Origin of the sequence: Streptomyces sp. NPDC050211, assembly GCF_040656035.1 — a bacterium.
GTDB lineage: Bacteria > Actinomycetota > Actinomycetes > Streptomycetales > Streptomycetaceae > Streptomyces.
The window spans coordinates 17,636-75,306 of the sequence record NZ_JBFALC010000017.1 but is presented as its reverse complement, the minus strand read 5'-3'; the positions used below and the strand labels follow the sequence as shown (position 1 = coordinate 75,306).

Genomic DNA, 57,671 nt, shown 5'->3' with positions numbered 1-57,671 from the left:
AAGGCCGGCGAGGACCACAAGTACTTCGCCTCGCCCGCCGACGCCGAGATCTTCGAGCACGAGCTGGCGTACGCCCTCCTGCACCAGATCTTCAGCTTCAACAGCCCCGTGTGGTTCAACGTGGGCACGGCCCAGCCGCAGCAGGTCTCGGCCTGCTTCATCCTGGCCGTCGACGACTCCATGGAGTCGATCCTCGACTGGTACAAGGAAGAGGGCATGATCTTCAAGGGCGGCTCCGGAGCCGGCCTGAACCTGTCCCGGATCCGCTCCTCCAAGGAACTCCTGTCTTCCGGTGGCAACGCCTCCGGCCCGGTCTCCTTCATGCGCGGCGCCGACGCCTCCGCAGGAACGATCAAGTCGGGCGGCGCCACCCGCCGCGCCGCCAAGATGGTCATCCTCGATGTCGACCACCCCGACATCGAGGACTTCATCGAGACCAAGGTGAAGGAGGAGGTGAAGATCCGCGCCCTGCGTGACGCGGGCTTCGACATGGACCTGGGCGGCGAGGACATTACTTCCGTCCAGTACCAGAACGCCAACAACTCGGTCCGGGTGAACGACGAGTTCATGAAGGCCGTGGAGAACGGCGACAAGTTCGGCCTGCGTGCCCGAATGACCGGCGAGGTCATCGAGGAGGTCGACGCCAAGGTCCTCTTCCGCAAGATGGCCGAGGCCGCCTGGGCCTGCGCCGACCCCGGCATCCAGTACGACGACACCATCAACCACTGGCACACCTGCCCGGAGTCCGGCCGTATCAACGGTTCGAACCCCTGCAGCGAGTACATGCACCTGGACAACACGTCCTGCAACCTCGCCTCGCTGAACCTGATGAAGTTCCTGAAGGACGACGGCAAGGGCAACCAGTCCTTCGAAGCCGAGCGCTTCGCCAAGGTCGTCGAGCTCGTCATCACCGCGATGGACATCTCCATCTGCTTCGCGGACTTCCCGACCCAGAAGATCGGCGAGAACACGCGCGCGTTCCGCCAGCTCGGCATCGGCTACGCCAACCTCGGCGCCCTGCTGATGGCAACCGGCCACGCGTACGACTCGGACGGCGGCCGCTCCCTTGCCGGCGCCATCACCTCCCTGATGACCGGTACGTCGTACAGGCGCTCCGCCGAACTCGCCGCGGTGGTGGGGCCGTACGACGGCTACGCCCGCAACGCGCAGCCGCACCTGCGGGTCATGAAGCAGCACTCCGACGCCAACGAGAAGGCCGTCCGCATGGACGACCTGGACACGCCGGTCTGGGCCGCCGCCACGGAGGCCTGGCAGGACGTGCTGCGTCTTGGCGAGAAGAACGGTTTCCGTAACTCCCAGGCGTCCGTCATCGCGCCGACCGGCACCATCGGTCTGGCGATGTCCTGCGACACCACCGGCCTCGAGCCCGACCTCGCCCTGGTCAAGTTCAAGAAGCTGGTCGGCGGCGGCTCGATGCAGATCGTCAACGGCACCGTCCCGCAGGCTCTGCGCCGCCTGGGCTACCAGGAGGAGCAGATCGAGGCGATCGTCGCCCACATCGCCGACCACGGCAATGTCATCGACGCCCCGGGCCTCAAGCACGAGCACTACGAGGTGTTCGACTGCGCCATGGGCGAGCGCTCCATCTCCGCGATGGGCCACGTCCGCATGATGGCCGCGATCCAGCCGTGGATCTCCGGCGCGCTCTCCAAGACGGTCAACCTGCCGGAGTCGGCGACTGTCGAGGACGTCGAAGAGGTCTACTTCGAGGCGTGGAAGATGGGCGTCAAGGCGCTCGCGATCTACCGCGACAACTGCAAGGTCGGCCAGCCGCTCTCCGCCAAGAACAAGGGCAACCAGAGCCCCGAAGCCACCGCGGCTGCCGAGAAGGCCGAGGCGATCATCCGCGAGACGGTCGAGAAGAAGATCGTCGAGTACCGCCCGGTCCGCAAGCGTCTCCCGAAGGGCCGTCCCGGCATCACGACCTCCTTCACCGTCGGCGGCGCCGAGGGCTATATGACCGCCAACTCCTACCCGGACGACGGTCTCGGCGAGGTCTTCCTGAAGATGTCCAAGCAGGGCTCGACCCTCGCGGGCATGATGGACGCCTTCTCGATCGCCGTCTCGGTGGGTCTGCAGTACGGCGTGCCGCTGGAGACGTACGTCTCGAAGTTCACGAACATGCGCTTCGAGCCGGCGGGCATGACGGACGACCCGGACGTGCGGATGGCGCAGTCGATCGTCGACTACATCTTCCGCCGCCTGGCGCTGGACTTCCTGCCCTTCGAGACCCGCTCCGCGCTCGGCATCCACTCCGCCGAGGAGCGTCAGCGTCACCTGGAGACCGGTTCGTACGAGCCGTCCGACGACGAGGTCGACGTCGAGGGCCTGGCTCAGTCGGCGCCGCGCGCTCAGGAGCTGAAGGCCGTAGCGACGCCCAAGGCCGTGATCGAGGCGGCCAAGCCCGCCCCGCAGCAGGCCCACACCAGCGCCGAGCTGGTGGAGATGCAGCTGGGCATCCAGGCCGACGCCCCGCTGTGCTTCTCCTGCGGTACGAAGATGCAGCGAGCCGGCTCCTGCTACATCTGCGAGGGCTGCGGCTCGACCAGCGGCTGCAGCTGACCCCAGTTGACGGCCAGGCCCTGAAACAGAGGGGCGCTGACCACGTGTCGGCGCCCCTTCGGGCTGTTCAGGACCAGCGTGTCTTGCCCATGACCTGGGTGAACGTGGCCGGGTCGTCCTCGAAGCCATGGATTCCCGCGTGGAAGTCCCATGTGCCGGATCCTTCGCGCACGAACTCCCCGACCCCTGCTGCTGTCGCCCCGAGCACCCCGCCGAAGTCGTCCTGGGCCAGGACGTCGTAGCCCTCGCTGATGCGCAGGTTCGGCTTGAGCACGCTGACGAAGGTCCGGCGGGCGGGGCGCTGTTGGATGATCACGCCGACGACCACGCGCGCGTACCGGCTGTCGAGCCGGTCGAGCTCCAGGGTCATGACCTCGTCCCAGCCGAAGCCCTTGCCGTCCTTGCTGTCCCGGTTGAGCGTGATGGTGCCGTCGGGAGAGCGGCTGCCGAAGTACACCGCATAAGCGGGATCGCCGTACGGATCGCTCGCCAAGTAGGTCGCGGCCACGATGTCCAGATCCGTGGGCGGCTGCCCCGCAGGACTCGGGTCCCACTTCAGTGCGACCTCGGCCTTTCGAATCCCCTTGCTGAGCCCGTTCACCAGACGTCCCCTTCCCCGTGTGCACCTGCCCCAACTGGCGGACAGTCAGGGTTGGTTGTCCATCGTGCCACGCGCGCGTGGGTAGGTGCGCGGATGCGGTCCGCACGAGCGTGACCGAGGCCACGCTCCGTGGCCTTACGATGGCGCGGTGCTGGTCAAGTGGATTCGCTGCACCGTGGTGGACCGCCGCGGCTTCGAGCGGGGGCAGCGAAAGTGGGCGGGGCTTCTGGGGGAGCCGGGGTTTCGAGGGCAGGGCGGAGGCTGGAGTCGGGGGAGGCCCTCCGTCGCGCACATCTTCGCCTTCTGGGAGAGCCGTGCCTTCTACGACTCCTTCATGGCCCGTTCCCACGACCGGCTCGCGGCAGCCCAGTCAGGTACGTTCAAGGATGCCCAGGTCAAGCTGTTCGACTATCGCTTCGACGTGAAGACGGGCTTCGAGCCGCGTTTCACCGACGCCGATCTGGTCCGGGTCGCCCACTGCCGCGTCCATGAGGACCGCGCCGAGCACTTCATGCTGATGCAGGAGAAGGTGTGGAACCCCGCGATGGCCGGCTCGCCCGGAATGATCCGCGGACTGTTCGGTGAGGCGCCCGGGAACGAGTTCCTGGTGCTGTCGATGTGGCAGTCGGCCGCCGAACACGGCAAGTACCGCACCGAGCGCGTGGAGCGGCTCGCCCTGCGTGCTCAGACCGAGGCGGACATCGCGGCCCTCAGAGGTGACATCGTGGGGTTGGAATCGACCTGGATAGTTTGAGATCTGGACGCACTCTTCGTGTGCCCAATGTGGCTCATGGTGCAAGAAATGTGTGACCTACGCTGTATGGAGCCCGTACGAGTGCTCGATGGACCGTCACTCGATCTAGGGTTTTGGCATGGCACGACCACGGCGCATCGTCCTTGTCCGGCATGGTGAGTCAACCGGCAATGTTGATGACACCGTGTACGAACGCGAGCCCGACCATGCCCTGGCGCTGACCGAGCGGGGCTGGCGGCAGGCTGAGGAGACGGGAAAACGGCTGCGCGAGGTGTTCGGCCGCGAGCGCATCAGCGTGTACGTCTCTCCGTACCGCCGTACGCACGAGACGTTCCGCGCCTTCCACCTCGATCCCGAGCTCGTCCGCGTGCGCGAGGAACCCCGGCTGCGCGAACAGGACTGGGGCAACTGGCAGGACCGGGACGACGTCCAACTCCAGAAGGCCTACCGGGACGCGTACGGTCACTTCTTCTACCGCTTCGCCCAGGGCGAGTCCGGGGCGGATGTGTACGACCGGGTCGGCGGCTTCCTGGAGAGCCTGTACCGCAGCTTCGAGGCCCCCGATCATCCGCCGAACGTGCTGCTGGTCACTCACGGACTGGCGATGCGGCTGTTCTGTATGCGCTGGTTCCACTGGACGGTCGCGGAATTCGAGTCGCTGTCGAATCCGGGGAACGCGGAGATGCGGATGCTCGTTCTCGGGGACGACGGCAAGTACTCGCTCGACCGGCCGTTCGAGCGCTGGCGAGATCCGGAACCGTACGGGATCACCGGATAGAGTGGCAGAGCGATGACCGCTGACTCCTCCCCCGACGGACGCCTGGACCGCGCCCTGGCCAGCCTGCGCGGACTCGCGGTCGGGGATGCCCTGGGCTCGCAGTTCTTCGTGCCGGTGAACTACCCGCTGCTGAAGCGCCGCGAGCTGCCACAGGCTCCCTGGCAGTGGACGGACGACACGGAGATGGCGTGCTCCGTCGTGGCCGTCCTCGCCGCTCACCACCGCATCGACCAGGACGCCCTGGCCCGCTCCTTCGCCGAGCACCACGACTTCGACCGCGGATATGGTCCGGCGGTCAACCGTCTGCTGCGGCTGGTCCGTGAGGGCGGCGACTGGCGTGAGCTCGCGGCTGCGCTCTTCAACGGACAAGGGTCCTGGGGGAACGGCGCAGCGATGCGGATCGCCCCTCTGGGCGCCTGGTACGCGGACGACCCGGAACAGGCGACCCACCAGGCCGAGATCTCGGCGTACCCCACGCACCAGCACCGAGAGGCCGTGGTCGGCGCCATGGCCGTCGCCGCTGCTGCCTCCATGGCGGCGGCCCCCGGCGGCCCGCCCAGTGCCGAGGTACTCCTGGACGGCGTCATCGCGCTCGTTCCCAAGAGCGCTGTCGGAGCCGGCCTGCGGCGCGCCCGCGACATGCTCGACTACGCCGATGCGGCCACGGTGGCGGCGGTGCTGGGTTGTGGGCGGCGTACGACGGCGCACGACACGGTGCCGTTCGCGCTCTGGTCCGCCGCGCGTGCCCTCGGTGACTTCGAGGAGGCGTTCTGGACCACCGCCCAGGTCGGCGGGGACGTGGACACGACCTGCGCCATCGTGGGCGGTGTGATCGCCGCCGGGAAGGCGGGGACGCTGCCCGGCGCCTGGGTGGAGCGGACGGAAGCGCTGCCGGAGTGGATGCCTACGTCGGCGTAGCGCCTCGAAGACACCGGTGCAAACTCTCTGTGCATGACGGGAACTCTGTGTAACCGTGTGCTCGTTGTCGTGGCAGTGGCTGTGCGACGCATGAGTCGGCGCATACAGATGACACGCGAGGGGTGGTGGGGTGGTCATGGAGTTCTTGGCGAAGCTGTTCACGCTGCTTGTCGCGGCGGCTGTGATGCCCTGGCGCCCACGGGCCGTCAGGGGGTGCGAGATCGCGCCCCCTGACATCGAGCCTGGTGTGGACCGGGGCGGGTCAGCCGGCCATCGGGCCCGATGTGCCCGCGAGGGCTTCCAGGTCGCTCTTGCGGACCCGGATCACCAACCACGCGGTGATCAGCGCCAGTACGGCCATCGACGCTGCCGCGACGAAGCCCATCGAAATGCCGTGGGTGAGTACGTCGTGCCCCCAGGGCGCGGGCAGCTGCTGCGTCTTGGCGAACTCGGCCTTCTGCTCGGCCGAACCGTCGGCCATGAACTTCGGCACCTGTTTCTCCGCCTCGTCCTTGCTGGCCGAGCCGAACACCGTCGTCAGGATGGACAGGCCCAGCGAACCGCCCACCTGCTGCGTGGCGTTGAGCAGTCCGGAGGCCGCACCCGCCTCATGCTGGGCGACGCCGGACACCGCGGTGACCGTCAGGGTGACGAAGTTCAGGCCCATGCCGAAGCCGAACACCAGCATCGGCCCGAGCACCCCGCCGACGTACGAGCTGTCGGAGCTGATCAAGGTCTGCCAGACCAGGCCGATCACCGCGAGCGCCGAGCCGACGAGCATGAACGGCTTGGGGCCGAGCACCGGCAGGAACCGTTGCGACAGTCCCGCGCCGATCGCGATCACCACTGTCACCGGCAGGAAGGCCACACCGGCCGCGATCGGGCTGTACCCCAGCACGTTCTGCACGAACAGCACGATGTAGAAGAACATGCCGAACATCGCCGCTGCGAGGCTCAGCATGATCACGTACGTCCCCGAGCGATTGCGGTCGGTGAACATGCGCAGCGGGGTGATCGGGTCAGCGGCCCGGGTCTCGACGAAGGCGAAGGCGAGAAGCAGGACCACCGCGGCGCCGAAGGAGCCGAGCGTCATGCTGTCCCGCCAGCCCTCATCGGCCGCGCTGATGAACCCGTAGACGAGCGCTGCCATGCCGAGCGTCGACGTGAGCGCGCCGGCGATGTCGAAGCGCCCGGGGTGCCGTTCGGACTCGCTGATGTACAACGGCGTGAGGACAGCGATCAAGATGCCGATCGGTACGTTGACGAAGAGCACCCACCGCCAGTCGAGCCACTCGGTGAGCATGCCGCCGGCGAGCAGACCGACGGCGCCGCCGCCCGCGGAGACGGCGGCGAAGACTCCGAACGCCCGGTTCCGTTCCGGGCCTTCGGGGAACGTGGTGGTGATGAGCGCCAGCGAGGTCGGCGACGCAATCGCGCCCCCCACGCCCTGCAGGGCGCGCGCGGCCAGCAACTGCCAGGGTTCCTGGGCGAGTCCGCCGAGCAGCGAGGCGAAGGTGAACAGCAGGATGCCGGTCATGAACACTCGGCGGCGGCCGAGGATGTCTCCGGCCCGGCCGCCGAGCAGCAGCAGGCCGCCGAAGGTGAGCGTGTAGGAGCTGACCACCCACGTGAGGTCGGTGGTGCTGAACTTGAGTGCGTCTTGAATGTGCGGGAGAGCGATGTTCACAATCGTCGCGTCGAGTACCACCATGAGTTGGCAGGCCGCGATGACGGTGAGCGCGATACCGGGATGTCCTTCCCGGCGTGCCGCACCTGGCTTCTGATCCTTGATCAACTGAGAGGTTGTCACTATGGGTCCCCCACAAGTGCCTTAGTGAACGCTCGCGTTCACTGTCGCGACAACCGTAGTGAGTCCCCGACAGTGAACGCAAGCGTTCACTTAGCTTTGTGTCGCGAGGCGTTTCCCCCTTTTGCGCCGCGCGGCATGTCCCCTCATCTCCGGAATCACCGCTTCCGCTGTTCGTTGGAGACGATCAGATGGTTACTTCGCGCTGGACGGCCGCCCCCGCTCAGACGGCTTCCCTTCGCCGGCGCGGCGCCGTGCTCGAACGGGCAATCCTCGACGCCGCGTTGGATCAGCTCAGCACGGTCGGCTGGAACGGCCTCACGATGGAGGGCGTCGCCGCGGGCGCCCAGACTGGAAAGGCCGCGGTCTACCGTCGCTGGCCGTCCAAGGAGGACCTCGTCGCGGATGCGCTGCGGGCCGGGTTGCCGAGCTTCGAGGCGGCGCCCAACCTCGGGAGCGTGCGCGACGATCTGCTGAAGCTGTGTCGCCAGGCGCGCGACGCCATGTACTCGCGGCCCGGTTTCGCCTTGCGTTCGGTGATTCACGAATGCGACAACATCCAGGCCGAGCGCTTCCATGGGGTGATCATCAAAGGCGTCGTGGAGCCGACCATCCAGTTGCTCCGAGAGGTCATCGACCGTGGAATCGAGCGAGGCGAGGTGCGAGCCGACGCGGCCAACGGATACGTCGTCGATGCCATCCCGGCGATGATGATGTACCGATCGAAGATGTGCGCAAGCGAATGGAATGATCATGAAATCGAGGAGATGGTCGACCAGTTGATGGTCCCGCTGCTGCGGCCGTACGGGGTCTGACTGCGAGGTTCGCGGATGGTGAAGTCCCCCAGGTGAACCAGGGTGTCGCCGGGGGATCCGGGCGGCGTAGGCTAAGGGCGCCATGCCGTACGAACCACCCACTCACACCGTCGAGCGCTCCCTTCGCGCCACGACCGGAGTGAAGGTCATTGCCGGTGTCGACGAGGTGGGGCGCGGCGCGTGGGCCGGCCCCGTCACCGTCTGTGCCGCGATCACCGGACTGCGCCGGCCCCCCGAAGGCCTCACCGACTCCAAGCTGCTCACCGTCAAGCGCCGTACCGAACTCGCCGAGGTGCTCCTCAAGTGGGTGACCTCGTACGCCCTGGGGCACGCCTCTCCCGAGGAGATCGACGAACTCGGCATGACGGCCGCGCTGCGCCTGGCGGCGATGCGCGCGCTGGAGAGCCTGCCGGTCCGTCCCGAGGCGGTGATTCTCGACGGGAAGCACGACTATCTTGGCGCGCCCTGGAAGGTCCGCACGGTGATCAAGGGGGACCAGTCCTGTGTGGCGGTTGCGGCGGCCTCGGTGATCGCCAAGGTTCAGCGCGACAAAATGATGGCCGAACTGGGTATCGACCATGCAGACTTCGGTTTTGCGGACAATGCCGGGTACCCGTCGCCCGTGCACAAGGCCGCGCTGGAGGAGCGGGGACCCACCCCGTACCACCGGTTGTCATGGGCGTATCTTGATGCGCTGCCCCAGTGGCGGCACCTCAAGAAGGTCCGCACCTGGGTGGACGGAAGCGTTCCGGAGATCGAGGGGCAACTCGGCTTCGACTTCTGACGATTCCGCTCGCACTGATGTGCCACCCGCTGACGCAAGCCGTACCAACGTTTGATAAAAATCAGCTCATGCCTCTCATTCCCGAGGAGCCTCAGATTCACGAGAGTGCCCAGGGTCCCCGCGCCACTCCGGCCAGTGGCCGTACCGCGCCGACCCCTCGTCCTGTACCCGGCCCCCGCCCCGCGGCTCCGTCGCGTCCCGGTCGTCACGGGCCCGTCAGGCCCACGCCGCCGGTGCAACGTACGCCGCGAGACGTGGTCAAGCCCGGACCGTCGGGCCCGGCCGCCCATGCCGCCTCCGATACGGCCCCGGCGACTCCGCAGATCCAGCTGATCCCGGCCTCGGCGGAAGGCGCCCTCGACGCCGCCGAAGAGGCCGTGGATCTGCTTCTGGACTCGGGTCGCGCCCCCAGTGACGTGCTGGTGATCACTACCGGCGAACAGCATCCATGGGCCGCTCACGAGCTGTCCTTCGGTGAAGCTGCCTATTGGGCGCAGCATGACTCCGGTGACGACGTCTTCTATGCCGACGCCGCCGTCGCGAGCCGTGCAGCCTCCCGTCCGGTGGTCGTCGTCGCCGTCAACGGCGGTCCCGACGCCGCTGCCGCCACCGCTCTCCCCCTGGCCCTCACCCGGGCCGGCGCCCTGTTGATCGTCTGCGGCGACCCGCAGCAGATCAACTCTGTGCTGGGCGCGGGCGTCTGAGCCCGTTCCGCAGCGTCCGGGGGACGGCGGGGTGATGGTGATGTCGCCGCGGCGGTGTTTGCACGGTGGACGGTTTGGCGTGCACGGGTGAGTGGGGTTCGTGGGGCACGCGTGCCGCTTGTTCCTAGACGGCCGATCCGCTTTCACCGAATGCCCTGGGCCCGACCGCACGCCGTGCCACGTAGGCCCCCCACTCAGGGCGCGTGCAGGACGATGCCGCAGAGCTTTCGTGTCGCAGGGTTGAGGCTGGGGCGTACCGATGGTTGGCTCCGCTGAAACGTTCTGTCAGGTTCCGTCAGCGTTTCCTCAGGGAGCCGCCCACTCAGCGAGCTGCCGCGCGGCGCAGGACGTCCGAGGCTGCTCCGCCGGTCTGCGGCTTCGGCGGTGGCGCCTCGGACGTGGCGAAGGGTTCCGGGGTGGAATCTGCACTGGGTCGGCGTCCGCCGCGGTCCTCGCCGAGGACCTGCCAGCCGTTACGGGTCAGCGTGATGTACGCCCCGCAGCGCAGCCCGTGCAGAGTGCAGGCGTCACGCAGCCCCCACATCCATGCGCCGTCCTCCTGCGTCCAACGCGCGTCGCCCTCACGGCAGTACAGCAGCACTGCGGTGCGCACCGGCGTGCGGCGCCGCAGGTCGTGGGGGATGACCCGACGCAGTTGGGCGAGCAGGACGTTGCGGAACATCCAGCCGTCGGCCGGGGCCGGGCGGCGGGCGAAGGAGGCGCTGGCGCAGATCCGTTCGTCCGGGTCGAGGACGGCCACGATGGCGGTTGCCGGCCGGGGGTGGTGCCGGGAATGCAGTCCGCTGACAACTTCCCGTGGGTTGCGCAGGAGGGGGATGCCGGCCGCGGCCCACTCCGCGGGTTCGAGCATGCGGGCCGCGGACGCGGCGGACAGGTCGGACGACGTGGATGCCGCGGGGGACGGAGCGAATCCGAAGGTCACGGTCCTCCCTTCGGCTACGCGCCCACACTGCGGGCGGGGTCGGATTCGGGGGAGCGCGCACCGCAGTGGAGCCCTGCCGGATCACGGCGAGCCGTGCGGGGAGCGGACCTCAATTCTTCCTGTCGAACGTGGATGCGGCAACGAGCAATTGGGGCCACCGACCGATATCTGGTGGTGCGTGGTTTATATCCCCACCAGGTGTGTCATCTGCGACGCATGGTGCGACCGTGCCTCAAGGTAGATGCCGTTCGGGGAGAGGGGCCGGGTAATCGGCCTGCCTGGCGGAGCGGCTCGCGGGGGCGCCGTTCCCGCCAGTGCAGGCGTGCATGAAGCCGCCCTTCGCGATGGATGTGATCAACCCTGGACTGCCAGGACCAGCGGTAGCACTCCCTGGGCGCCGGCACGCCGGAGCATGCGGGCTGCGACCGCGAGTGTCCAACCGGTCTCGGTGAAGTCGTCCACCAGGAGGACGGGACCCCCGATGCCGGACAGAGCAGAGGCAAGGGCCGGCGGCACGGTCAGCACGCCGTCGAGTGTCTTGAGCCGCTGGGCGCTGTTGCTCCGTGAGACCTGATACCCGTCGCCCGTGTGCTCGACGGAGCCCAGCAGTGGCAGTCGGCCCACCTCCGAGATGTGCGCGCCGAGGGAGTTGATCAGTTGCGGCCGGGAGCGCGAGGCGATGGTGACGACACCGACGGGACGCGCCTGGGCGTCCGGTGCCCCCGGTGCCCAGCCGCCGGGCCCCTTGGCCCAGTCGGCCAGGACGCCGACGACAGCCTTTGCCACGTCGTCCGGTACCGGGCCGTCCGAGGCGTGCGGGGCCAGCATCGGCCGGAGCCGGTTGCCCCAGCCGATGTCCGACAGCCGTCCGAGAGCCCTGCCGGGCGCGGCCTGCTCACCGAGGGGAATGCGGCCCTTGAGATCGACGCCGATCGCCGGCAGCCCGGTCGGCCACATCCTGCGCGGTTCCACCTCGACGCCCGCCCGGCCGAGATCGTCGCGCGCGGCGTCCAGAGCGGCCGGGGACATGTCGGCGGTGAAGCGCGTGCCCGCGCAGTTGTCGCAGCGTCCGCAGGGCTTTGCCCCTTCGTCGTCCAGCTGGCGTTGCAGGAACTCCATACGGCAGCCCGTCGCCGACGCGTACTCGCGCATCGCCTGCTGTTCGGCCTTGCGCTGCCGGGCCACCCAGTCGTACCGCTCCGTCTCGTACGTCCACGGCTGCCCGGTCGCGATCCAGCCGCCCTTGACCCGCTTGACCGCCCCGTCCACATCGAGGACCTTGAGCATGGTCTCCAGGCGGGACCGGCGCAGCTCCACCAACGGCTCCAGAGCGGGCAGCGAAAGAGGGCGCTCCGCGCGCGCGAGGACGTCGAGCGTGCGCCGCACCAGGTCCTCCGACGGGAAGGCGAGCGAGGCGAAGTACTCCCAGATCGCCTCGTCCTCCTTGCCCGGGAGCAGGAGTACTTCGGCGTGCTCGACGCCGCGTCCAGCTCGGCCCACCTGCTGGTAGTAGGCGATGGGCGACGAGGGCGAGCCCAGGTGCACCACGAATCCGAGGTCGGGCTTGTCGAAGCCCATGCCGAGCGCGGAGGTGGCTACCAGCGCCTTGACCCGGTTGGCGATCAGGTCCTCCTCGGCCTGCTGCCGGTCGGCGTTCTCCGTCCTGCCCGTGTACGGGGCGACGGTGTGTCCGCGCTGCCGCAGGAAGGCGGTGACCTCCTCGGCGGCGGCCACGGTGAGCGTGTAGATGATTCCGGAGCCCGGCAACTCGTCGAGGTGGTCGGCGAGCCAGGCCATCCGGTGCGCGGCGTCAGGCAGCCGGAGCACGCTCAGGCTCAGGCTCTCCCGATCCAGCGGCCCGCGCAGCACGAGGGCGTCCGACGTGCCCCCGGTGCCGAGCTGTTCGGCGACATCGGCGGTCACACGCGCGTTGGCGGTGGCCGTGGTCGCCAGTACCGGCACGCCGGGCGGGAGGTCCATCAGCATCGTGCGAAGCCGTCGGTAGTCCGGGCGGAAGTCGTGACCCCAGTCGGAGATGCAGTGCGCCTCGTCGACCACGAGGAGTCCGGTCGCGGCGGCGAGTTTGGGCAGCACCTGGTCGCGGAAGTCAGGGTTGTTGAGCCGCTCCGGGCTGACCAGCAGGACGTCGACCTCGCCCGCGGCGATCTCGCTCTGGACCATGTCCCACTCCTCGGTGTTGGAGGAGTTGATGGTCCGCGCGTGGATACCGGCACGGGCGGCGGCCTCGACCTGGTTGCGCATCAGCGCGAGCAGCGGGGAGACGATCACGGTGGGGCCGCTGCCCCGGGCGCGGAGCAACGAGGTGGCGACGAAGTACACCGCCGACTTGCCCCACCCCGTGCGCTGGACGACGAGGGCTCGGCGTCTGTCCGCCACCAACGCCTCGATCGCCCGCCACTGGTCCTCGCGCAGCCTGGCCGCGCTTGTGGCGTCCCCGACGAGGCGGGCGAGGACCGCGTCGGCGGCCGCCCGGAGATCCGCGTTGCTCGTGTGCTCCATGCGTCCATACAACAGGACGGCGCTGACAATCCGGGTCGGCTGTGGACGATGAGGGGTTTCTCCGACCGGATTGTCGTGTCCCTGATCGGACTTATCCACAGGTCGAAGCGGAGGCCCGCAATCCGGGAGATCGTCGGCGCATGACGAATCACAGCGAAGCGACTGGATCTCCTGAGAACGAGGGCATGGCCGGGCACGAGGGGCTCGATGCTCACGGCGCCGGGGACGAGCCCGGCGGAGGCCACGAGCCCTTCGACGCCAGCGAGACCCACGGTCCTGGGGCGTATGACGCACCTGAGGCGTACAACGCCCCTGACGCGCACAACCCACCCGACCTGTACGACGGCCCTCCCGGCGAGCACCAGGTCACCCTCCGCACCCCGGCCGAACTGGCCGACGCCCTGCCGTATCTGCTCGGCTACCGCCCAGAGGACAGCGTCGTCCTGGTCGCCCTCCACGACAGGGGTGGCCGCGGACGCTTCGGCGGCCGGGCTCGACTCGGCATTCCCGCGAACCCGGACGACTGGCCGTCCGCGGCCCGGCAGTTGGCCCACGGGCTGGTGACGGGCAGCGAGCGCCGGGGTGCGCGCCCGGAACAGTTGGTCGCGTACGTCTGCCAGGAACCGGGGAGCGGGGAATCCGGCCGCCAGGTCATGGAGCGACTGCAGGCGCTGGCCCAGCGGCTGCGCGTCGAGTGCGGTCTGCTGGACGTGCCGGTGATCGAGGCATTGTGCATCTCGGACGGCCGCTTCTGGTCGTACTGCTGCGTGAACAGGCGATGCTGCCCGCCTGAAGGCACGCCCATGGGCCTGCCCGGCACCTCCGTGCTGGCCGCTGCTGCCACGTATGCGGGCCTCCAGGTGCGTGGCTCCCTGCGCGAACTGCGGGCCAGGCTCCTGCCCTGGGAAACGGCGGCCGCTCTGGACCAGGAGGCTGCTCTGGACACCGCCGGAAGGAGCCTCGTCCCCCGGATCCTCGACGACGAGAGCCGGGCGGCTGTGGCCCAGGAGACGCTCGATCTTGCCCGGCAGGTCATGAGCCGTCTGGCCGCAGCGCCGTCCGTGTCCGGCACGGTCATGGCCGACCTGCGCGACGACGGACTGCTCGGACATGACGAAGCCGCGACGCTGATTCTCGGCCTGCAGGACCGTTCGACGCGTGATCGAGCGGCCGAGTGGATGGAGGGCGACGAGTCCGGCCCGGCGCTGCGCCTGTGGCGAGCCCTGGCCCGACGCTGCGTCGGCCCGTACAGCGAACATGCCGCGGCGCCGCTCACGCTGGCCGGGTGGGTCGCCTGGTCGACGGGCGACGACCTGGAGGCCAGGGAAGCCCTCGCCATGGCGCTCGGCGCGGACCCCGGCTACCTCTTCGCCCGTCTGCTGCATCAGGCCTGCAACGAGGGGCTGGACCCGGAGTCGATCCGCCGCTGCCTGCGTGCGGAACGCGATGGTCGTGAGCCGATGCGAGCCGGCAGCGCGGAGGCCACGCAGGAGGCGGCGCTGAGCGAAGCCGCCGAGCCGGACCCCTGCGCCGCTCCCACATCGGCGTCAGCCGTACGCCGCCGACGTCGTGTACGGCCCGCGAGTGCAAGCGACGACTCACCTCGCTCCGCGAAGCCCAAGGCGCGTGAGCCGAGGCCCAAGCCCTCCCGGCCGCGCACGACGGCTGCGGGGGTTGCGCGCCCGGGGGCTGCTCGTGCGGGCGGCACGCGCACGCGTGCCTCAGTGAAGGGAGCGGTCCACGGCACCGGCAATCCGGGAGACCTGCACGCCAAGGGCGACAGCCAGGAGGAAGACACGTGAGCGGAAGCACGGGTGGCCGCACTCGGACGGAGGGCAGCAGCGAAGTGACGACGGTTCGACAACTGGGGCAGTCAGCGGTGGGCGGCCCAGTCCGTCATCACTCGATCGAGTCGTCCTGCCGGGGGCGTTACCTCGAACAGCCCCATGCCGTTCACCTGAGTGGCGGAACGCCTGGACGGGCATGGCCGCCGCACCACCCATGTCACTCCGGACGCATCCAGTACGGCGCCAACACGCCCGAGGCGCCCAGAGCGCAGAAGGAGCCGCCCATGCATCAGCCGACTCCGCCCGCCACCGTTGTCGACGACGAGCACCGCACACACGGCGGGTCCGCTCCGGGCGCTGGTCCACCGTCGTTCACGGACAGTGTCGGCGCCCGCAGGGCCCGGTTCCCGAGCGGTTCTCATGGCTGGGCACCGGCCCGGCCCCCGGCTCAGCCACGCGGTCCAGCTCCGATTCCGTCTCGCGCCGCCCCACTGCCGACCCTGGGTCGGCCCCTGGACCTGCCGCCCGCCCACACCGCTCTGGTCTGCGTCGCGCTCCCCGGTTTCGCCATCTCCACGGAACAGGGTCAGCTGACCGGTCGGGGGCTGGAGGGGTTCTACCGCGCGGGCCGACGTGTGCTCTCCCGCTGCCAGGTTCGGGTGGCCGGCCGCGAGCCACTCGCGGTGCAGGCCAGGATGACCTCGGCCGACACCGCCCGGTTCATGGGCACCCTGCGCACGTCCGCGCACACCGGTCCGGACCCGGACGTCGTCGTCGAGCGCATCCGCGGCGCGGACGGTACGGAGCGGATCACCTTGCACAGTGCGGCACTTCGTCCACTGCGCCTGTCCATCGAGGTCGCCCTCGGCACGGATCTGGCCGACCTGGCCACGATCGCGAGCGGCAACTCGGGGCACGAACTGCCGGCCAGTGTCCACGACTCCGGCCTGCGCTGGTCCTGCGCCACCGGGAAGTCCTCGGTCACGGCCGACCCAGCACCGCACGATGCACTGGCCTCCGCGGGGCTGCTGCGCTGGGAGCTCGAACTGCCCCCGGGCGGCAGCACGAGCGTGGAGCTGCGGGTACGACCCGACAGAGCGGTGCCCCTCCGGGCGGCGGGCCGTGCGGCGACGAGCCCCCTGTCTCCCGCCAGGGCGGCGGGAGACAACCCCGGAGTCCAGAGACTCCTGCGCACGAGCATCGAGGACCTCCAGTCCCTGCTGCTGCGCGACCCCGCCCATCCGGTGGACACACACCTGGCCGCCGGCGTGCCGTGGCGCTGTGGCCTCGCTCCGGCGGACGCACTGGCCGCCGCCCGGATGACACTGCCCCTCGGCACCCGGCTGGCCGCGGGCACCTTGCGCACCCTCGCCCGCACTCAACTCGACGGCCCGGGCACCCGGTTCGGCATGATCCCGGGCCCGCGACGGGACGCGGGCCCCCACCTGCCGCCGGCCTGTACGGGCACGGAGGCCACGCTCCTCTTCCCCGTGCTCCTGGCCGAGGCCCGTCGCTGGGGCCTGTCCGAACAGGAGACACAGGAATTGCTCCCGGCTGCCGACCGCTGTCTGACCTGGCTGCGCACCACGGTGGGCGACGGCACGTACCTACGCGACCCGTACCCTGGCGGGCCCTTCCGCTGCGAGACGCAGGCGTACGCCCACCGCGCCGCTCTGCTTGGCGCCGATCTGCTCGACGACTGCGGCAGACCGGGTGGGGCAGGGCTGCGGCAGTGGGCCGAGGCCTTGCGGACGGCGTTCCGGTCGGATTTCTGGGTCGACGACCTGGGCGGCGGCCGGCTGGCGGCCGCCCGTACCCCGGACGGCCGACTCGTGCCGCACCTGGGCGCGTCCGCAGTCCACCTCCTCGACACCGGCCTGAGCGGCGGAGGCCGGCAGGCGGCCGGTCTGCTCGACAAGGTGCAGACCGAACAGCTCGCCCGGCTGCTCGGGGGCCCGGCCATGGACTCGGGCTGGGGTCTGCGCGGGCTGGGCGCGAGGGAGCCGGGGTACAACTCGTTCGGTCACCGCACTGGGGCCGTGCGCGTCCAGGAGACGGCCGTCGCGGTGGCGGGGCTGACCGCGGCCGGGTACGAGAAGGAAGCGGGAGCCCTGTTGCGGGGCGTACTGTCCGCAGCCGAGACCTTCGGCCACCGCCTGCCCGAGATGTACGCGGGGGAGCAGCGCACCGACGGGAGCGCCCCCCTCCCGCACCCCGCAGCCTGCCGCCCGGCTGCCACGGCCGCGGCTGCCGGTGTGCTGCTGCTGACCACTCTTGCCGGCATCCGTCCCGACGCACCCGCCGGGACGGTCACACTGCGCCCCATGGGCAGCGCACCCCTGGGAGAGATCGTCCTGACCGGACTGCGTGTGGCGGACGCCCCCTTCTCCGTACGGGTCAGCAGACTCGGCCTCGCCATGGTCGAGGAGGCGGCCGACCAGCTGCAACTGGGAGGGTGAACCCGTATGCCGCGGCACCGCACGACTGCCGGGAGAGCAGGGTGAAACCCATACCGAGCCAAAGTGGATCAGCCATCGATGCGGCCGACGAAGGGAGTGTTTATCGTCAGGCAGACGACTATGATCGCCGCATGCCCTACGACCCGTCAGCCTTTCCGCCCTTCGCCGTCACCGTGGACCTGGTCGTGCTGACCGTGCGCCGCCATGCCCTGTGCGCGCTGGCGGTACGCAGGGGGGAACCGCCGTTCCAGGGACGCTGGGCGCTCCCTGGAGGCTTCGTACGGGCCGACGAGGACCTGGCACAGGCGGCAGCCCGCGAGCTGGCCGAGGAGACCGGGCTGCGCGCCCATGATCCGGCTGTCCCCGTCCAGGACAACGGCGCTCACCTCGAGCAGCTCGCGACCTACGGCGACCCCAAGCGGGATCCCCGGATGCGGGTGGTCAGCGTCGCGCACCTGGCGCTCGCCCCCGACCTGCCGGCCCCCCGAGCGGGCGGCGACGCCAGCAATGCGCGCTGGGCGCCGGTCGAGGAACTGCTGCAGCAGAGCGGCTACGGCCGCGACGGCGAACCCGTGGCGCCGCTCGCCTTCGACCACGCACAGATCCTCTCGGACGGGGTGGAGCGCGCCCGATCCAAGATCGAGTACTCGTCCCTGGCCACGGCGTTCTGTCCCACCGAGTTCACCGTCGGTGAGCTGCGTCGTGTCTACGAGGCGGTGTGGGGCGTCGCGCTCGACCCGCGCAACTTCCACCGCAAGGTGACGGGCACACCGGGGTTCCTCGTCCCCACCGGCGGCACCACCACCCGCCAGGGCGGTCGCCCGGCCCAGCTCTTCCGGGCCGGCGGCGCCACGCTGCTCAACCCTCCGATGCTGCGCCCCGAGGTGTGACTCCGGGCACCGGAAGTGAAGGGTGAACGAAGTCCGATCCGGCCGACCGCCGCCGTTGAGCAGGCTGCGGCATGCCCGAAAAACCGGACATAACGCGCTATCTTGCTGCGGGTGATCGAGGTCTTCGGATTGACCAGCAACCCCCGCAAGGAGCTTCCACCCGCCGTCGACGACGTCACCTTCGAGGCGCGCGCGGGCCACGTCACCGCGCTGCTCGGTGCGCCGGGAGCAGGCAAGACGACGGCGCTCAGACTCATGCTCGAACTTCAACAGGGCCGCGGAATCACCTATTTCAGGGGTCGCCCGCTGCACCGCATCGCCCATCCCTCGCGTGAGGTCGGCGTCCTCCTCGGCGACGTACCCGGACACCCCGCCCGGACCGTGCGAGGGCACCTTCGCATGCTGTGTGCCGCCGCGGGCCTTCCCGTGCGCCGCGCCGACGAGGTCCTTGAGGTGGTCGGCCTGGTCAGCCTGCGGGACGAGCGTCTCGGCACGCTCTCACGCGGCATGGACCGCCGCCTCGGCCTCGCCTGTGCTCTGCTCTGCGACCCGCACACGCTCGTGCTCGACGACCCCGCCGACGGCCTCACCGCCCGCGAGGTCCGTTGGCTGCACGCCATGCTGCGCGCGCACGCCTCCCAGGGGGGCACGGTCCTGCACACCACTGCCGACCCCAAGGAGGCCGCGCGGACCGCCGACCGCGTCATCACGCTGGAGCAGGGCAGGCTCGTCGCAGACCAGGAGGCCGCCGAGTTCGCCCGCACCCGGCTCCGCCCCCGGGTCGCCGTCCGCAGCCCGCACGCCGCCCGCCTCGCAGCCCTGCTCACCAAGGAAGCCCGCACCGGGCAGCGCTCCGTCGAGGTCGTGCGCGAGGGAGGCAACCGGCTCTCCGTGTACGGCAGTACCTGCGCCGACGTCGGCGAGACCGCGTTCCGCCACGGCATCCTCGTACATCAACTCGCCGATGAGATCGGGGACATGGGGGCCGGCGCGGCGGCCGTATCCGCGCAGAACCCGCAAACTCCCCGCCAACCGCATGCGGTCACGACCGATCGTGCACCGGACGTCCCGCGGCAGACCGAGAACTCTCCGGCGCCGCCTGAGCCGTCGCTGGGCGCCGGGGATGCATCGCAGGCGCCGCTCGACACCGGGGACGCACCGGGGGCGCCGCTCGACGCCGCGCAGAACTCCACGGACGCACACCGGCCTCCCCTCGATGCGTCGAAGAGCGCAGTGGGCGCACCTCGGCTGCCTCTCGACGCGTCGCGGAGCGTAGACGACGCACCCCGGGCGGCTGTCGACGCACCGCAGGCCGCCTCCGAGCCTGACGACGCGTCACCCCCTTCGGTCGACGAGCCGCAGGTCTCCACCAAAACGACCGCGACAGCGCAGGTCTCCGACGACGCGCGCGTCGCGGACGGCCGCGCGCGAACGCGCTCCCACAGTTCCGGCGAAGTCCGCACCCTCGACGCCCCGCCCGCGCTGCCACCCCCCATCTCCGTCCGCCCCTCGCCCAGTCCCCTCCGCCCGCTCCGCTACGAGCTGCGCCGCGCCGCCGGAATCAGCACGGGGTTCATCACCGGGGCCGTCGTACTCGCTGTGTCCGTCCTCACCGCCGTCATCCTGGCCCGCATCGGGCACACTCCGCAGCCGCGTCTGCTGGCCGCGTGGCCGCAGGAGCTGCCGCTGCCGCCCGCGGCGCTCGGTGCGGGACTGCTCGGCGCGCTCTCCTTCGGCGACGAGTTCCGCCACCCCGCCCTGGCGGCGGACCGCGGCACCGTGCCCCGCCGACTGGGGCTGCTCGCCGCCAAACTCCTCGTCACCGCGGCCACCGCGCTGCTGCTGGCCTTCCTCACGGTCGGCTGCAACGCCGAAGCCCTCTATCTCGTATACGGACGGGAGCTCGCACAAGTTCCCGCCGACTGGCTGTCGCTGAGCGCGAGTTGGCTCGGTCTCGTGGTCGGCTGCGCCTGGGCCGGAGTGCTGGCCGCCGGTACCTTCCGGTCCACCACGGCCGGGCTCGCCGCCGTGGTCTCCGTACCGATTCTCGTCGTACCTCTCGTACACAAGGTCCTGGAGGGACCGGCTGTGCGAACGGCGGCCGGGTTTCCCATGCGGCTGCGCGAGGTGCTTCTCATGCAGTGGCCCTTCGGCGGAGAGCGATATCTGGCCGCGGCGGCCCGGGTGATCGGTCAACCCGTGGGCGGCGCATTGGCGTTGTCACTGTCCGTCCTGCTCTGCGCATATCTGCTCACGACCCTGCGCAGCAGGGTCCGATGACGACCGTCCGAGCCCTTCCGATCCCGCCCTGCGCACAACTCCCCCGGGGAAAGCCCATTTCTTTCCGATAAGGCGTCAATTGCGACGGGGTGAGCGATCACCCTTTCGTGTGCTTTTCACCAAAGACCTCAAGGGAGTTGGAGACGGCGCCGACAAAGGTTTCGTGAGTACCCTTGCGCACACCATGATGACCGCCGCCCGCTCCGCAGACTCCGGTCTCGCCGGCCCGGGCGAACTCGACCGCTATCCCTACGCCGAGGCGCCCCCCGCCGACCGTGTCGGGGCCCCCGCCTGGGACGGCGCCGATCCGGAGCTGGGCCGGGTGGGCCGGCGCACCGCCGGCAGCCGCGGACGCGGGCTGCACGGCCAACTCGTCCAGCAGCTCGGCCAGATGATCGTCTCCGGCGATCTGGGCGCGGACCGTCCACTGGTGCCCGAGGAGATCGGCCAGCGCTTCGAGGTCTCCCGCACCGTCGTCCGTGAGTCGCTCCGTGTCCTGGAGGCCAAGGGCCTGGTCAGCGCTCGCCCGAACGTCGGCACGCGCGTGCGTCCCGTCAGTGACTGGAACCTCCTCGACCCGGACATCATCGAATGGCGCGCCTTCGGGCCGCAGCGTGACGACCAGCGACGCGAGCTGAGCGAACTGCGCTGGACGATCGAGCCGCTGGCCGCGCGCCTCGCCGCCGGGCACGGACGCGAGGACATCCAGCAGCGGCTCGCGGACATGGTCGAGATCATGGGCCACGCCATGGGGCAAGGGGACGCGCTCACCTTCTCCCGCGCGGACGCCGAGTTCCACTCCCTGCTCATCCAGGTCGCGGGCAACCGCATGCTGGAGCACCTCTCCGGGATCGTGTCGGCCGCCCTCCAGGTTTCCGGCGGCCCCGTCACGGGGTGTGACAGGCCGAACGAGACGTCGCTGGCGCATCACGGCAGGATCGTCGACGCCCTCGCCACCGGCGACGGCCCGGCCGCCGAGGCCGCGATGCGCCAATTGCTCACCGTCCATCCTGAGGTGGAGCGCGTGGTGCCCGCGCCGCGCGAGCACTGACGCGCACCACGGGCGGCGCGGACCGGGATTGCCACCCCCTCCTGTGGCAATGCCGGTCGGCGGACCGCCCCCTGTCGGACCCTGCAGGACCCCTCGGGTTCCTGCGGGGTCCGACGGCGCGATCGAGCGGAAAGGCACACGGCACGGGTCTGTCACAGGCACGAGTGACCCCCTTTGCTCGTGTCTGACCGTTTTTGGGCGCTTACGGGGTGTGACTCGGGCCACGCAGATTGGGCGTAACGCTCGTGGGAACAGTGCGATGACCTAAGAGGTGACAGCCGCGGAGGGAATACGGACGCCGTTCAAGGCGCTGTGCATCTTCCCGGCCCCCGCCCGCACCGTCGGCTCATCCCCCAGTCGGCGGTCGGCTCCTGTCCGCCGTGGACGGGGCCGGAAGCCGTTTTCCAACGTTCCGAGAGGTTGTTCGTGTCGGCCAGCACATCCCGTACGCTCCCGCCGGAGATCGCCGAGTCCGTCTCTGTCATGGCGCTCATTGAGCGGGGAAAGGCTGAGGGGCAGATCGCCGGCGATGACGTGCGTCGGGCCTTCGAAGCTGACCAGATTCCGGCCACTCAGTGGAAGAACGTACTGCGCAGCCTCAACCAGATCCTCGAGGAAGAGGGTGTGACGCTGATGGTCAGTGCCGCGGAGCCCAAGCGCACCCGTAAGAGCGTCGCAGCGAAGAGTCCGGCCAAGCGCACCGCCACCAAGACGGTCGCGGCGAAGACGGTGACCGCCAAGAAGGCCACCGCCACCGCCACGCCGACGGCACCCGTCGTCGACCCGCCCGTCGAGGACGAGGCGTCCGCGACGAAGGCCGCTGCCAAGAAGACGACCGCCAAGAAGGCGGCCGCGAAGAAGACCGTCGCCAAGAAGACGGCGGCCAAGAAGACCACGGCCGCCACCAAGAAGGACGACGCCGAGCTGGGCGAAGAGGAAGTCCTCGAGGAAGCCGCCGCCAAGCCGGGCGAGGAGCCCGAGGGCGGCGAGAGCGCCGGGTTCGTGCTGTCCGACGAGGACGAGGACGACGCGCCCGCGCAGCAGGTCGCCGCGGCCGGTGCCACGGCCGACCCCGTCAAGGACTACCTCAAGCAGATCGGCAAGGTCCCGCTGCTCAACGCCGAGCAGGAGGTCGAGCTCGCCAAGCGCATCGAGGCCGGTCTGTTCGCCGAGGACAAGCTGGCCAACGCCGACAAGCTCGCCCCCAAGCTCAAGCGCGAGCTGGAGATCATCGCCGAGGACGGCCGCCGCGCCAAGAACCACCTCCTGGAGGCCAACCTCCGCCTGGTGGTCTCCCTGGCCAAGCGCTACACCGGCCGCGGCATGCTCTTCCTGGACCTCATCCAGGAGGGCAACCTCGGTCTGATCCGCGCGGTCGAGAAGTTCGACTACACCAAGGGCTACAAGTTCTCCACGTACGCCACCTGGTGGATCCGTCAGGCGATCACCCGCGCCATGGCCGACCAGGCCCGCACCATCCGTATCCCGGTGCACATGGTCGAGGTCATCAACAAGCTCGCGCGCGTGCAGCGCCAGATGCTCCAGGACCTGGGCCGCGAGCCCACCCCGGAGGAGCTGGCCAAGGAACTCGACATGACCCCGGAGAAGGTCATCGAGGTCCAGAAGTACGGCCGCGAGCCCATCTCGCTGCACACCCCGCTGGGCGAGGACGGCGACAGCGAGTTCGGTGACCTCATCGAGGACTCCGAGGCCGTCGTCCCGGCCGACGCGGTCAGCTTCACGCTCCTCCAGGAGCAGCTGCACTCCGTCCTCGACACCCTGTCCGAGCGCGAGGCGGGCGTCGTCTCCATGCGGTTCGGTCTCACCGACGGTCAGCCGAAGACCCTCGACGAGATCGGCAAGGTGTACGGCGTCACGCGCGAGCGCATCCGCCAGATCGAGTCCAAGACCATGTCGAAGCTGCGCCACCCGTCCCGTTCGCAGGTGCTGCGCGACTACCTCGACTAGGTCGCGGTCGTACGACGCCGAAGGCCCGGCTCCCTCCAGGGGAGCCGGGCCTTCGCGCTGAGCGGGTGCGGGGGTCGGAGTTGTGAATCACCCTGGGTTTTCCATGACCACCCCAGAGTGAGGAACGTGTATGCGTTTTCCTTTTTCCCGGGGGCTGACCCGGCCGCTGGTTCTCGCGGTCGCCGCCACCGCCGTAACGGCCGTGTCCGCCGTCCCGGTGTCCGCGGACAACGTCGTCGTCGGTGGTTTCCCGGTCGAGATATCCGAGAGCCCGTGGACCGTGGCGCTGTCCAGCCGTGACCGGTTCGGGGGTACGCGCGCGGGGCAGTTCTGTGACGGCGTGGTGGTGGGCCCCACCACCGTGCTCACCGCGGCTCACTGTCTGGGCGAGGACGTCCTGAGCGCGCCCCCGGACCAGGTGCGCGACCTCAAGGTCATCACAGGGCGTACGGACCTGCTCTCCGACCAGGGACGGGAGATCGCCGTACGCGACACCTGGGTGAACCCTGACTACGACAGCGTCAGCAACGCCGGCGACTTCGCGGTGGTCACCCTTGCGCAGGCCGTCCCGAAGGGCTCGGTCGTCCCGATGGCGGCCGCCGGTGATCAGGCGTACGAACCGGGCACGGCCGCCACTGTCTACGGCTGGGGTGATGTCACCGGCTCCGGCGACTACGCACGCAGCCTACGGGGGGCACGCGTGCATGTACTTCGTGATGCCCTCTGCGAGCAGGCGTATCCGGGCAGTGCCGAAGGCACCTATGGCGCCGACAGCATGGTGTGTGCGGGGGAGGAGAAAGGTGGCCATGACGCCTGTCAGGGGGACAGCGGAGGGCCGCTCGTCGCACGGGGGAAGCTGATCGGGCTCGTGTCCTGGGGGAGCGGCTGTGGGCGCGCTGAGAGCCCCGGCGTCTATACGCGGGTCTCCGAGGTCATGCGCACGCTGGGCTGGGGCGGCAGCCCAGGGGTGAGGCGCACAGGGGCGCCTGGCCGGGTCTGAGGAGGGTCTGCGGGTACGAGCGCGGGCGGCGCCCCTGTCTCTGCTTAGGGGTGCCGCCCGCGGGCCGGCCTGTGCCGGTGCTGGCTCGTCGTGGACGCGAGATGTCAGCGCTCTTCTTCGGAGGCGGCTGCTGCCGGAGCGGCGGTCAGTCGCTCCGTCTCGTCCTGTATCTCAGCGGCGATCTTCTTGAGTTCCGGCTCGAACTTGCGACCGTGGTGGGCGCAGAAGAGCAGTTCTCCGCCGCTCAGCAGGACGACGCGCAGGTATGCCTGGGCGCCGCAGCGGTCGCAGCGATCGGCGGCCGTCAGCGGGCTCGCGGGGGTCAGAACAGTAGTCACGTCGCCTCTTCTCTAGCTCGACGAGCTGTCGTACCAGGGTCAACATCCAACCAGCCCGAAAACGTTCCCGCTCGTGGCTTTCCCTTGAAAAAAATCTTCGCGGGCGGCCGGCTGCTGCCGGTTGGCGGCGAATGTGCCGTATTGCGTGTCTATGTGTCTTACGGTTTCGCACTGTCGGTCAATGTCGGTCCTCCCGGCTGGGTTGCCGGTTGTTCATGAGGACGTGCCCGGAGCCTAAATGGTTCATGCCTGGAAGGGAACGTGATGTGTGCTTCACTCCATCGAGGGATCGAACACCTATGCGACGCTGGGCTAGTGTGAGTTTATGACGAGGGTGGCGTTACAACGGCTCTACCAGGCCTCGGTACCCTCTGAGCGGCAACCGAAGCCGCGCCCTTACCCAGAAGGGCCCCACCTGAAATTCAGCGAGGAGCGAACCGCGTGACCGCCGAGACGTCCGTGCCGTCCACAGCGCTGCTGGCAGGAGCAGACCGGGACGGTTCCAACTACACCGCGCGGCACCTGCTCGTCCTCGAGGGGCTCGAGGCCGTGCGGAAGCGCCCAGGTATGTACATCGGGTCGACTGACAGTCGTGGCCTGATGCACTGCCTGTGGGAGATCATCGACAACTCCGTGGACGAGGCCCTCGGGGGCTACTGCGACCACATCGACGTGATCCTCCACGACGACGGATCCGTCGAGGTCCGGGACAACGGCCGAGGCATTCCGGTCGACGTCGAGCCCAAGACCGGCCTCTCCGGTATCGAGGTCGTCATGACCAAGCTGCACGCCGGCGGCAAGTTCGGCGGCGGCTCGTACGCCGCCTCCGGCGGTCTGCACGGCGTCGGCGCCTCCGTGGTGAACGCCCTGTCCGCCCGGCTCGACGTCGAGGTGGACCGTAGTGGCCATACGCACGCCATCAGTTTCCGGCGTGGTGTCCCCGGAGCCTTCGCCGGGGACGGCTCCGACGCCAAGTTCGAGGCCAAGAGTGGCCTGCGCAAGGCCAAGAAGATCCCCAAGACCCGCACCGGCACCCGCGTGCGGTACTGGGCCGACCGCCAGATCTTCCTCAAGGACGCCAAGCTCTCCCTGGAGAACCTGCACCAGCGGGCACGCCAGACGGCTTTCCTGGTGCCTGGCCTGACCATCGTCGTACGCGATGAGTTCGGCCTCGGTGAAGACGGCAGCAAGGGCGAGGAGTCCTTCCGCTTTGACGGGGGCATCAGCGAGTTCTGCGAGTACCTCGCCACCGACAAGCCGGTCTGCGACGTCCTCCGCTTCTCAGGGCAGGGCACCTTCAAGGAGACGGTTCCGGTCCTGGACGACCACGGCCAGATGACGCCCACCGAGGTCACCCGCGAGCTCGGCGTCGACGTCGCGATGCGTTGGGGCACCGGTTACGACACGACCCTGAGGTCGTTCGTCAACATCATCGCCACGCCCAAGGGCGGCACCCACGTCGCGGGCTACGAGCAGGCGGTCACCAAGACGCTGAACGAGGTGCTGCGCAGCAAGAAGCTGCTGCGCGTTGCCGAGGACGACATCGTCAAGGACGACGCCCTGGAGGGCCTCACCGCGGTCGTCACCGTGCGTCTCGCCGAGCCGCAGTTCGAGGGGCAGACCAAGGAAGTCCTCGGCACCTCGGCGGCCCGCCGGATCGTGAACACGGTGATCACCAAGGAGCTCAAGGCGTTCCTCACCTCCACCAAGAGGGACGACGCGGCACAGGCGCGTGTGGTCATGGAGAAGGCCGTCTCCGCGGCCCGTACCCGGATCGCCGCCCGCCAGCACAAGGACGCGCAGCGCCGGAAGACGGCACTGGAGTCCTCGTCGCTGCCCGCCAAGCTCGCCGACTGCCGCAGTGACGACGTCGACCGCAGCGAGCTGTTCATCGTCGAGGGAGACTCCGCGCTCGGCACCGCCAAGCTCGCCCGGAACTCCGAGTTCCAGGCGCTGCTGCCGATCCGCGGCAAGATCCTCAACGTTCAGAAGTCGTCCGTGACCGACATGCTCAAGAACGCCGAGTGCGGCGCGATCATCCAGGTCATAGGAGCGGGGTCGGGCCGGACCTTCGACATCGACGCGGCCCGCTACGGCAAGATCATCATGATGACCGACGCCGATGTGGACGGCTCCCACATCCGGACGCTGCTGCTGACCCTGTTCCACCGCTACATGCGGCCCATGGTCGAGGCCGGCCGGGTCTTCGCGGCCGTCCCTCCGCTGCACCGTGTCGAGCTCATCCAGCCCAAGAAGGGCCAGGACAAGTACGTCTACACGTACTCGGACCGTGAACTGCGCGACAAGCTCATGGAGTTCGAGAGCAAGGGCGTCCGGTACAAGGACTCCATCCAGCGGTACAAGGGTCTCGGCGAGATGGACGCCGACCAGCTGGCCGAGACGACCATGGACCCGCGTCACCGCACACTGCGTCGGATCAACCTCGGCGATCTGGAGTCCGCCGAGCAGGTCTTCGATCTGCTGATGGGCAATGACGTCGCACCGCGTAAGGAGTTCATCTCCAGCTCGGCGGCGACGCTGGACCGGTCCCGCATCGACGCGTAGCCGCTGCGTTGGGCCGGGCCGGAACGGTGGCGGTTCGGTGCCGGAAACGGTGCCGGGGGCCGGCCGTCGGGTGAGAGTCGCGGCACTGCCGGGTGGAGGCAGGTGCCGTGGCTGCCGGCACGGGCGTTGTGCGTGCCGGTCACCGGCCGCGCTGCCGTGCGGATGCCCGGCCGCCGATCCGCTGTCGGGCAGGGGCGCTCTGCGAGCAGTTCCGGTCGGCCCGCTGTCGGGCAGAGGCGCTCTGCGAGCAGTTCGTCCGGCCAGCGGTCGGCAGGGCCTCGCCCTGCCCACAGTCCTGTCGGCCCGCTGCCCGGCAAGGCGTCGCCCCGCCCACAGCACCGGCGACCGGCGAGAGAGTCCGCCGTCTCCACCCGTGGGTGGAGAGGGCAGCGGTGCCGGATCCACCCATGATCCACCCTGGCTCCGATCTCCTGACCAGCGAATTTCCGTAGCGTCGAAGGCGTCGGCAGCGCTCGCTGTCGGCACCGTCCTTCTTCGCTCACGGAGGGTTTGATGACCGGGCTCGTCGATGCGTTGTTGATCGCTGCCGTGGCCGCTCTGGTGATCGTGCGCCAGTTCCGCGCAAGCCGGATCGGCGCGGGAGAGCGCTGGTGGCTCGCCCCTGCGGTCCTGACCGTCGTCGCGTTGCGCGAGCCCGCCATCATCGACGCCCATCACCGCACCGAGTCAGTGTTCTTGCTCGGCGCCGAACTCCTCATCGGCCTCGCCACGGGAGCCGCGTGGGCGTGGACCACCCGCATATGGGCGGAGCCGGACGGCACGGTATGGAGCAAGGGCACGAGAGCGAGCGTCGTCGTCTGGGTCGCCGGTATAGCCCTGCGCGTCGCGCTCTTCGCCCTCGGTGCGGGGCTGGGCGTGCAGCAGGACACGTCCGCCCTTCTCCTCGCTCTGGCGATCACGTTGCTCGTCCGTGGAGGGATCCTCACCTGGCGCGCTCGATCCCTGCGTCCGACCCCCGAGCAGAGCCCGGCGTACGGTGACACCGTGTCCCGGCCCGCGCGGAAGGAACATGTGTGACGGAGAACGCCTGGACGCTCTGGCCCTCCCGGGAAGCGCTCAGCCGCAAGGAACGCGCCCGGCCCCGTCGGCTGTTCGCCTCGGCTGTCCGGCTGGTCGTGCTGGCCCTTCTGCTGTGGGGTGTCTTCACTGGCAGTGTGGTCCACGGCTGGGGTGCCGTCGGGGCCGCGGTGGGTGTGCTGGTGGCCGTGGGTGTTGCCTGGGCCTTCTACCGAACGACCTTCGAGCACCAGCTCTGGTCGTCCCTGGCGCTCGTCACGGTGCTCCTGGGACTCGCATTCGCCGCTCAAGCCGTGGGGTTCAGAATCCCGGCCCTCGTCCTCTGGTGCGGCTGCGCCGTCACCGCGCTGGAGCGGCTGCCTCTCGCGGCCGCGCTACCGGTGGCCTCCGCCGGCCTTGCGTCGTATGCGGCTTTCAACGACGACGCCTGGCTGACCACCGTGGCCACGGCGGCGGGGCTCCCCCTGGCCGGATACGTGCTCCGACTGGACGCCGAGGCCCGTGGCAGCGCCCAGCGGCTGCTCACACAGGAGCGGGCGGCGCTGGCGGCCGAAGCCGAGTCGGCGGCGCTCGTGGAGCGGGCCCGTATCGCCCGGGAGATCCATGACGTGCTGGCACACAGCCTCTCGGCGCAGCTCGTGCACCTGGAGGCGGCACGCCTGCTGATCGAGCGGGACGCCGACCGGGACCAGATCCTGGAACGCGTAGTGGCAGCACGCGGGATGGCCCGTGAGGGACTGGAGGAGACCCGGCAGGCCCTCTCGGCACTGCGCGGCGAACTGACCCCGCTGGAGGACTTCTTGACTCAGCTCGTGGATACGGGCACGGGGACGGAGGTCACCATTACGGGTGAGCACAGACCGCTGTCGGCCGAGGCGTCACAGGCCGTACGGAGGGTGGCGCAGGAAGCTCTGACGAACGTGCGCAAGCACGCACCGGGCGCCAAAGTACGGGTACGGCTGGAGTACGGCGAACACCAAGTCACCCTGGACGTAAGGGATTCGGGCGGGCCGCGGGGCTCGGGCGGCGAACTCGCAGGCTCCGGTGCCGGGTACGGTCTACTCGGCATGCGGGAGCGTGCCGAGCTGCTGGGTGGCTCGTTGGAGGCGGGGCCGGACAAGGAGGGGTTCGTGGTGAAGCTGAGGGTGCCCACGTGACGGAGGAGACGGAGGTCGAGCCCGCGCGAGTGGTGGTCGCGGACGATCAGACCGTCGTCCGTGAGGGGATCGTGATGTTGCTGGGGCTGCTCCCCGGGATCGAGGTCGTCGGAGCCGCGGGGGACGGGGACGAGGCGGTGAAGCTCGTCGCCGAACTCGCCCCGGACGTGGTCCTGATGGACCTGCGCATGCCCCGCTGCGACGGAGTGGAGGCGACCCGACGGATCCGGAGCGAGCATCCCGGGACACAGGTCGTGGTGCTCACCACCTACGCGGACGACGAGTCTCTGTTTCCAGCGCTGAGAGCGGGAGCACGCGGGTATCTCACCAAGGACGCGGGAGGTGACGAGATCGTCCGGGCGGTGCGCAGCGTGCTGTCCGGGGACGCGGGGCTGTCGCCGAGCATCCAACGGCGGTTGCTGGAGCGGCTGTCGGACCCTGAACCGCCGATGGCGCCGGCGGTGCCGCCCGACGGGCTCACCGCGCGGGAGACCGAGGTGCTGGAGCTGATCGCCGAAGGGCTCAGCAACCCTGAGATCGCCAAGAAGCTGCATGTCTCCACGGCCACGATCAAGACCCACGTCAACAACATCTTCACCAAGGCGAGGATCAAGGACCGTGCCCAGGCGGTGCGTTACGCGTTCGCGAAAGGGCTGGTGCGGCCGCCGACGGGCTGAGTCACCTGATGGGGTGAAGAGCGCCGGGAAGAAGAGTCAGGGATCTTCCCGTTCTGTCCATCCTTGGGCATGCACTCAAGCAACGGTCGCTCCGGAGTAGGCGGGGGTGGACCCGAGAGTACGGCCGGGCAGAGCGGCGGTTATGGCCCACCTCCCGCCGAGAAGCCCGGAAGCGTGCGGTACGACGATCCCTGGTACGACGCGCTCGCCTCGGGCTGGGGGGAGTCGGGCGACGCCGGAGGGCCGGTTCCGGTCGTTCCGCCGGCGCGTGAGGAGCATGAGCACAGGGCTGCGGCCGATGTGTACCTCGAGGTGCAACGCAGCGCGGCCTTCCAGGAAGTGCGCAGTCGCTACCGGCGGTTCGTGGTGCCGGCGGTCGCGGGATTCTTCGCCTGGTACGTGGGATATGTCGTGACGGCCACGACCGCTCCGGGGCTGATGGGCCGGCCCGTGACGGGTGCCGTGAATGTGGCGATGCTCGCGTGGCTGGGGCAGTTCCTCACCACGTTTCTGCTGACCTGGGCCTATGTCCGGCATGCTCGGCTGCGCAGGGACCGGGCCGCGCTCGAACTGCGGTGGAACACCCAGGAACTGACGCGTGGCGTCCGGGGCGGTGCTTCGTGACGGACAACCATCAGACGCTGGCGCTGCTCCTGTTCAGCGCCTTTGTGGCCGTCACCCTGGGCATCACGACCTGGGTCAGCCGCAACCGGCAGGGTTCGGTGGAGGAGTTCTACGCGGGCGGGCGGCTGTTCACTCCGGTGGAGAATGGTTTTGCCATCGCGGGCGACTACATGTCGGCGGCCTCCTTCCTAGGCATCTCCGGGCTCATCGCCCTCTACGGCTACGACGGGATGCTGTACTCGGTGGGCTTTCTCGTGGCCTGGCTCGTGGTGCTGTTCCTGGTCGCGGAACTGGTGCGCAACTGCGGGAGGTTCACGCTCGCCGATGTGGTCGCCGCGCGGATGCGTGAGCGGCCGGTGCGAATCGCGGCGGGAACCTCCTCGGTCACCGTGTCCGTTCTGTATCTGGTGGCGCAGATGGTCGGTGCGGGCAGCCTGGTCGCGCTGCTGCTGGGGGGTAAAGGCGAGGCGGCGCAGGCCTGGACGGTTGTCGGTGTCGGTGCGCTGATGGTGATCTATGTGTCGCTGGGAGGGATGCGGGCCACCACATGGATTCAGATCGTCAAGGCGGTGCTGCTGCTCAGCGGCACCGTGGCGCTGACCGTGCTCGTACTGGTGCGCTTCCACGGTGACTTCGACCAACTGCTGCTGACGGCGGCGGAGCGCAGCGGTCATGGCGAATCGTTCCTGGCGCCCGGGTTGAAGTACGGCGGCGACTGGACCGCCCGCTTCGACTTCATCAGCCTCGGACTCGCCCTGGTGCTGGGCACGGCCGGGCTGCCGCACATTCTGTCCCGCTTCTACACCGTGCCGACCGCGCGGGCCGCACGGCGTTCGGTGGTCTGGGCGATCGGGCTCATCGGCGGCTTCTACCTGATGACGATCGTGCTGGGCTTCGGCGCGGCAGCGATCGTCGGCCCGGATGCCGTACGCGGCTCGAACGCGGCTGGAAACACGGCGGTTCCGCTGCTCGCGCTCGATCTCGGAGGTGGCGCCGATTCCACTGGCGGAACGGTTCTGTTCGCGATCGTCGCCGCTGTCGCCTTCGCCACGATCCTCGCGGTGGTCGCCGGTATCACGCTCGCGTCCTCGGCGTCTGTGGCCCATGACCTCTACGCGTCCCTACGACGCCGGCACGCCAAGCCGCGCAGCGAGGTGGCCGTAGCCCGCGCGGCCGCGGTCGGTATCGGCGTGGTCGCCATCGCCCTCGGACTGCTGGCACGCGACCTCAACGTCGCCTTCCTGGTGGGGCTGGCCTTCGCCGTCGCCGCCTCGGCCAACCTGCCGGTGCTGCTCTACTCGCTGTTCTGGCCCGGCTTCACCACACGCGGCGCGGTGTGGGCCGTATACGGCGGCCTGATCCCAGCCGTGGCCCTCGTGGTGCTGTCGCCGGTGGTGTCGGGCAGCCCCGAATCGCTGTTCCCCGGCGTGGACTTCCAGTACTTCCCGCTGCAGAACCCCGGCCTGGTCTCCATCCCGCTGGGCTTCGTCGCCGGCTGGCTCGGCACGGTCACTTCGGCGGAGGAACCCGACGACGCCAAACACGCGGAGACCGAAGTGCGGTCGCTGACCGGGGCGGGGGCGGTATAGGCGGGGTGGTTCGGAGAAGAGGGCGCCCGGCATCCGTATGAAGAGGGGGCACGGTCCCTTCCCCGCCCCCACCCGGGCCGTGTCCTCAGGCGCGGGTCGCCCACACGTAACGGTGTTCCGGGCGGCCCGCGTCGCCGTACTTGAGGGTGAGACGGGCCCGTCCGGTGCGTTCCAGGAGCTTCAGATAGCGCTGGGCGGTCTGGCGGCTCACCCCGGTCCGCTCGGCGATCTCCTGGGCCGACAGCGGTCCGCCGGCGCTCATCAGGCACTGACGGACCAGCTCCACGGTGGTGGGGGAGTGCCCTTTGGGCAGGTCGGGCTCCGACGGTGCCGAGAGCGCGCCGAAGATACGGTCCACCTCGGCCTGCTCGGCCTCGCCGCCGCCGTCGAGGGTGCGGCGCAGCTCCGCATAGGCCTCCAGCTTGGCCCGCAGCCCCGCGAAGGCGAACGGCTTGACCAGGTACTGCAACGCGCCCTGTCGCATCGCCGCCTGCACGGTCGTGATGTCCCGGGCCGCCGTCACCATGATCACGTCGGTCTGGTGGCCGCGGCGGCGCATCTCCTGGACGACCGCGAGTCCCGTCTCGTCGGGCAGATAGTGGTCCATGAGGACGAGGTCCAGCCGCGGCAGCGACTCCACCTGGCGCAGCGCCTCCTCCGCGCTGTGCGCCTCGCCGGCCACATGGAAGCCTGGCACCTTCTCGACGTAGGCGGCGTTCACCCGGGCGACCCGGGTGTCGTCGTCCACGACCAGGACCTCGATCATCGCGACTCCTCCTCGGCGGCGCTCGCCGGTGCCGACGGGACCGTGAGGGCCGGTTCCAGGTCCGGCTCGGTCAGTGCCTCGGGCAGGACGACGGTGAACTCCGCGCCCCCGCCGTGCGCCTCGCCCACAGCCGCGCTGCCCCCCTGCCGCTCGGCCAGCCTGCGCACCAGGGAGAGCCCGATCCCGCGCTTGCCGTGCGCCGGCGGCTGCTTGGTGGACCACCCCTCGGTGAAGACCAACTCCCGCTGCTCCGCAGGGATCCCGGGCCCCGTGTCGCGCACCCTGAGGACGACGGTCCGTCCCTCGGCGCGCAATTCGACCTCCACGCGCGCGTGCATCGTGCCCCCGACCGCGTCGAGAGCGTTGTCGACGAGGTTGCCGACGACCGTGACCAGCCCGCGCGGATCGACCAGCCGGTCCGGCAGCCGCGTGCGGTCCGAGACGCGCAGGGCGACTCCGCGCTCCGCGGCGACGGTCGCCTTGCCGACCAGCACAGCGGCGAGCAGGGGGTCCTCGATCTTCTCCGTGACCTGCTCCGCCGTCGCCCGGTGGTCGCCGACCACCTCTCCCACGAAGTCCACGGCGTCGTCGTACATCTCCAGCTCGAGCAGGCCCAGGAGCGTGTGCATGCGGTTGGCGTGCTCGTGGTCCTGGGCGCGCAGGGCGTCGATCAGGCCGCGCGTCGAGTCGAGTTCCCGGCCCAGCTGCTCCAGCTCGGTGCGGTCGCGCAGGGTGGCGACGGCGCCGCCGTCGTCGGTGGGCATCCGGTTGGCGATCAGGACACGCTGGCCGCGCACCGTGAGCAGATCGGTGCCCGTCACCCGCCCGGACAGGACATCGGCGGTACGTCCCTCGCCGAGCGCCTCGTCGGGGGAGCGGCCCACGGCCTCGTCGCCGATGCTCAGCAGGCGCTGCGCCTCGTCGTTGAGGAGGCGGACCCGGCCCGCGCGGTCCAGGGCGACGACACCCTCCCGGATGCCGTGGAGCATGGCCTCGCGCTCCGCGAGCAGTCCCGAGATGTCGGAGAAGGCCAGGTCCCGGGTCTGCCGCTGGACCCGCCGGGAGATGACCCAGGCGGCCAGCGCGCCGACGGCCAGGGCTCCGCCCGCGTAGGCCAGCAGCTCCGGGATCGCGTGGATCAGCAGGGCCCGGACGCTGTCGTACGCGATGCCCACCGAGACCGCCCCGACGATCTCCCCGTCGCTGTCCCGCAGCGGCACCTTGCCCCGTGCGGAGCGTCCCAGTGTGCCCTCGTCGATCTCCATGACCTCCTGGCCGGCGAGCGCCTCGCTGGGGTCGGTGGAGACGTGCTTGCCGATCTGCGCGGGCTCGGTGTGCGACCAGCGCACTCCGCGAGTGTCCATGATCACGATGTACTCGGCCTTGGTGGCCTTGCGGATCTTCTCCGCCTCCCGCTGAACCGGCCCGCCGGCCGTCGGCGGAGTGTGCTCGACCTGCTCCGCGAGCTGCGGTTGGGCCGCTGCGGTCTGTGCGATCGAGAGCGCTCGGCGCATCGCCTGGTCGTCCAGCTGGTCGCTGAGCGGCGCGAGGAACAGCCCGGTCGCGAGCACCGCGACGCCCGCGGCGATCGCCACCTGCATCAGCAGCACCTGCGAGAACACCCGGCGCGGCAGACCGAGCCGCAGACGGCGTGCGGGGGGAGTGGGGCTCATACCCAAGACGTTACGCGGACGTGCCGGAGCAGCCGTAGGGGTGTGGCATGGATCTCTTGATCAACGCATGGACAGGCGCTGCCCGCGGACACGCTGAGCTGCGGTACCCCGGAAGTCGGTCGTGCGGTCAGCTCGCGAGCGCGGCCGGTGTCAGCTCGCGCACCGCCACCACGTCCATCCGCGCGGGTGAGCCGAGCACGGACGCGCCGCAGCTCTCCGGGCGGGGCGGCAGCGACGCACCCTGGGCGACGACCACGCGCCAGTGGCGTCCGTCCGCGTGCGCGACGGTCACCTCCCAGCGCGGTGCCGCGCCGTCCGTCCGTACGACCGTCAGCGCGTCCGCGGTGCATTCGCGGGCCGCCGTGCGGACCGCGAGCTCGGCCGCCTGAGCGGGCCGTTCCCAGGCCGAGCTGCCCCGGCATCCCTCCAGGACGATCCGTTCCTCCTGCACGGCGTGCAGGATCTCCCTGACGGCGGGCGCCTCGACCCTGCCGTAGGCGTAGCCGTACGGCAGGACGAGCAGCGTCGGCGAGAAGCGGTGACCGCCCAGATGGGTGACTTCCCAGACACCCTCGACCCCGGAGGCGGCGAGTGCGGCCGCCAAGGGACGGCCGAGAAGCGCGCAGCAGCGGTCCCGCTTGCCGTTGGTGCACACGAGCGCGAGCGGATCACCGGTGTGGGGCCGCCCGCCGAGCGCCGTGCCGACACTGCGGTGCTCGCCTCTGCCGAGCGCGGCGAAGTCGAGGTCCAGCAGGCGCCACGGGTCGCGGACGGTGGCCCCGTGCAGCCACACGTTGCCGGGCACCGTGTGGGACACGTACACCTGACGCGCGGTGGGGGTGCCGAGGTCGGCGTGGCGTCCGGGGCGTCGGATGAGTGCGACGCGTACGCCCGTGCCCTCGGCGGCGGTCTCCAGGGCGCGGCCCAGCGTGGGATCCAGATGGCTCGAAGTGAGCGCCTTGACACCCCAGGGACCCGGCTGCTCCAGCAGCAGCCAGGTCGTCGCGGTCGCCGCGGTTCCCGAAATGGGCTCGTCGAGGTCTCGGGAGACGCTTGCACACGTACTCACAGAGGTGAGCCTAACCTGACTTGATCCAGAGCGACTTCCGGCCTGCTCGAGTCCTACTCCGGCAGCGGTTGGGGCGGTCTCGGGCCCTCGTAGAGCCCGCTCGGGCGCATACGCAGCGGGCGCTCGCCGTACTCCTCCAGGGCGTGGGCGATCCAGCCCGCCGTACGGGCCACAGCGAAGATCGTCTCGCCGGCCGTGGCAGGCATCCCGCTGGATGCGGTGAGCACGGCGAGTGCCAGGTCGACGTTGGCGTGCAGCGGGGTGTGCCGGGCGGTGGTGGCCACGATGTCGCGGGCCGCGGCAAGGGCGGGTGCGGCCCGGGGGATCTCCTCCAGCAGGGCGAACAGGGCACGCGCGCGTGGATCCTCGCCGGCGTAGAGCCGGTGGCCGAGTCCCGGGATACGGCGCCCGGAGCGCAGTTCGTCCGCGATCACGGGCCCGGCGTCGCCCTGGTCGAGGACGTCCAGCAGCAGCCGGTGGACGAGTCCGCTCGCGGCGCCGTGCAGGGGGCCCTCGATGACGCCGAGGCCCGCGGAGACGGCCGCGTAGGCGTGTGCGCGGGCCGACGCGGCGACGCGTACCGCGAGTGTGGAGGCAGCCAGGTCGTGGTCGACGAGCAGTCCGAGCGCGGTGTCCAGGACGCGCAGCGAGGCCTCGTCGGCCTGCCGTCCGCTGAGCCGTGCCCACAGCCGGTGGGCCAGCGGGCCCTCGTCGCCGTGACCGGGTCGTATCGGCGGCAGAGCGGCGACGAGCGTGGGGATGAGGGTGCGGGCCGTGCCGAGAACAGCTTCCTCGGACAGGTCGAAGCGCAGCGGATCCGCCGTCGCGGCGGCGATCGCGGCAACCCGCAACCGGTCGGCCGGGTCGGTGTGTTCGGGCAGCGCGGCGACGGCGCGTCGGGCGACGGCGACGGACGTCTCGGGGGCGGTGAAGACGGTGCCGGGGCGCAGCTGTCCGGTCCACAGCCACTCGGCGACCTCTTCGTAGGAGTGGCGTGCGGCCAGCTCGGTCGCGTCGACTCCCCGGTAGTAGTACCGGTCCGTGTCGATGAGCGTGATGCGGGTGCGCACGGACAGCTCGCCGCCCGAGCTCGGACTCCCGCCGCCGGCCCGCCTGTTGCGCCGTGCCAGCGCCTCGACCTCCTTCGCGTCGAAGGTGCTGCTCCGGCCGCCCGGCACTCGGCGGCTGCTGAGCTGACCGCGGCTCACGTAGGCGTACACGGTCTCGGCCTTCACACCCAGAAGCTCGGCGGCCTCCTTGGTGCTCAGCCGCCGTTCCGAGCGACTGGGGGCGGGTTCTTGATCGGGCATGGAGGTCACCGTATCCGTCTTGCAGATTCATTGATCTCAGATTGATTCAATCAATATTGACAGAGATCGAGTCAAGAGTGGACAGTCAAATCAAGTTCAGGGAGGAAATCATGTCCGTCAACAGGTCCGCAACCACCCTCGTCGACGTACCGCGAGGGCTCGCGGGTGTCGTCGTGACCGACACCGAGATCGGCGACGTGCGGGGGCTCGAAGGCTTCTACCACTACCGCCAGTACTCGGCCGTCGAGCTCGCGCAGACCCGCAGCTTCGAGGACGTCTGGCATCTCCTGGTCCTCGGCGAGCTGCCGGACGCCGAGCGCGGTGCCGCGTTCTCCGACGAGACCGCCGCCCTGCGCCGACTGCCCGACGAGGTGCGCGTGGCGCTGCCCGTCATCGCGGCGGCGAGCGCCCGGTCCGGCCCGCTCGCCGGTATGCGTACGGCACTGTCGTTGCTGGGGGCGGCCAGGGGCTTCCGGCCGGTGTACGACATCGACGCGGACCGGCGCCGCCGGGACACCCTCGTAGCGGCCGCCGCCGTGCCGACGCTGCTGACCGCACTGCACCGGCTGGGAAAGGGCCTCGAGCCGGTGGAGCCGCGCGAGGACCTCTCGTACGCGGCGAACTACCTGTACATGTTGACGGGTTCGGAGCCGGATCCGCAGCGGACCCGGGCGATCGAGCAATACTTGATCTCAACCATTGATCACGGCTTCAACGCATCAACCTTTACAGCGCGCGTCATCACCTCAACCGGAGCGGATGTGGCCGCGTGCCTCGTGGGAGCCGTGGGCGCGCTGTCCGGCCCGCTGCACGGTGGGGCTCCCAGCCGGGCACTCGACACCCTGGACGCCATCGGCACGCCCGAACGCATCGACTCCTGGATCCGCGAGCGCGTCCTGGCCGGCGACCGCATCATGGGCTTCGGCCACCCCGTCTACCGCACGGAGGACCCCCGCTCCCGGATGCTCCGCGAGATCGCCCAGCGCTTCGGTGGCCCGCGTGTCGACTTCGCCGTCGAGGTCGAGCGGCGGGTCGAGGCGATCCTCGCCGAGCTGAAGCCCGGCCGCGAACTCCACACGAACGTCGAGTTCTACGCAGGCGTGGTCATGGAACTCTGCGGTCTGCCGCGCGAGATGTTCACCCCCACGTTCGCGGTGGCGCGGGCGGTGGGCTGGAGCGCCAACATCCTGGAACAGGCGGAGGACTCGAAGATCATCCGTCCGGTGGCGCGGTATGTGGGGCCGGCGGCTCCGGCGGCGGTGCCGAAGGCAGCCTGAACGCTCAGGGGGGCGTCACGGTGTGGTGGGACGCACACCTGGGTCTGGGTCGGCCAGGGCCTGCTCGAAGAGGCGGAACACGCGTCCCTCGGCACTGTCGGGAGGCAGGTCGACCTTGCTCGGGCGAGTTGCGTTCCAATAGCGCTGGAAGACCGGACTGCGCAGCACAAGGCGCGCGTAGACCAGCAGATCCGCTTCGGACACGCTGCCCCAGCTGTAAAGCAGGACGTAGTGGTTGAAGGTCAAGTTGGCGAACAGATCCTGCCGCAGCTCCGTGGGGGACGAGGTCGGGAGGTCGTTCCACACCTCAGCCAAAGACGGGTCGGACATCGCCATCTGCGTCATCTGCAGATGAAGCCCCCGCAGGTCTGCTTCCGCGCTTCGGCGAAGTTCCCCGCGTGATGACACCAACTCCTGGCGTTGCAGCATCAGTTCTTCGCGCTGCAGGCGTAACTCGCGCTGTTGGAACAGCAACGTGGCAACGAGCAGTAACAGTGCCAGCCCCGAGAACAAAGTGCTGACGCCGCCGAAGTAGTCACCGATGGAACTCTGCTCCGCAGCTGATCGACGGTCGCCTTCGGCCCATACGACACCGTCTATCAACCAGCCTCCGACGACGATCGACGCGGCGCCGACCAGCACCGTGCCGAGCAGCGCGGCGAAGGACAGCTTGGCAATCGGGTGTCGAGTGGGTACAGGCGGCATCGCGTCCTCCCGGGACAGATGAACGACGAGGTGGGAAACCGACAGGGCTCGGCACCAAGCGTTGTGCCGAGCCCTGGGGCCTTTTCTAGGTAAGTGCAGTTCGATACGCCAGAATGAAGCGATAAACGTGGCCGGCGACTATCTATTATGCGTCAGGAATGTCACCCTTGGCCTTGATCAGGGTTTCACGGGTGATAACCACGATGCGTTCGTAGTCGGCGCGAGCGGCATCGGCGGGCAGTTGCGCATCCAGTGAGTCAGTCGCGTCTGTTCCGATAACGGCAAAACTTCCGTCCGCCAATTCGAAGATATCCGGGCACGTGGCACTGGAGGTGCTGCCTCGCTCACGTGGAGGCACACCCAGGCGGCGGATGATCTGACTCACTGTTGATTTCCTTTGGTCTCAAGGCACGTGTGCCTGCCCACTGCTGCTGCGCCGTGTGGGCGTCCCTGTAGGGCGGACCTCGATCACCGGCGGCGTGGAGCAACGCTTCCTCCTGGGGGGCGGCTCCTCGCGCGGTTGCGCACTGGTCAGCCCCCATCACCTGGAAGAACGTGCCGGTTCTTGATCCGTAACGCCTGTAGGTGGGATCCCCGCTCCGGGGTGACGAGAGGGGGGTCGGAGTTTACAGTGACGCGATGGGTCATGGGGCGTCCGGCACCTCACCGACGACCCACCACTCTTCGGAATCCGCATCCTCCAATTGACGCAGGAGTTCGTCGACCATCAGTCCGAGATCGGCCTCATCCGTGTCCGAAATGCTGGCGCGCTGTTGGCGCGTGGCATACCAATATTCTCTGACGATGGGGCTTTGAAATATGCCGCGGGCGTGCTTGAAGAATTCGTCGCGGCTGAGGTTGCCGATTCGATAGTAGAAGAGCAGATTGGTGTAGAGAGCATTGGCGAATATATATTGGCGCCGCTGCTTGGAAGATACCGTGCCCTCGTAGAGATCGAGCACTTCCGCAAGTTCGGGGTCGTCGATCGCTTTGCTCAGCAGTTCCCAGTGCAGGCGCTGCTGATTGGCGAGATTGGTGTGCTCCTGGCTGTGCGCGGCCCGCTCCAGGTGCTCCAGTCGCACCCGCAGGGAGGCAAGTGTCTGGCGCTGTGCCGCCATGGCGATCAGTGCTCCGGCCGCCATGCCGAGCCCTGCCACGGTAGCGGCACCGAGTCCGCGTATGCCGAATTCCCGTGTGGCCATGTCAACCCCCGATCAGGCGACCGTCCGCCGGTCGTCGGGTGCGGGTCGACTGTTGGGGACCGGCGAGCGATGGGCGGCGCTTGCCGCCTCCAGGGTGCCGAGCGGCTCTGATCGGCGGGGAGGCGGAGAGGAGGCGCACAGAGGGATGCGAGGGTCGCACACTCCGGCGCCTTGTCGAACGTCTGCCCCGCGAGTGCTGCTAACAATCGTTCACTCCGCGGTGACTCTCACGGCTCGTATCCTGGGCCGGAATTCAATCCTCGAACAGACGCCGAGCTGTGAGCCGGTGTACGCCTGGACATGAAAGAGGTCGCACTTTGGGTCCGCGCTCGAGCCCACCGCAGATCCCGGTCGTCGTGCTCGCCGGATTCCTGGGCTCCGGGAAGACGACGCTGCTCAACCATCTGCTCCACCGCAGCGGCGGCAGCCGTATCGGGGCCATCGTCAACGACTTCGGCGCCATCGAGATCGATGCGATGGCCGTGGCGGGCGCGCTCGGCGACTCCACCGTGTCGCTCGGGAACGGCTGCCTGTGCTGTGCCGTCGACGTCAGTGAACTCGATCTCTACCTCGACCGGCTCGCCCGGCCCTCGGCCGGTATCGACGTCATCGTCATCGAGGCCAGCGGCCTGGCCGAGCCGCAGGAGCTGGTGCGGATGGTGCTCGCCAGTGAGCATCCGGGGATCGTGTACGGCGGTCTGATCGAGGTCGTCGACGCCGCCGAGTTCGACGGCACGCGCGCGAAGCACCCCGAGATCGACCGGCATCTCGCCCTCGCCGACCTCGTCGTCGTGAACAAAGTCGACCGGGCGCCCGACGGTGAGCGGGTCCTCGGCGTCGTCCGGTCCCTAGTCGACCGCGCCGCCGTCGTCCCCGCCACCTACGGCCGCATCGACCCCGAGTTCCTCTTCGACTGCCGCCCCGCGGGCGAGCGCATCGGGCAGCTCACCTTCGACGACCTCCACGATCACGGGGCAGACGGCCACGACCACGCCGGTCATCTGCACGCGGCCTACGACAGCCTGTCCTTCACCTCCGAAGTGCCCCTGAACCCACGCCGGTTGATGGAGTTCCTCGACAGCAGGCCCGAGGGGCTGTACCGGATCAAGGGGTATGTCGACTTCGGCCCCCATGACGCGAACAACCGGTACGGCGTCCATGCCGTCGGCCGGTTCCTCCGGTTCCGTCCCGAGTCCTGGGGCTCCGGCGACGCGCGCGTGACCCAGCTCGTCCTCATCGGCGCCGGCATCGATGCCCCGGCCCTCGGCAAGGAGATGGAGGCGTGCAAGGACGACGCCCCACACGCCGACGAGCACGGCATGTGGGGCGTCCTGCGCTACGTACAGGATCCCGAAGGGGATCTTGAGGAGCCGGGTCTCTAGACCGGCCCCGCCACCACCGACACCGTCTTCGCCAGGGACACGCCCGAGCCGTCGCGGCGCGGGTCGATCTCCGGGAGGTCGGCCGGTGTGCCGTTCTTCTGCGCGGCCCGCGCCGGGACGGGGCCCGCCCAGGCCAGGGAGAGACAGTCCTCGCCCTTGAGGAAGCGCTGGCAGCGCACGCCGCCGGTGGCGCGGCCCTTGCGCGGGTACTGGTCGAACGGAGTCAGCTTGGCCGTCGTCTGCACGGAGTCGTCCAGCGTGCCGCGCGAGCCGGCGACGGTGAAGACCACCGCGTCGGCCGCCGGGTCGACCGCCGTGAACGAGATGACCTTGGCGCCCTCGGTGAGCTTGATGCCCGTCATACCGCCCGCGGCGCGGCCCTGCGGGCGGACCTGCGAGGCCTGGTAGCGCAGTAGTTGGGCGTCATCCGTGATGAAGACCAGGTCCTCCTCGCCGGTGCGCAGCTCGACCGCGCCGACGATCCGGTCACCCTCCTTGAGGGTGATGACCTCCAACTCCTCCTTGTTGGACGGGTAGTCGGGGACCACCCGCTTGACCACGCCCTGCGCGGTGCCGAGCGCCAGACCTGGGGACGACTCGTCGAGCGTGGTCAGGCAGACCACCGTCTCGTCGTCCTCCAGGGACACGAACTCGGCCAGCGGGGCGCCGCCCGCGAGGTTCGGCGTCGCCGCCGTGTCCGGGAGCTGCGGCAGGTCGACGACGTTGATCCGGAGCAGACGGCCGGACGAGGTGACCGCGCCGATCTCACCGCGGGCCGTGGCCGGTACCGCCGAGACGATCACGTCGTGCTTGGTCCGGCGCGCGTCGGCGTCCTCCGCGAACGGGTCGCCGTTGGCCGTACGGGCCAGCAGACCCGTCGAGGACAGCAGCACCCGGCACGGGTCGTCCGCCACCTGGAGCGGAACGGCGGCGACCTGGGAGCCCGCGGACTCCATCAGGACCGTACGCCGGTCGGTGCCGAACTTCTTGGACACCGCGGCCAGTTCGGCGGAGACCAGCTTGCGCAGCTCCGCGTCCGACTCCAGGATCCGGGTCAGCTCCTCGATCTCCGCCTTCAGGCGGTCCTTCTCGGACTCCAGCTCGATCCGGTCGTACTTGGTGAGGCGGCGCAGCGGCGTGTCCAGGATGTACTGCGTCTGGATCTCGCTCAGCGAGAAGCGCTCCATCAGGCGCTGCTTGGCCTGCGCGGAGTTGTCGCTGGAGCGGATGAGGCGGATGACCTCGTCGATGTCCACCAGGGCGGTGAGCAGGCCCTCCACCAGGTGCAGCCGGTCGCGGCGCTTGCCCCGGCGGAACTCGCTGCGGCGCCGCACGACGTTGAAGCGGTGGTCGAGATAGACCTCCAGCAGTTCCTTCAGGCCCAGCGTGAGCGGCTGGCCGTCGACCAGCGCCACGTTGTTGATGCCGAAGGACTCCTCCATCGGCGTCAGCTTGTAGAGCTGCTCCAGGACGGCTTCCGGCACGAAGCCGTTCTTGATCTCGATGACCAGGCGCAGGCCGTGCGCACGGTCGGTGAGGTCCTTGACGTCGGCGATGCCCTGCAGCTTCTTCGAGCCGACCAGATCCTTGATCTTGGCGATCACCTTTTCCGGGCCGACCGTGAAGGGCAGCTCGGTGATGACGAGCCCCTTGCGGCGCGCGGTGACCGTCTCCACCGAGACCGTGGCGCGGATCTTGAAGGTGCCGCGGCCCGTCTCGTAGGCGTCCCGGATGCCGGACAGGCCGACGATCCGGCCGCCGGTGGGCAGGTCGGGGCCGGGGACGTGCTTCATCAGGGCGTCGAGATCGGCGCCGGGGTGCCGGATCAGATGGCGGGCGGCCGCGATCACCTCGCGCAGGTTGTGCGGCGGCATGTTCGTTGCCATACCGACCGCGATGCCCGAGGCGCCGTTGACCAGGAGGTTCGGGAAGGCGGCGGGCAGGGCCACCGGCTCCCGCTCCTGGCCGTCGTAGTTCGGGGTGAAGTCGACGGTGTCCTCGTCGATCGACTCCGTCATCAGGCCCGTGGCCTCGGCCATCCGGCACTCGGTGTACCGCATGGCGGCGGGCGGGTCGTCATTGCCCAGCGAGCCGAAGTTGCCATGGCCGTCGACCAGGGGGACACGCATCGAGAAGGGCTGGGCCATGCGCACCAGAGCGTCGTAGATCGACGCGTCGCCGTGCGGATGCAACTTACCCATGACCTCGCCGACGACGCGGGCGCACTTCACATAGCCGCGGTCGGGGCGCACGCCCATCTCGTTCATCTGGTAGACGATGCGGCGGTGCACCGGCTTGAGGCCGTCGCGGGCGTCCGGCAGGGCTCGGGAGTAGATGACCGAGTACGCGTACTCGAGGAAGGAGCCCTGCATTTCGTCCACGACGTCGATGTCGAGGATCCGCTCCTCGTACGAGTCGTCGGGCGGCGGGGTCTTCGTGCTGCGGCGGGCCATCGCTGCCTGGCTCCTCTGTCTACTGGTCGCTCGCCCACGGGCGCGCTCTTGCTGAAGCGTTGAATGAGTCTGACGCGGACCATTGTGGACCGCGGCACTGACAACGCGGACCAGGACCCGGCGTCGGCCGTCCCGCCCGGCGTTCACAGGTGCCGCCCGCCTCAGGCGGGACAACACGTCCGCAGGCTACGCGATCTCGCTCTGGGCGTACGTCGGGCGGGAACTTCGCCGACCCTCCGCACGCTTGCATACAGTGGCAGGACCGGCGGGATTTCCGCAGTTACGACGAGTGTTTCCGCGATCGAAGGGACGTACATGCCCATGGGTCACACGGCCACAGACCAGGCAGGCACCGGGGGCCTGACAGCGACCGAGCACCGCCTGGCCAACGGCCTGCGCGTGGTGCTCTCCGAGGACCACCTGACCCCGGTTGCGGCGGTGTGCCTCTGGTACGACGTCGGCTCGCGCCACGAAGTCAAGGGCCGTACCGGCCTGGCTCACCTTTTCGAGCATCTGATGTTCCAGGGCTCGGGCCAGGTGAAGGGCAACGGCCACTTCGAGAAGGTGCAGGGCGCCGGCGGCTCGCTGAACGGCACCACCAGCTTCGAGCGCACCAACTACTTCGAGACCATGCCCACCCACCAGCTGGAGCTCGCCCTCTGGCTGGAGGCCGACCGCATGGGCTCCCTGCTCGCCGCCCTCGACGACGAGTCCATGGAGAACCAGCGCGACGTCGTGAAGAACGAGCGCCGGCAGCGCTACGACAACGTCCCCTATGGCACGGCTTTCGAGAAGCTGACCGCCCTCGCCTACCCGGAGGGCCACCCGTACCACCACACCCCGATCGGCTCGATGGCCGACCTGGACGCGGCGACCCTGGAGGACGCGCGCGCGTTCTTCCGGACGTACTACGCGCCCAACAACGCGGTGCTCTCCGTGGTCGGCGACATCGACCCCGAGCAGACGCTCGCCTGGATCGAGAAGTACTTCGGCTCCATCCCCGCGCACGACGGCAAGCCCGCCCCGCGCGACGGCCAACTGCCGGAGATCATCGGCGAGCAGCTGCGCGAGATCGTCGAGGAAGAGGTCCCCGCGCGCGCGTTGATGGCCGCCTACCGGCTGCCGCACGACGGCACGCGCGCGTGCGACGCGGCCGACCTGGCGCTCACCGTCCTCGGCGGCGGTGAGTCCTCCCGCCTCTACAACCGGCTCGTACGACGCGACCGTACGGCCGTCGCCGCCGGGTTCGGCCTGCTGCGGCTGGCCGGCGCCCCCTCCCTGGGGTGGCTGGACGTGAAGACGTCCGGTGACGTCGAGGTGCCCGTCATCGAGACCGCCATCGACGAGGAGCTCGCCCGGTTCGCCGCGGAGGGCCCCACGGCCGAGGAGATGGAGCGCGCCCAGGCCCAGTTGGAGCGCGAGTGGCTGGACCGGCTCGGCACGGTCGCGGGCCGCGCCGACGAACTGTGCCGGTACGCCGTCCTGTTCGGCGACCCGCAGCTCGCCCTCACCGCCGTCGGGCGGGTGCTCGAGGTGACCGCCGAGGAGGTCCAGGAGGTCGCCAAGGCACGCCTGCGGCCCGACAACCGCGCGGTGCTCGTCTACGAGCCGACCGTCCCCACGGAGACCGTCGAGGAACCCACCGAAGACCTGGAGTCCGCGGCGACCGTGGAAGCCACCGACGACAACGAGGAGGCGGCCAAGTGACCGAGCTCGCCACTATGGAATTCCACCCCGAGCCCCGGGCCGGCGAGGCCAGGCCGTGGGCGTTCCCGGCCCCCGCGCGCGGGATCCTCGACAACGGCGTCACGGTCCTGCGCTGCCACCGCCCCGGCCAGCAGGTCGTCGCCGTGGAGGTGCTCCTGGACGCGCCGCTGGAGGCCGAACCGGCGGGCCTCGACGGTGTTGCCACGATCATGGCGCGGGCCTTCTCCGAGGGCACCGACAAGTACTCCGCCGAGGAGTTCGCCGCCGAGCTGGAGCGCTGCGGAGCCACCCTCGACGCGCACGCCGACCACCCCGGCGTCCGGCTCAGCCTGGAGGTCCCGGCCTCGCGGCTGTCCAAGGCGCTCGGCCTGCTCGCCGACGCCCTCAGGGCGCCCGCCTTCGCCGACAGCGAGGTCGAACGGCTCGTCCGCAACCGCCTCGACGAGATCCCGCACGAGCTGGCCAACCCCTCCCGCCGGGCCGCCAAGGAGCTGTCCAAGGAGCTGTTCCCGGCCGACTCGCGCATGTCGCGTCCGCGCCAGGGCACCGAGGAGACGGTCGAGAACATCGACTCCGCGGCCGTACGCGCCTTCTACGAGAAGCACGTACGTCCCGCCACGGCCACCGCCGTGGTCGTCGGCGACCTCACAGGCATCGACCTGGACGTGCTGCTCGGCGAGACGATCGGCGCCTGGACCGGCTCGCCCGCGCAGCCGCGGCCGGTGCCGCCGGTGACCGCCGACGACACCGGCCGCGTCGTCATCGTGGACCGCCCCGGCGCCGTCCAGACGCAGCTGCTCATCGGCCGCGTCGGTGTCGACCGGCACGACCGCGTGTGGCCCGCCCAGGTGCTCGGCACCTACTGCCTCGGCGGCACCCTCACCTCCCGGCTCGACCGCGTCCTGCGCGAGGAGAAGGGCTACACCTACGGAGTGCGGGCGTTCGGGCAGGTCCTCAGGTCCGCCCCGGACGGCTCGGGCGCCGGCATGCTCGCCATCAGCGGCTCCGTCGACACCCCGAACACCGGTCCCGCGCTGCAGGACCTGTGGACGGTGCTGCGGACGCTCGCCGCCGACGGGCTCACCGACGCCGAGCGCGATGTCGCCGTACAGAACCTGGTCGGTGTGGCGCCGCTGAAGTACGAGACCGCCGCGGCCGTGGCCAGCACACTGGCCGACCAGGTGGAGCAGTACCTGCCGGACGACTACCAGGCCACGCTGTACCGGGAGCTCGCCGCGACCGGCACCGTCGAGGCCACCGCGGCTGCCGTACGCGCCTTCCCGGTGGACCGTCTGGTGACGGTGCTCGTGGGCGACGCGGCGCAGATCAAGGAGCCGGTGGAGGCCCTCGGCATCGGTCAAGTCACGGTCGTGTCCGCCGAGTAGAGCCGAGGAGAGGCGAACTCTCGGGCACGCGCGCGTGGAGCCCCGGTGACGGAAGCGTCACCGGGGCTCCCTTATGCCCGAATTACGGGAGAGGTTGCCTGTCTGGCCTGTGGCATGCGCTACAAAAGCCGTGATCCGTTTGGGGATTGACAGATGCCCCGTTTAGCGTCTTCCGGGCTGTCCGTCAGGCACTGCGCCGCACCCGCGGCACCGGGCAGTCATCGCCGAGTCCCCAGATGGCGCGAGCCAGGGGAGCCGGGGACCCACCAACGTAGTCCCTGGGGTGAATCGGATGCCCGCGCGTGCCGCGAGGGGGTCCGTAGGAGACCTTCCTGCTCCGAACCCGTCAGCTAACCCGGTAGGCGAGAAGGAAGGAAAGGACCAGCCACTACATGGCGTTCACCCGCGCCACCGGGAAGCACCGCCGTCCCAGCCGCATCCAGCGCACCACCGCCCGCGCGGCGGGCGTCGCGGCCCTCACCACCACCGGCGTCATCGGCACCCTGGCCGCTCCCGCACTCGCCGCCGAGCCGGCGGCCGAGACGACCGGCCTGATCCCGGTCCTCAGCAGCGCCGCCGCCGACCAGATCGCCGAACAGGCCGCCGCCCAGCAGCAGGCCGCCGAAGAAGCCGCCGCCGCCAAGAAGGCCGCCGAAGCCAAGAAGAAGGCCGCCGAGGCGAAGAAGAAGGCCGCGGCGGAGCGGGCGCAGCAGGCCCGCGAGGCCAAGGAGCGCGCCGCCCGCGAGGCCGAGCGCAAGCGCCTCAACAGCTACGTCCTGCCGATCACCGGCTCGTACGTCTCCACCGGCTACGGCGCCGGCGGCTCCGTGTGGTCCTCCGGCAGCCACACCGGCGTCGACTTCCACGCCGCCAGCGGCACCTCCGTCCACGCGGTCGGCAGCGGCACCGTCGTCGAGGCGGGCTGGGAGGGCTCGTACGGCAACCAGGTCGTGATCAAGATGAACGACGGCACGTACACCCAGTACGGCCATCTGTCGTCCATCGGCGTCTCGGTGGGCCAGAGCGTCACCCCGGGCCAGCAGATAGGCCTCTCCGGCGCGACCGGCAACGTCACCGGGGCGCATCTGCACTTCGAGGCCCGTACGACCGCGGAGTACGGCTCCGACATCGACCCCGTCGCCTACCTGCGCTCGCACGGCGTGAACCTCTGACGACAGACCTCTGAGCGACCCTGGGCCCCGGCTCCCCGAGCCGGGGCTTTCGGCCTTTCATACCCCCGGCTGTCCAAAAAATATCCATGGATTCCGACCCGCCATCGGAAATTCCGGCTCATTGCCATAGAGTCACTGAACACGCGTCAATCGTCGACGTTTCACGGGGATTAAAGCGGAGGTCGGTCATGCGTATTCCGGCGCACTCGGTATGCACGGCGATCCGGGACGACATCGTCGCCGGTGTCTACGAGCGTGGCAGCCGACTCACCGAAGAACTCCTGGCGCGCCGCTACGGCGTCTCGCGCGTCCCCGTCCGCGAGGCCCTGCGCACGCTGGAAGCCGAGGGGTTCGTGGTGACCCGGCGGCACGCGGGCGCGTGCGTCGCGGAACCGACCGAGCAGGAGGCCGCCGACCTGCTGGAGATGCGCATGCTCCTGGAGCCGCTCGGCGCCTCCCGGGCCGCCCAGCGGCGCACCGAGGCGCATCTGAAGGTGCTGCGCGGCCTGGTCAGGCTGGGTCAGGAGCGGGCCAGGCGGGGCAACAGCGAGGATCTGCGCTCCCTGGGCGGCTGGTTCCACGAGACGCTCGCCCAGGCCTCCGGCAGCCCAGCGCTGACCTCGATGCTGACGCAGCTGCGGCACAAGATCGCCTGGATGTACGCCGTGGAGGCGCCGGCCAACCCCGTGGAGTCCTGGGCGGAGCACGGCGCGATCGTCGACGCCGTGGCGCGCGGCGACGGCGAGCGCGCGCGGGCGGTCACGGCGCAGCACACGGAGCGCTCGACGGTCGTGCACCGGCTGCGATTCGGTGTCCCGGGAGAGCGCACGGAGCGTGTGAGGAACTCGCAACATCCCGTAAACATGACGAGCCTGCGGCATTAACACAAGAGCCGTATACAAAGAGGGGCTAATTCGTGGGGGATTATTTCTGCTGCCCGCGATCGGAAAATGCGAAGGGCTCGCCCGGTAATTCGGACGAGCCCTTCAATTCTGCTTCTCAGACGGTCTCGGGAAGCTCCTCGAGCCCCTCGGCGACCAGCTTCGCCAGCCGGTCGAGGGCGATGTCCGCGCCCTCGGCGTCGGAGGCGAGCACGATCTCCTCGCCGCCCTGGGCGCCGAGCCCGAGGACAGCCAGCATGGAGGCCGCGTTGACGGGGTTGCCGTCGGCCTTGGCGATCGTCACGGGGACCCCTGAGGCCGTGGTGGCCCGGACGAAGATGGAGGCGGGGCGGGCGTGGAGACCCTCGGCCCAGCCGACGTTGACGCGGCGCTCAGCCATGTGATGCTGCCCTTCAGGTGTTCAGGGTTGTCTAGACCAGTTTCCCATATCGCGAAGCAAGCCCGGAACGCTCGTGCGTCCCGTGCTTGAAGTGCCGTCGGACCGCGGCCTCGGCCCGACTTCCGTCCTCCACAGACTGCCTCGCGCCGTTGTCGTACGCGAGCCGTACTCTGGGCCCCATGCAGAGCGCGCCGGACCGGCACGAGTACCCCGCCCACTGGGAAGCCGACGTGGTGCTGCGCGACGGCGGCACCGCGCGCATCCGCCCCATCACCGTTGATGACGCCGAGCGCCTGGTCAGCTTCTACGAGCAGGTGTCGGACGAGTCGAAGTACTACCGCTTCTTCGCGCCCTACCCGCGTCTGTCCGCCAAGGACGTCCACCGCTTCACGCACCACGACTTTGTGGACCGGGTGGGACTCGCGGCCACCATCGGCGGCGAGTTCATCGCCACCGTACGCTATGACCGCATCGGCGCCGAGGGGCTGCCCGCGTCGGCGCCGGCCGACGAGGCCGAGGTCGCCTTCCTCGTGCAGGACGCCCATCAGGGGCGCGGTGTCGCCTCCGCCCTCCTCGAGCACATCGCCGCCGTCGCCCGCGAGCGCGGCATCCGTCGCTTCGCCGCGGAGGTGCTGCCCGCCAACAGCAAGATGATCAAGGTGTTCACGGACGCCGGGTACACCCAGAAGCGCAGCTTCGAGGACGGCGTCGTACGCCTGGAGTTTGACCTCGAACCCACCGACCGGTCGCTCGCCGTGCAGTACGCGCGCGAGCAGCGCGCCGAGGCGCGGTCCGTGCAGCGGCTGCTGATGCCCGGCTCCGTCGCCGTCATCGGCGCCGGCCGAACCCCCGGCGGCGTGGGCCGCAGCGTCCTCGGCAACATCCGGGACGCCGGGTTCACGGGCGGTCTGTACGCCGTGAACCGGGCCCTTCCCGAGGAGTTCAAGGACCTCGACGGGGTGCCGGCCTACCGCTCCGTGCGGGACATCGAGGGGCCCGTCGATCTCGCGGTCGTCGCCGTGCCCGCGGACCACGTCCCCGAGGTCGTCACCGAGTGCGGCGAGCACGGCGTGCAGGGGCTCGTCGTGATCTCCGCCGGGTACGCCGAGAGCGGTCCCGAGGGGCGCGAGCGGCAGCGGGAACTCGTACGGCACGCGCGCGCGTACGGCATGCGGATCATCGGCCCCAACGCGTTCGGGATCATCAACACGTCCGACGGCGTCCGGCTGAACGCGTCCCTCGCCCCCGAGATGCCCCGCCCCGGCCGCATCGGGCTCTTCGCCCAGTCCGGCGCCATCGGGATCGCGCTCCTGTCCCGGCTGCACCGGCGCGGGGGCGGGGTCACCGGGGTCACCGGCGTGTCCACCTTCGTGTCGTCCGGCAACCGGGCGGACGTGTCCGGGAACGACGTCCTTCAGTACTGGTACGACGACCCGGAGACCGACGTCGTCCTCATGTACCTGGAGTCCATCGGCAACCCCCGCAAGTTCACTCGGCTCGCCCGGCGTACGGCGGCGGCGAAGCCGTTGGTCGTCGTGCAGGGCGCGCGGCACGGGGGTGCGGCGCCGCAGGGGCATGCGGTGCGGGCGACGCGGTTGCCGCATGCCACGGTGTCCGCGTTGCTGCGGCAGGCCGGGGTGATCCGGGTGGACACGATCACCGAGCTGGTCGACGCGGGGCTGTTGCTCGCGCGTCAGCCGCTGCCCGCGGGGCCTCGGGTGGCGATCCTGGGGAACTCGGAGTCGCTGGGGTTGCTGACGTACGACGCGTGTCTCTCCGAGGGGCTGCGGCCGTTGGCTCCGCTGGACCTGACCACGGGGGCGACCGCGGAGGACTTCCATGCGGCGTTGTCGCGGGTGTTGGCGGATGACGCGTGCGATGCGGTGGTGGTGACGGCGATACCGGCGATCGGGGAGTCGTCGGTCGGGGATGCGATGTTGGCGGAGGCGTTGCGGTCGGCCGCGGCGGAGGTTCCCGGGAAGCCGGTGCTGGTGGTGCATGTGGAGCTTGGGGGGCTGGCGGAGGCGTTGTCGGCTGCGGCCAGTACTGCACCACAGGCGGGTTCAGTGGAACCCGGCGCTGCAGGCGGTGCCCATCCGTTCCGCCCTGCGGAACGACTGCCCACCGCGGGAGCGGCAGCGGCACCTGATGACGTGGGGCTCATTCCCGCCTACCCCGCCGCCGAGCGTGCCGTCCGTGCCTTGGGCGAAGCCGTGAAGTATGCGCAGTGGCGGCGTGATGCCGCCGAACCCGGCAAGGTGCCCGAGTACGAGGACATCGATGAGAAGGGTGCTGCCCAGCTGATCGACGGGCTGTTGGCGCGGGGGCAGGGGTTGACTCTGGGGACCGAGGAGACGTGTGAGCTGCTCGGGAAGTACGGGATCGGGGTCCATCGGGCTCTCCCCGCGCTGTCACCCGATGACGCCGCCGCGGCCGCCGACGCCCTCGGCTACCCCGTCGCCCTCAAGGCCACGGCCCCGCACCTGAGGCACCGGGCCGATCTGGGCGGCGTACGGCTGGATCTGGCGGACGAGGAGCAACTGCGCAGGGCGTACGCCGAGTTGACGGAGCTGTTCGGGAAGCCGCAGGAGCTGCGGCCGGTGGTGCAGGGGATGGCGCCGCGCGGGGTGGACACCGTCGTACGGGCGGTGATCGATCCGGCTGCCGGGGCGGTGCTGTCGTTCGGGCTCGCCGGGGCCGCCTCCCAGCTGCTCGGCGACACGGCGCACCGGATCGTCCCGGTCACCGACCGGGAGGCGACCTCGCTGGTGCGGTCGATCCGGACGGCGCCGCTCCTGTTCGGCTGGCGCGGCTCGACGCCGGTCGACACCCCAGCCTTGGAGGAGCTGCTGCTGCGGGTGTCGCGGCTGGTGGACGACCACCCGGAGGTCGTCGCGGTGACCCTGGAGCCGGTAGTCGTGGCCCAGCACGGGGTCAGCGTGCTCGGAGCCTCTGTTCGGCTGGCACCTCCGCCCGCCCGCGACGACCTCGGCCCGCGAACGCTTCCGGTGTATTAGAGAGCGGCCCGCATGAGAGGCGGGCAGGCGGGAGAGACCGGCGTGACCGGTGCCTCGCAGTCAGTGGGCCCCCGTAGGATGGCGTCATGGCCAAGACCAGTACGACGACCCAGGGGCTGCGAGCGGCGATCGAGCGCAGCGGCTACTACCCGGCCCTCGTGGCCGAGGCGGTGGAGGCCGCTGTGGGCGGCGAGCCCATGCGGTCGTTCCTGGTCCACCAGGAGACCACGTTCGACCAGAACGAGGTGCGGCGGCATGTGACCGTGCTTGTCCTCACCGGCAACCGCTTCATCGTCAGCCACACCGATGAGCAGGCGGCCGACAGCACCTCCCCGACGCCGTATGCCACGACCTCCACCGAGTCGGTCAAGCTCAGCCGGATCTCGTCCGTCGTGGTCAGCCGGGTCGTCGCCAACCCGGAGTCGTACACGCCGGGCACGCTGCCCCGCGAGGTCGTGCTGACCATCGGCTGGGGCGCCGTCTCCCGGCTCGACCTGGAGCCCGCCGCCTGCGGTGACCCCAACTGCGAGGCCGACCACGGCTACACGGGCAGCTCGACGGCCGACGACCTCAGCCTGCGGGTCAGCGAGGCCGGTGACGGCCCGGAGACGGTCCGCCAGGCCCTCGCCTTCGCCCAGTCGCTCTCCGAGGCAACAGCGGATCTCGACAACTGATGGTTCAGCCAGCCTGGGACACCCACCCAGAACCCCTCACCGTCGACTCTGCCCCCCGGCCCGAGTACGGCAGCGGCTCACTCGCCGACCTGCTCCCCACGCTGGCCGCCGGCATGGACGTACCCGGAATGACCGCGACCATCGCGGAGCTGACCGCGGCCGACCGCAACTGCGTGTTCCTGATCGACGGCCTCGGCTGGGAGCAGCTGAAGGCGCACCCGCAGGACGCGCCCTTCATGAGCTCCCTCATCGGCAGCTCGCGCGGGGGCACGGGCCGTCCGCTCACCGCCGGATACCCGGCGACCACCGCGACCTCTCTCGCCTCCGTCGGCACCGGCCGGCCGCCGGGCGCCCACGGCCTGCCCGGATACACCGTCCGCAATCCGGCCACCGGCGAGCTGATGAACCAGCTGCGCTGGCATCCCTGGACCGCGCCGCGCCCCTGGCAGCCGTACCCCACGGTCTTCCAGCTGGCCCAGGACGCGGGCGTGCACGCGGCCCAGGTGACCTCTCCCGCCTTCCAGAACACCCCGCTGACGAAGGTGGCGCTCAGCGGCGGAACGTTCCACGGGCGGCTGACCGGCGAGGACCGCATGGACCTCGCGGCCGAGCAACTGGCCGCGGGCGACCGCTCGCTCGTCTACACGTACTACGCCGAACTCGACGGCGCCGGCCACCGCTTCGGCGTCGACTCCGACACCTGGCGCGGCCAGCTCATGTACGTCGACCGGCTGGTCCAGCGCCTCGCCGAGCAACTGCCGCCGCACACCGCGCTGTACGTCACCGCCGACCACGGCATGATCGACGTCCCCTTCGACGAGCAGCACCGCATCGACTTCGACGAGGACTGGGAACTGCGCGCCGGTGTCGCCCTGCTGGGCGGCGAGGGCCGCGCCCGCCACGTCTACGCGGTGCCGGGCGCCGCGAACGACGTCCTGACCTGCTGGCGCGAGGTGCTCGGCGAGCAGTTCTGGGTGGCGTCGCGGGACGAGGCGCTCGCGGCGGGCTGGTTCGGGCAGCCCGGGGAATGCGACGAGCGGGTGTACGACCGGATCGGCGACGTCGTCGCGGCGGCCCGGGACGACGTGCTGATCATCGCCTCGGAGCGGGAGCCGAAGGAGTCGGCGATGGTCGGCAACCACGGCTCGATGACCCCTGCCGAGCAGTTGGTCCCGCTGCTCGAAGTACGCTCCTGACGCCCACTCTCGTAGATCCTTGCCGAAAGGTGCTCAACTCCCCATGCCCGAGCTGGTGTTCTTCTCCGGAACGATGGACTGCGGGAAGTCGACGCTGGCTCTGCAGATAGAGCACAACCGTTCGGCGCGCGGGCTGCAGGGCGTGATCTTCACGCGCGACGACCGGGCGGGCGAGGGCAAGCTGTCGTCCCGGCTCGGGCTGGTCACGGACGCGGTGGAGGTCGAGGACGGGCAGGACCTGTACGCCTACCTCGTCGACCACCTCTCCCACGGTGGCCGCGCGGACTACGTCATCGCGGACGAGGCGCAGTTCCTCGCGCCGGAGCAGATCGACCAACTCGCGCGCGTGGTCGACGATCTGGGTCTCGACGTCTACGCCTTCGGCATCACGACCGACTTCCGCTCCAAGCTGTTCCCGGGATCCCAGCGCCTCGTCGAACTCGCCGACCGGGTCGAGGTCCTCCAGGTCGAGGCCCTGTGCTGGTGCGGCGCCCGCGCCACGCACAACGCCCGCACGATAGGCGGCGCGATGGTCGTCGAGGGTGCCCAGGTCGTCGTCGGCGACGTCAACCAGGCGGACGACATCGGCTACGAGGTCCTGTGCCGCCGCCACCATCGCCGCCGTATGACCGCGGCGACGGCACACGCGGCGGCGCTGTCACCGGACGTGCTGCCGGTTTCGTCGGCCTGAGCTCAGGCCGGGCTCTGGACCAGGCAGAACCTGGCGCCCTCGGGATCCGCGACCGTGGCCACGCGGCCGTGTTCGGTGTCGTGGGCCGGCTTGAGGACATGCCCGCCGAGGTCGGCGACCTGCGCGAGGCTCTCGTCCGTGTCGGCGACTTCGAAGTACGTCACCCAGTGCGGACCCCGGTCGCGGGGCAGGGAGTTGCCGACGCCGTGGATACCGGCGACCGGGCGGCCGTCGATGAGCAGGGTCACGTAGTCGAAGTCGGCGGAGATCACCGGCTCCTCGTCGTACTCGAACACGGTCTCGTAGAACTTGGCGACGCTCGCCGTCTCGAAGGTCAGCAACTCGTGCCAGACCGGAGTGCCGGGCACCCCGGCGATGGCCGTGCCGCGATGCGCCGCCGCCTGCCACACGCCGAAGACCGCGCCCGAGGGATCCGAACCGATAACCAGCCGCCCGGCATCCTCCGCGTCCAGCGGGCCCACCCCGACGGTGCCGCCGCACAGCCGTACCGTCTCGGCGGTCAGATCGACGTCGTCCGAGGCCAGGTAGGGCGTCCAGGCGATGGGGAGATGCCGGTCCGGCGGGAGCTGGCCGATGCCGGCCACGTCACAGTCGTCGAGCAGCGCCCGCACATAGGGGCCGAGCTGTTGGGGGCCGGGCCGGAACTCCCAGCCGAACAGAGCCCCGTAGAACTCCTGGGTCGTGGTCAGCCCGTGCACCATCAGACTCACCCAGCAGGGCGTGCCGGGCGCGTGCGTTTCGCCGTTCGGGCCGGCCGACCCCCGTGCCTCGGTCATCGTCACTCTCTCCTCGACCCCTTGCGGCAGCCGTGTCGCCGCCGCTCTGCGGACCCCCGTGCCGATGCTCGCACCCCCATGGGACCGCGCGCTCCGGGCGCGCCGCCGTCTTTGCGGGCCCATGCCCGGAGAATGCCCGGTCTGCGGTTCCTTGCCCATTTCGGTGCGATTGCCGACGGATGTCGATCTGCTGTACAGCATGTGCCCGATCCCGTACGCCTCGTGATCGGGGCTGTCCGGCCGAGCAGAGTAGTCGGACATGGACGATGCGGCCACCCCATACGCAAGGATGGTGGCCATGAACGCCATCATCTCCGCAACCGAACTCGCGAGCGAGCTGGCGGGACCGACCCCGCCCGTCCTGCTCGACGTCCGCTGGCAGCTGAGCGTGGCCAAGGCGGCCGGTGAACCGCCCTTCGACGGGCGGGCCGAGTACGAGGCCGGGCATCTCCCCGGCGCGGTCTACGTCGATCTGGACCGTGAACTCGCGTCGGCACCGGGCGAGCACGGCCGGCATCCGCTGCCCGACATGGCCGAATTCGGTACGGCCATGCGCCGGGCCGGTGTCTCGTCGTCGGTCCCCGTGGTCGCGTACGACGGCGGCCAGGGCTGGGCCGCGGCACGCGCCTGGTGGCTGCTGCGCTGGACGGGGCATCCGGACGTGCGGGTCCTCGACGGCGGGCTGCCCGCTTGGCAGGGTCCGCTGGAGACGACCGTCCCCGTGCCGGCCGAGGGCGACTTCCAGCCGGTGCCGGGGGCGGTGGACATGCTGGATGCCGAGGGAGCCGCGGCGTTGGCCCGGAGCGGCGTGCTGCTCGACGCGCGGGCGGGGGAGCGGTACCGAGGAGAAGTGGAGCCGATCGATCCGGTAGGCGGTCACATTCCGGGCGCCGTCTCCGCGCCCACGAACGAGAACGTGGCGCCGGACGGCCGCTTCCTCGCCGCGGACGAGCTGCGGGCCCGGTTCAAGACCCTGGGCGCGTCCGAGGACGGCCCGGAGGTCGGCGTGTACTGCGGTTCGGGAGTCTCCGCCGCCCATGAGGTGCTCGCCCTGGCGGTCGCGGGAATTCCGGCGGCGCTGTACGTCGGGTCCTGGTCGGAGTGGTCCGCGGATCCGTCCCGGCCGGTCGCCGTGGGGCCGGATCCTCAGTAGCCGTTCAGCCGTACGACAGTGGGGCCCGCGGCCGGGGAGGGGGCGGGGCCCCCAGTGGGTCGCCCGACGACGCCGGGGTCTTACGGCGGGGGCCGGACACCAAAAAGGACCCGCGGCGCCCAGAAACGGAG

The 57,671-nt window shown here is 70.0% G+C and carries 46 protein-coding genes and 1 riboswitch (1 of these 47 cut by a window edge); of the genes, 31 read left to right on the top strand and 15 right to left on the bottom strand.

Annotated elements, in window-relative coordinates; translation table 11 throughout:
- On the top strand, positions 1 to 2,583 hold the 3' portion of the coding sequence (locus AB0I98_RS19505; RefSeq protein WP_362943139.1) for a vitamin B12-dependent ribonucleotide reductase. Its footprint begins 324 nt before the window's first position; 2,583 of the gene's 2,907 nt are visible here — the last part of the coding sequence; its start codon lies off the left edge, out of view; the stop codon is at positions 2,581 to 2,583.
- Positions 2,584 to 2,650: 67 nt separating this feature from the next.
- Here the strand turns inward: AB0I98_RS19505 and AB0I98_RS19500 are convergent, their stop codons facing one another.
- On the bottom strand, positions 2,651 to 3,184 hold the full coding sequence (locus AB0I98_RS19500) for a TerD family protein (RefSeq protein WP_362943136.1): 534 nt from the start codon (positions 3,182 to 3,184) through the stop codon (positions 2,651 to 2,653).
- 148 nt (positions 3,185 to 3,332) lie between these two features.
- On the opposite strand from AB0I98_RS19500, the gene AB0I98_RS19495 reads away from it, so the two are divergent.
- The 3 genes from AB0I98_RS19495 to AB0I98_RS19485 all read left to right on the top strand — a co-directional run bounded on the left by AB0I98_RS19495 (position 3,333) and on the right by AB0I98_RS19485 (position 5,634).
- Complete coding sequence (locus AB0I98_RS19495) at positions 3,333 to 3,938, top strand: YdbC family protein (protein WP_362943133.1); 606 nt, start codon at positions 3,333 to 3,335, stop codon at positions 3,936 to 3,938.
- Between the two features lie 118 nt (positions 3,939 to 4,056).
- Positions 4,057 to 4,716 carry a histidine phosphatase family protein gene (locus tag AB0I98_RS19490; protein WP_328355379.1) on the top strand — a complete coding sequence of 220 codons (660 nt, stop codon included), beginning with the start codon at positions 4,057 to 4,059 and terminating at the stop codon, positions 4,714 to 4,716.
- 12 nt (positions 4,717 to 4,728) lie between these two features.
- The gene (locus tag AB0I98_RS19485; RefSeq protein WP_362943130.1) at positions 4,729 to 5,634 is read left to right on the top strand and encodes an ADP-ribosylglycohydrolase family protein; all 906 of its coding nucleotides are present in this window, start codon (positions 4,729 to 4,731) and stop codon (positions 5,632 to 5,634) included.
- 262 nt (positions 5,635 to 5,896) lie between these two features.
- Here AB0I98_RS19485 and AB0I98_RS19480 read toward each other — a convergent pair whose 3' ends face one another.
- Positions 5,897 to 7,444 (bottom strand): MFS transporter, encoded by a 1,548-nt coding sequence (locus AB0I98_RS19480; protein WP_362943127.1) that lies wholly within the window; start codon positions 7,442 to 7,444, stop codon positions 5,897 to 5,899.
- A 188-nt stretch (positions 7,445 to 7,632) separates the two neighbouring features.
- Here AB0I98_RS19480 and AB0I98_RS19475 point away from each other — a divergent pair, with 188 nt between their 5' ends.
- The 3 genes from AB0I98_RS19475 (at position 7,633) to AB0I98_RS19465 (ending at position 9,744) form a co-directional block, all read left to right on the top strand.
- The gene (locus AB0I98_RS19475; protein WP_362943124.1) at positions 7,633 to 8,256 is read left to right on the top strand and encodes a TetR/AcrR family transcriptional regulator; all 624 of its coding nucleotides are present in this window, start codon (positions 7,633 to 7,635) and stop codon (positions 8,254 to 8,256) included.
- Between the two features lie 82 nt (positions 8,257 to 8,338).
- The gene (locus tag AB0I98_RS19470; RefSeq protein WP_362943121.1) at positions 8,339 to 9,040 is read left to right on the top strand and encodes a ribonuclease HII; all 702 of its coding nucleotides are present in this window, start codon (positions 8,339 to 8,341) and stop codon (positions 9,038 to 9,040) included.
- A 68-nt stretch (positions 9,041 to 9,108) separates the two neighbouring features.
- On the top strand, positions 9,109 to 9,744 hold the full coding sequence (locus tag AB0I98_RS19465; protein WP_362943118.1) for a hypothetical protein: 636 nt from the start codon (positions 9,109 to 9,111) through the stop codon (positions 9,742 to 9,744).
- A 322-nt stretch (positions 9,745 to 10,066) separates the two neighbouring features.
- On the opposite strand, the gene AB0I98_RS19460 is transcribed toward AB0I98_RS19465, so the two are convergent.
- Positions 10,067 to 10,687, bottom strand: a complete 621-nt coding sequence (locus AB0I98_RS19460; RefSeq protein ID WP_362943115.1) for a hypothetical protein — start codon at positions 10,685 to 10,687, stop codon at positions 10,067 to 10,069.
- Between the two features lie 354 nt (positions 10,688 to 11,041).
- A complete protein-coding gene (locus tag AB0I98_RS19455; protein ID WP_362943112.1) occupies positions 11,042 to 13,207 on the bottom strand; it encodes a RecQ family ATP-dependent DNA helicase in 2,166 nt (721 codons plus the stop codon).
- A 140-nt stretch (positions 13,208 to 13,347) separates the two neighbouring features.
- On the opposite strand from AB0I98_RS19455, the gene AB0I98_RS19450 reads away from it, so the two are divergent.
- From AB0I98_RS19450 to AB0I98_RS19420, 7 genes are all read left to right on the top strand, one after another.
- Positions 13,348 to 15,009, top strand: a complete 1,662-nt coding sequence (locus AB0I98_RS19450; RefSeq protein ID WP_362943109.1) for a DUF4192 domain-containing protein — start codon at positions 13,348 to 13,350, stop codon at positions 15,007 to 15,009.
- A 269-nt stretch (positions 15,010 to 15,278) separates the two neighbouring features.
- A complete protein-coding gene (locus tag AB0I98_RS19445) occupies positions 15,279 to 17,453 on the top strand; it encodes a glycogen debranching N-terminal domain-containing protein (RefSeq protein ID WP_362943106.1) in 2,175 nt (724 codons plus the stop codon).
- Between the two features lie 131 nt (positions 17,454 to 17,584).
- On the top strand, positions 17,585 to 18,343 hold the full coding sequence (locus AB0I98_RS19440) for an NUDIX hydrolase (RefSeq protein ID WP_301984782.1): 759 nt from the start codon (positions 17,585 to 17,587) through the stop codon (positions 18,341 to 18,343).
- 111 nt (positions 18,344 to 18,454) lie between these two features.
- Positions 18,455 to 20,623, top strand: coding sequence for an ATP-binding cassette domain-containing protein (locus AB0I98_RS19435; protein ID WP_362943103.1), 2,169 nt, complete (start codon positions 18,455 to 18,457; stop codon positions 20,621 to 20,623).
- A 163-nt stretch (positions 20,624 to 20,786) separates the two neighbouring features.
- Positions 20,787 to 21,674: a FadR/GntR family transcriptional regulator gene (locus AB0I98_RS19430; protein WP_362943100.1), complete on the top strand. Its 888-nt coding sequence runs from the start codon at positions 20,787 to 20,789 to the stop codon at positions 21,672 to 21,674.
- A 426-nt stretch (positions 21,675 to 22,100) separates the two neighbouring features.
- On the top strand, positions 22,101 to 23,642 hold the full coding sequence (locus AB0I98_RS19425) for an RNA polymerase sigma factor (RefSeq protein ID WP_362943097.1): 1,542 nt from the start codon (positions 22,101 to 22,103) through the stop codon (positions 23,640 to 23,642).
- 130 nt (positions 23,643 to 23,772) lie between these two features.
- Positions 23,773 to 24,642, top strand: coding sequence for a serine protease (locus tag AB0I98_RS19420; RefSeq protein ID WP_362943094.1), 870 nt, complete (start codon positions 23,773 to 23,775; stop codon positions 24,640 to 24,642).
- A gap of 104 nt (positions 24,643 to 24,746) precedes the next feature.
- On the opposite strand, the gene AB0I98_RS19415 is transcribed toward AB0I98_RS19420, so the two are convergent.
- A complete protein-coding gene (locus AB0I98_RS19415) occupies positions 24,747 to 24,980 on the bottom strand; it encodes a hypothetical protein (RefSeq protein ID WP_362943091.1) in 234 nt (77 codons plus the stop codon).
- Positions 24,981 to 25,421: 441 nt separating this feature from the next.
- Here AB0I98_RS19415 and AB0I98_RS19410 point away from each other — a divergent pair, with 441 nt between their 5' ends.
- From AB0I98_RS19410 to AB0I98_RS19385, 6 genes are all read left to right on the top strand, one after another.
- A complete protein-coding gene (locus tag AB0I98_RS19410; protein ID WP_362943088.1) occupies positions 25,422 to 27,545 on the top strand; it encodes a DNA topoisomerase IV subunit B in 2,124 nt (707 codons plus the stop codon).
- Between the two features lie 513 nt (positions 27,546 to 28,058).
- Positions 28,059 to 28,583: a DUF1453 domain-containing protein gene (locus AB0I98_RS19405; RefSeq protein WP_362943085.1), complete on the top strand. Its 525-nt coding sequence runs from the start codon at positions 28,059 to 28,061 to the stop codon at positions 28,581 to 28,583.
- Positions 28,580 to 29,740 (top strand): sensor histidine kinase, encoded by a 1,161-nt coding sequence (locus AB0I98_RS19400; protein WP_362943081.1) that lies wholly within the window; start codon positions 28,580 to 28,582, stop codon positions 29,738 to 29,740. The genes AB0I98_RS19405 and AB0I98_RS19400 overlap by 4 nt, the downstream gene beginning before the upstream one ends.
- Complete coding sequence (locus AB0I98_RS19395; protein WP_362943078.1) at positions 29,737 to 30,417, top strand: response regulator transcription factor; 681 nt, start codon at positions 29,737 to 29,739, stop codon at positions 30,415 to 30,417. Before AB0I98_RS19400 ends, AB0I98_RS19395 begins: the two co-directional genes overlap by 4 nt.
- A 69-nt stretch (positions 30,418 to 30,486) precedes the next feature.
- A complete protein-coding gene (locus AB0I98_RS19390) occupies positions 30,487 to 31,041 on the top strand; it encodes a DUF485 domain-containing protein (RefSeq protein ID WP_362943075.1) in 555 nt (184 codons plus the stop codon).
- Positions 31,038 to 32,630, top strand: a complete 1,593-nt coding sequence (locus AB0I98_RS19385) for a cation acetate symporter (RefSeq protein WP_362943072.1) — start codon at positions 31,038 to 31,040, stop codon at positions 32,628 to 32,630. The genes AB0I98_RS19390 and AB0I98_RS19385 overlap by 4 nt, the downstream gene beginning before the upstream one ends.
- Positions 32,631 to 32,715: 85 nt before the next feature.
- Here AB0I98_RS19385 and AB0I98_RS19380 read toward each other — a convergent pair whose 3' ends face one another.
- The 4 genes from AB0I98_RS19380 to AB0I98_RS19365 form a co-directional block, all read right to left on the bottom strand.
- Positions 32,716 to 33,396, bottom strand: coding sequence for a response regulator (locus tag AB0I98_RS19380; RefSeq protein ID WP_362943069.1), 681 nt, complete (start codon positions 33,394 to 33,396; stop codon positions 32,716 to 32,718).
- The gene (locus AB0I98_RS19375; RefSeq protein WP_362943066.1) at positions 33,393 to 35,069 is read right to left on the bottom strand and encodes a sensor histidine kinase; all 1,677 of its coding nucleotides are present in this window, start codon (positions 35,067 to 35,069) and stop codon (positions 33,393 to 33,395) included. The genes AB0I98_RS19380 and AB0I98_RS19375 overlap by 4 nt, the downstream gene beginning before the upstream one ends.
- A gap of 127 nt (positions 35,070 to 35,196) precedes the next feature.
- The gene (locus AB0I98_RS19370; protein WP_362943063.1) at positions 35,197 to 36,138 is read right to left on the bottom strand and encodes a sucrase ferredoxin; all 942 of its coding nucleotides are present in this window, start codon (positions 36,136 to 36,138) and stop codon (positions 35,197 to 35,199) included.
- 53 nt (positions 36,139 to 36,191) lie between these two features.
- Complete coding sequence (locus AB0I98_RS19365) at positions 36,192 to 37,448, bottom strand: citrate synthase (protein WP_362943060.1); 1,257 nt, start codon at positions 37,446 to 37,448, stop codon at positions 36,192 to 36,194.
- Between the two features lie 110 nt (positions 37,449 to 37,558).
- On the opposite strand from AB0I98_RS19365, the gene AB0I98_RS19360 reads away from it, so the two are divergent.
- Complete coding sequence (locus AB0I98_RS19360) at positions 37,559 to 38,725, top strand: citrate synthase/methylcitrate synthase (RefSeq protein WP_362943058.1); 1,167 nt, start codon at positions 37,559 to 37,561, stop codon at positions 38,723 to 38,725.
- Between the two features lie 15 nt (positions 38,726 to 38,740).
- Here the strand turns inward: AB0I98_RS19360 and AB0I98_RS19355 are convergent, their stop codons facing one another.
- The 3 genes from AB0I98_RS19355 to AB0I98_RS19345 form a co-directional block, all read right to left on the bottom strand.
- The gene (locus tag AB0I98_RS19355; protein WP_362943055.1) at positions 38,741 to 39,430 is read right to left on the bottom strand and encodes a DUF6082 family protein; all 690 of its coding nucleotides are present in this window, start codon (positions 39,428 to 39,430) and stop codon (positions 38,741 to 38,743) included.
- 145 nt (positions 39,431 to 39,575) lie between these two features.
- A complete protein-coding gene (locus tag AB0I98_RS19350; RefSeq protein WP_362943052.1) occupies positions 39,576 to 39,815 on the bottom strand; it encodes a hypothetical protein in 240 nt (79 codons plus the stop codon).
- 259 nt (positions 39,816 to 40,074) lie between these two features.
- Complete coding sequence (locus AB0I98_RS19345) at positions 40,075 to 40,632, bottom strand: DUF6082 family protein (RefSeq protein ID WP_362943050.1); 558 nt, start codon at positions 40,630 to 40,632, stop codon at positions 40,075 to 40,077.
- Positions 40,633 to 40,949: 317 nt separating this feature from the next.
- On the opposite strand from AB0I98_RS19345, the gene AB0I98_RS19340 reads away from it, so the two are divergent.
- Complete coding sequence (locus tag AB0I98_RS19340; RefSeq protein ID WP_362943048.1) at positions 40,950 to 42,014, top strand: GTP-binding protein; 1,065 nt, start codon at positions 40,950 to 40,952, stop codon at positions 42,012 to 42,014.
- On the opposite strand, the gene AB0I98_RS19335 is transcribed toward AB0I98_RS19340, so the two are convergent.
- Positions 42,011 to 44,467 (bottom strand): DNA topoisomerase IV subunit A, encoded by a 2,457-nt coding sequence (locus AB0I98_RS19335; protein WP_362943045.1) that lies wholly within the window; start codon positions 44,465 to 44,467, stop codon positions 42,011 to 42,013. The genes AB0I98_RS19340 and AB0I98_RS19335 overlap by 4 nt on opposite strands.
- 321 nt (positions 44,468 to 44,788) lie before the next feature.
- On the opposite strand from AB0I98_RS19335, the gene AB0I98_RS19330 reads away from it, so the two are divergent.
- The 4 genes from AB0I98_RS19330 (at position 44,789) to AB0I98_RS19315 (ending at position 49,615) form a co-directional block, all read left to right on the top strand.
- Positions 44,789 to 46,174 carry a pitrilysin family protein gene (locus tag AB0I98_RS19330; RefSeq protein ID WP_362943268.1) on the top strand — a complete coding sequence of 462 codons (1,386 nt, stop codon included), beginning with the start codon at positions 44,789 to 44,791 and terminating at the stop codon, positions 46,172 to 46,174.
- Positions 46,171 to 47,559 carry a pitrilysin family protein gene (locus AB0I98_RS19325; protein ID WP_362943042.1) on the top strand — a complete coding sequence of 463 codons (1,389 nt, stop codon included), beginning with the start codon at positions 46,171 to 46,173 and terminating at the stop codon, positions 47,557 to 47,559. Before AB0I98_RS19330 ends, AB0I98_RS19325 begins: the two co-directional genes overlap by 4 nt.
- Positions 47,560 to 47,771: 212 nt before the next feature.
- Positions 47,772 to 47,938: riboswitch (cyclic di-AMP (ydaO/yuaA leader) on the top strand.
- Between the two features lie 13 nt (positions 47,939 to 47,951).
- Positions 47,952 to 48,731, top strand: a complete 780-nt coding sequence (locus AB0I98_RS19320; protein ID WP_362943039.1) for a M23 family metallopeptidase — start codon at positions 47,952 to 47,954, stop codon at positions 48,729 to 48,731.
- A gap of 188 nt (positions 48,732 to 48,919) precedes the next feature.
- The gene (locus AB0I98_RS19315; protein ID WP_362943036.1) at positions 48,920 to 49,615 is read left to right on the top strand and encodes a GntR family transcriptional regulator; all 696 of its coding nucleotides are present in this window, start codon (positions 48,920 to 48,922) and stop codon (positions 49,613 to 49,615) included.
- 115 nt (positions 49,616 to 49,730) lie between these two features.
- On the opposite strand, the gene AB0I98_RS19310 is transcribed toward AB0I98_RS19315, so the two are convergent.
- Positions 49,731 to 50,012 (bottom strand): HPr family phosphocarrier protein, encoded by a 282-nt coding sequence (locus AB0I98_RS19310; RefSeq protein WP_362943033.1) that lies wholly within the window; start codon positions 50,010 to 50,012, stop codon positions 49,731 to 49,733.
- 179 nt (positions 50,013 to 50,191) lie between these two features.
- Between AB0I98_RS19310 and AB0I98_RS19305 the strand changes: the two genes are divergently transcribed.
- The 4 genes from AB0I98_RS19305 (at position 50,192) to AB0I98_RS19290 (ending at position 55,590) form a co-directional block, all read left to right on the top strand.
- Positions 50,192 to 53,029 carry a GNAT family N-acetyltransferase gene (locus AB0I98_RS19305; RefSeq protein WP_362943030.1) on the top strand — a complete coding sequence of 946 codons (2,838 nt, stop codon included), beginning with the start codon at positions 50,192 to 50,194 and terminating at the stop codon, positions 53,027 to 53,029.
- An 86-nt stretch (positions 53,030 to 53,115) separates the two neighbouring features.
- Complete coding sequence (locus AB0I98_RS19300) at positions 53,116 to 53,703, top strand: DUF5998 family protein (RefSeq protein ID WP_328355284.1); 588 nt, start codon at positions 53,116 to 53,118, stop codon at positions 53,701 to 53,703.
- Positions 53,703 to 54,899, top strand: coding sequence for a nucleotide pyrophosphatase/phosphodiesterase family protein (locus AB0I98_RS19295; protein WP_362943027.1), 1,197 nt, complete (start codon positions 53,703 to 53,705; stop codon positions 54,897 to 54,899). Before AB0I98_RS19300 ends, AB0I98_RS19295 begins: the two co-directional genes overlap by 1 nt.
- Before the next feature lie 43 nt (positions 54,900 to 54,942).
- Positions 54,943 to 55,590, top strand: a complete 648-nt coding sequence (locus tag AB0I98_RS19290; protein WP_362943024.1) for a thymidine kinase — start codon at positions 54,943 to 54,945, stop codon at positions 55,588 to 55,590.
- A gap of 2 nt (positions 55,591 to 55,592) precedes the next feature.
- On the opposite strand, the gene AB0I98_RS19285 is transcribed toward AB0I98_RS19290, so the two are convergent.
- Positions 55,593 to 56,387: a VOC family protein gene (locus tag AB0I98_RS19285; protein WP_362943021.1), complete on the bottom strand. Its 795-nt coding sequence runs from the start codon at positions 56,385 to 56,387 to the stop codon at positions 55,593 to 55,595.
- Positions 56,388 to 56,685: 298 nt separating this feature from the next.
- Between AB0I98_RS19285 and AB0I98_RS19280 the strand changes: the two genes are divergently transcribed.
- Positions 56,686 to 57,540, top strand: coding sequence for a sulfurtransferase (locus AB0I98_RS19280; protein ID WP_362943018.1), 855 nt, complete (start codon positions 56,686 to 56,688; stop codon positions 57,538 to 57,540).
- Positions 57,541 to 57,671 lie beyond the last annotated feature (131 nt).

Coding starts and splice junctions, on each gene's coding strand:
- AB0I98_RS19490 (WP_328355379.1), top strand. CDS start 4,057: ATGGCACGACCACGGCGCATCGTCCTTGTCCGGCATGGTGAGTCAACC.
- AB0I98_RS19485 (WP_362943130.1), top strand. CDS start 4,729: ATGACCGCTGACTCCTCCCCCGACGGACGCCTGGACCGCGCCCTGGCC.
- AB0I98_RS19475 (WP_362943124.1), top strand. CDS start 7,633: ATGGTTACTTCGCGCTGGACGGCCGCCCCCGCTCAGACGGCTTCCCTT.
- AB0I98_RS19470 (WP_362943121.1), top strand. CDS start 8,339: ATGCCGTACGAACCACCCACTCACACCGTCGAGCGCTCCCTTCGCGCC.
- AB0I98_RS19465 (WP_362943118.1), top strand. CDS start 9,109: ATGCCTCTCATTCCCGAGGAGCCTCAGATTCACGAGAGTGCCCAGGGT.
- AB0I98_RS19455 (WP_362943112.1), bottom strand. CDS start 13,207: ATGGAGCACACGAGCAACGCGGATCTCCGGGCGGCCGCCGACGCGGTC.
- AB0I98_RS19450 (WP_362943109.1), top strand. CDS start 13,348: ATGACGAATCACAGCGAAGCGACTGGATCTCCTGAGAACGAGGGCATG.
- AB0I98_RS19445 (WP_362943106.1), top strand. CDS start 15,279: ATGCATCAGCCGACTCCGCCCGCCACCGTTGTCGACGACGAGCACCGC.
- AB0I98_RS19440 (WP_301984782.1), top strand. CDS start 17,585: ATGCCCTACGACCCGTCAGCCTTTCCGCCCTTCGCCGTCACCGTGGAC.
- AB0I98_RS19420 (WP_362943094.1), top strand. CDS start 23,773: ATGCGTTTTCCTTTTTCCCGGGGGCTGACCCGGCCGCTGGTTCTCGCG.
- AB0I98_RS19405 (WP_362943085.1), top strand. CDS start 28,059: ATGACCGGGCTCGTCGATGCGTTGTTGATCGCTGCCGTGGCCGCTCTG.
- AB0I98_RS19390 (WP_362943075.1), top strand. CDS start 30,487: ATGCACTCAAGCAACGGTCGCTCCGGAGTAGGCGGGGGTGGACCCGAG.
- AB0I98_RS19380 (WP_362943069.1), bottom strand. CDS start 33,396: ATGATCGAGGTCCTGGTCGTGGACGACGACACCCGGGTCGCCCGGGTG.
- AB0I98_RS19375 (WP_362943066.1), bottom strand. CDS start 35,069: ATGAGCCCCACTCCCCCCGCACGCCGTCTGCGGCTCGGTCTGCCGCGC.
- AB0I98_RS19365 (WP_362943060.1), bottom strand. CDS start 37,448: ATGCCCGATCAAGAACCCGCCCCCAGTCGCTCGGAACGGCGGCTGAGC.
- AB0I98_RS19360 (WP_362943058.1), top strand. CDS start 37,559: ATGTCCGTCAACAGGTCCGCAACCACCCTCGTCGACGTACCGCGAGGG.
- AB0I98_RS19355 (WP_362943055.1), bottom strand. CDS start 39,430: ATGCCGCCTGTACCCACTCGACACCCGATTGCCAAGCTGTCCTTCGCC.
- AB0I98_RS19345 (WP_362943050.1), bottom strand. CDS start 40,632: ATGGCCACACGGGAATTCGGCATACGCGGACTCGGTGCCGCTACCGTG.
- AB0I98_RS19335 (WP_362943045.1), bottom strand. CDS start 44,467: ATGGCCCGCCGCAGCACGAAGACCCCGCCGCCCGACGACTCGTACGAG.
- AB0I98_RS19330 (WP_362943268.1), top strand. CDS start 44,789: ATGGGTCACACGGCCACAGACCAGGCAGGCACCGGGGGCCTGACAGCG.
- AB0I98_RS19320 (WP_362943039.1), top strand. CDS start 47,952: ATGGCGTTCACCCGCGCCACCGGGAAGCACCGCCGTCCCAGCCGCATC.
- AB0I98_RS19315 (WP_362943036.1), top strand. CDS start 48,920: ATGCGTATTCCGGCGCACTCGGTATGCACGGCGATCCGGGACGACATC.
- AB0I98_RS19310 (WP_362943033.1), bottom strand. CDS start 50,012: ATGGCTGAGCGCCGCGTCAACGTCGGCTGGGCCGAGGGTCTCCACGCC.
- AB0I98_RS19305 (WP_362943030.1), top strand. CDS start 50,192: ATGCAGAGCGCGCCGGACCGGCACGAGTACCCCGCCCACTGGGAAGCC.
- AB0I98_RS19300 (WP_328355284.1), top strand. CDS start 53,116: ATGGCCAAGACCAGTACGACGACCCAGGGGCTGCGAGCGGCGATCGAG.
- AB0I98_RS19295 (WP_362943027.1), top strand. CDS start 53,703: ATGGTTCAGCCAGCCTGGGACACCCACCCAGAACCCCTCACCGTCGAC.
- AB0I98_RS19290 (WP_362943024.1), top strand. CDS start 54,943: ATGCCCGAGCTGGTGTTCTTCTCCGGAACGATGGACTGCGGGAAGTCG.
- AB0I98_RS19285 (WP_362943021.1), bottom strand. CDS start 56,387: ATGACCGAGGCACGGGGGTCGGCCGGCCCGAACGGCGAAACGCACGCG.
- AB0I98_RS19280 (WP_362943018.1), top strand. CDS start 56,686: ATGAACGCCATCATCTCCGCAACCGAACTCGCGAGCGAGCTGGCGGGA.